Source organism: Burkholderia sp. PAMC 26561, assembly GCF_001557535.2.
In the GTDB taxonomy this organism is placed as follows: domain Bacteria; phylum Pseudomonadota; class Gammaproteobacteria; order Burkholderiales; family Burkholderiaceae; genus Caballeronia.
In genome coordinates, this window is record NZ_CP014307.1 from 57,672 (window position 1) to 113,879 (window position 56,208).

The window sequence follows — 56,208 nt, forward strand, 5'->3', positions numbered from 1 at the left end:
CACTGGTTGCCGAGCGTCAGGGGCGATCTGCTGGCGAGGCTCGGCCGGCATGAAGAAGCGCGCAAGGCGTTCGAGCGTGCCGCGTCGATGACGAGGAACGCGAGGGAGAGAGAATTGTTGCTGGAGCGTGCGGCGGATGCGGACAAGTCGGCCAGGGGCTCGACCAGCGCTTAATGGTCCCGCTTAATGGTCCATTAAGCGGGACCATTAAGCGTCCATTAGGCGTCCATTAAGCGTCCATCGCGACGACCTGGACCCCGACCCCCTTCAATGCCTTGAACGGCGCAAGCCGTTCAGCCCCGGCCAGATCGGTGGTGATCAAGGTCCAGTCCCGTTCAAGCGGCGTCCAGTGCTGTTGCCTTGCGCGGCCGAGTTTGTCGGCATCGGCGAGAACGATCACCTTCGCCGCGCGGCGAATGATGCAATCCTTCAGATAGGCCTGCTCCGCCGTCGCCTCGCACAGCCCGAAATCCGCGGCTACGCCATCCGCACCGAGGAACGCCACGTCCACGCTCAAACGGCTCAGCACAAGTTCAGCCAGCGGCCCGAGCGTACTCATGCTCGAAGCCCTCAAATCGCCGCCTATCAGCGTGATCCTCACGCCGGGCGCATTGGCCAGCGTCATCACCGCAAGCAGGTTGTTCGTCACCACATGCAAATCGTGATGCGCACTCAACTGCCGGGCGAGAGCGGCGCAGGTCGTGCCGCCATCGAGCAGAACGGTGTCGCCGTCCTGGACGTGCAGCGCAGCGGCTTGCGCGATCGCTTCTTTCTGCTCGCGCTGCGCCGACTTGCGCTCTTCCAGCGACGCCTCCGGCTCATGCGCTCCGACCAGCGCCGTCGCGCCGCCGTAGGTACGCACCAGGCGGCGCTCCTTCGCGAGCATGGTCAGATCGCGCCGCACGGTCGCTTCCGACACCCCCAGCGCCTCGCTCAACTGCTCGACATTGGCGTCGCGCGTGAGGACGAGATCGAGGATGGCGCGGTGGCGGTCGGCGGCTTTCATGGCAATGGGCTCAAGCGAAGAACAAGGCCGCCGATGTTACACGACCGGACACCGCCGCCATCACGATCAGCCGCGCCGCGTCGCGAGTTCCGCGCCCTGGCGCAGGGCTTCGAGCAGGCTGCGTTCGTCGGCGATCCCTTTGCCTGCGATGTCGAACGCCGTGCCGTGATCCACCGACGTCCGGATCACTTCCAAACCGACCGTCACGTTCACGCCCGCTTCGAGCCCGAGCACCTTCACCGGACCATGTCCCTGGTCGTGGTACATCGCGACCACGAGGTCGAAGTCGCCGCGGCCGGCGCGGAAAAAGAGCGTATCGGCGGGGAGGGGACCGGTGACATCGAGTCCCTGTTCCTGCAGCACCTTTACAGCCGGGATGATCTTTTCCTCTTCCTCGCCATAGCCGAACAAGCCGTTCTCGCCGGCATGCGGATTGATGCCGCAAACGCCAATGCGCGGCTTCGCGATTCCTGCCTTGATGAGCGTGGCGTTGCCGCGTTCGATCGTGCGCTGCACGAGACCGGGTTCGATCTTCTTGATCGCATCGATGATGCCGATATGCGTCGTCACATGGATCACGCGCAATTGCGGCGCGACGAGCATCATCGATACTTCCTTGACGCCCGTGAGATGCGCGAGCATTTCGGTGTGGCCGGGATACTTATGGCCACCGGCGTGCAGCGCTTCCTTGTTGAGCGGCGCGGTGCAGATGGCGTCGATCTGCTTCGATTCCGCCAGCTCGACTGCACGCGCAATGTACTGGTAGGCCGCGTCGCCTGCAACGGACGACAGCTTGCCGAAGGGCAGGTCATCGGGGATCAGGTCGAGGTCGATACAGTCGATCGTGCCCGGCTCGTACTTCGCCTCGGTCGCGTCCTTGATGCGGCGGATCTTCGCGGTGCCGTTGACGATCTCGTTGGCTTGTTCGAGGCGGCGCGCGTCGCCGATCACGAGCGGACGGCATTGTTCGTAGACCACTTTGTGCGTGAGGCTCTTGACGACGATCTCGGGGCCGACGCCGCTTGCATCGCCCATCGTGATGCCGATTACGGGAAGATAGTTGCTCATGATCTTGGTGTTACTCCGTGTATGTGGGGCGCTTTCGTTACGCTTTGATTGAAATCGCGCTCGCCTGGATTCAATGCGTGTTAGTTGTTGGTAAAGGCAGCCGCTGCAGGTGTTCCCACGCGCCGAACAGCGCATGTTCGCTGCCGAATGCGCCGGCCTTCGTGACAATCGCGGGGCGCGATGCCAGTGGCGCAGAAGGCCGTGCAACCGCAACGCCGGCTTCGACTTCGGCCAGCAAATCGAGACTGCCGATGCCCGTGGCGCTCAGCATCGCGCGGGCGGTCTCGCCGCCGGTCGCAATCAACCCGCCGATGTGCTCGAAGTGCGGTGCGACCAGCGCGGCCAATGCATTCGACAGATGCGCGCCTTCGGCGGGATCGAAGGCATCGTCGCGGCCGATACGAACCAGCAGATCGATTCGTTTCACGAGAAAATCGGCGATCTTCGATTGCCATTCGCGCCACTCGCTGTGCTCGTTTTCCGCACCCGCGCCCTGGCGCAATACGGCTGGCGGCACGATCAGTTCGGCAATGCCCGCACGCTCCCGGAGCATCGCACACTGGCGCTCGGAGACGGACGACAAGCTGCCGACCAGCACGAGGATCGGGCCATGTTGTTTCTCGTGGATGAGCGGCTCGCTCGGCGGGTTGCTGAAGAGATCGGGAAGCGTCGCCAGTTCGCGCGCGAGTCCGCCCGATCCTACCCAGAAGAGTTCGTGGTCGAGTCGCGAGGTGATTTCGGCGAGGCGCTTGAGGTCGCCGCCGGTATGGGCATCGACGATCAGTGCCTCGATGCGTTCCTTCGTCGTCGCGCGGATGCGGTTGCGCAGAACCTCGGCGTCGCCGCGCAGCGTGTCCACATCGATCGAAGCGCAACGCAGACCCGCGTCTTCCAGCATGGCCTGCACGTTGGCCGGCCGGTCGGCGTTTTCCAGCTTCCATGTATCCGTGCTTTCGAGCGGCTCGCCATGCACCAGCACGCGCGCGCCGTGCGTGGTCCGCCCGGTCGCCGGAAACGCGGGCGCGACGATCGCGAGACCCGCACGCGGTTGCAGCGCCGCGACTTCGGCGGCCCAGTTGCCGCGCAAGGTCGAATCGATCTTCTTGTACAAGCGGCGGCCAGGTGCGGCGAGCGTACTGAATGCATCGGCGGTCCGGCGCGCGGCAGCGTTCGATGCGAGGCGGCGAGTGTCGGTATCGGCGGCGATCACATCGATCGAATCTGCATCGGTGCCTGCCTTCAACGCGCTCGATGCATCCAGCGTCACGATCGTGCGCCGTCCCGCGCCGGCGAACGCAATCGCGCAATCGGCCGCGCCCGACAGATCGTCTGCGATGATGAGGATGCTGCGGGTGTTCATCGCGTGGCCTCTTTGTTCAGGACGCGGCGTGCTTCGGCACGCGCGCTCGCGCGTTTGGCAACAGCGGCGGTCAGGATGGGCGACACGATCGCGGTCACTACCACGCATGCCGCAACCAGCAATGTGGCGCTTTTTGCGGCCTCGTTATAGACCGGATTGGCCGCCGCGATCAAGGCGGGAACGGCCGCCGCGTTACCCGCGGTATTCGCGGCTGCGACGCCCGCCACGCCCGTGCCGCCGGTCATGCGATCGGTGAAATACAGCGGAATGCCAGTCACGACTACGACTGCCAGACCCAGTCCGATGCCGAGCAATCCAGCTTGCCAGACCTTGTGCAGATCGAGACTCGCGCCCAGCGCCAGTGCGAAAAACGGGATCATCACCGGCACGGCACGCGCAAGGAAGTCGCGCATTTCACGGTCCAGGTTGCCCAGCAGCATGCCGACGACGAGCGGGAGGATGCTGCCTACGAGTGTCGGCCACGGAAACGCCGACAACCCTGCCACGCCGAGCGTGACCATGGTCAGGAACGGTCCCGATTCCAGCGACATGATCGTGTACGCGCCCACGTCCTCCGATCGGCCGTACTGGCCCATCAGCGCCATATAGAGGCCGCCGTTGGTATCGTTCATCGCGGCGACGACGGCCAGCGTCGAAATGCCGGCGAAGATGCCCGATGACACCGGTTGCTCGCCCAGGAAGTGCCCCAGCACAATACCCACCACGATCGCCGAGCCGATCTTCGCCGCGAACAGCGCGCCGCCTTTCCTGATGAGATACGGCGTGGCCTTGACATCGATGCTCGCGCCCATGCACACATAGAACACGGCCAGAATGGGCAACGCGCCGGTGAACAGCGCGCTGGTAAAGGAGCCGAAGAACTTCGGCATGCCGGGCAGGAAGGTCGCGATCAGCGAACCGATCAGCAACGGCACGATCATCATGCCGCCGGGAACACGCTCGATTGAACGCTTGATTGGGAACTGGGCCATGCGGGTCTCCGGTGTAATGCCTGCTGAGAGGTGATCTCGAGTCGAGTGCTCGAATCGATCATATGTTTGATTGGAATGATCAAAATGAAGTGTAGTCTCGATTGATGAAATGCGCAAATCGATCGTCTATTTGATTGAATCGATCATTTTGGCGGACGGAGGCACAGCGAGCCGGACGCGTTTTGCGCGCCGCTAATACACTAGTGATATGACCGCAGCCAGGAAAATGACTCCAAAACCGCTCGCCGGCTTTCATCCCGCCGTTGCGAACTGGTTCAACCGGCATTTCCCCGCGCCCACCGAGGCGCAGGCCCGCGCGTGGCCGCTGCTGAAAGCCGGGCGCTCGACGCTTGTCGCTGCACCTACCGGTTCGGGCAAGACATTGACGGCGTTCCTTGCGGCGATCGATCAGCTCGTGCATGAAAGCGTGAAGGAACCGTTGTCCGACGAGACCTCCGTGGTCTACGTCTCGCCGCTGAAGGCGCTTTCCAACGATATCCGCGTGAATCTCGAAGACCCGCTCGCCGGGATCTCGGCGGAACTGAAACGGCTCGGCCTGCCGCCGGTTGAAATTCGCGCGGCCGTGCGCACCGGCGATACCACGCAAAAGGAACGCAACGCTGTCAGGAAGCGGCCGCCGCATATCCTCGTCACCACGCCGGAATCTCTCTACGTGCTACTGGGTTCGGATTCCGGACGCTCGATGTTGTCGACGGTCCGCACGGTGATCATCGATGAAATCCATGCGGTCGCCGGGAACAAGCGCGGCGCGCATCTTTCGCTGAGCCTCGAGCGGCTCGATGCACTGTGCATGGAGCGGCGGCAGGAGACGCCGGTGCGGGTCGGGTTATCGGCGACACAAAAGCCGATCGAACTCGTCGCGAAGTTCCTGACGGGCAACCGGCCGTGTTCCATTGTCGATGTCGGCCACGTCCGCAAACGCGATCTCGCGCTGGAGCTGCCGCCCGTGCCGCTCGACGCCATCATGTCGAATGACGTGCGCGAGCGTGTCTACGACCGGCTCGCCGAACTTGTCGGCATGCACAGCACCACGCTCGTGTTCGTGAATACGCGCCGCATGGCCGAGCGCGTCGCGCGCCATCTCACCGAGCGCCTCGGCAAGACCGCGGTCGCCGCGCATCACGGCAGTCTTGCGAAGGAGCAGCGGCTCGATGCCGAGCAGCGCCTGAAGCGCGGCGAGTTGCAGGTGCTGATCGCGACGGCATCGCTGGAACTGGGTATCGATATTGGCGATGTCGAGCTCGTTTGCCAGCTCGGCTCGCCGGGGTCGATCGGCGGCTTTTTGCAGCGCGTCGGGCGTTCGGGGCATCAGGTCGGCGGCACGCCAAAAGGACGGCTCTTCCCCGAGTCGCGCGACGACCTGATCGAATGCGCGGCGTTGCTCGATTGCGTCGCCCGTGGCGAACTCGATGCGTTGCATATCCCGAACGCGCCGCTCGATGTCCTCGCACAGCAGATCGCCGCCGAAGTCGCGAGCCGCGAATGGCGTGAGGACGCGTTGTTCGCGCTCGTGCGCCGCGCAATGCCGTACGCCTCGCTCGAACGTGCGCAATACGATGCGGTATTGCGGATGCTCGCCGAAGGCTACACGGGACGAACCGGCGTGCGCGGAGCTTATGTGCATCGCGATGCGGTGACGCATACGGTGCGCGGCCGGCGCGGCGGGCGCCTGACCGCTGTCACGTCCGGCGGCGTGATTCCCGACAACGCGGACTTCGCGGTCCTGCTTGAACCGCAAGGCTTGCAGATCGGCACGGTCAACGAAGATTTCGCGGTCGAAAGTCTTGCCGGCGATGTGTTCCAGCTCGGCAACGCGTCGTACAAGATCCTGCGTGTGGAAGGCGGCCGGGTCCGCGTGGAAGACGCACATGGTCAGCCGCCGAACATTCCGTTCTGGCTTGGCGAAGCGCCCGGACGCAGCGATGAGCTCTCGGCTGCGATAGCGCGCTTGCATCAGCAAGTGGATACGTGGCTCGGCTCATCTACGGTTGAAGAAACGATCGCGAAGCTCGATGAAACCACGGGCATTGGAGAGGCAGCGGCACGGCAGATCATCGAATATCTGGCTCGGTCGCGTGCGGCGCTATCCGTCTTGCCGACACAGGATACGCTCGTGATGGAGCGTTTCTTCGATGCCTCCGGCGGCACGCAGCTCGTCATTCACACGCCGTTCGGCAGCCGCGTCAACCGTGCGTGGGGACTCGCGCTGCGAAAGCGTTTTTGCCGCACATTCAACTTCGAGTTGCAGGCGGCGGCCACTGAAGACGCGATCGTCTTGTCGCTGACGGGCGGCCACAGTTTCCCACTCGATGAAGTCTGGCGTTATCTGCGTCCGGCCACGGCGGAACATGTGCTGATCCAGGCGCTGCTCGACGCGCCGCTTTTCGGCGTGCGCTGGCGCTGGAACGCGACCAACGCGCTGGCGTTGCCGCGTTATGCCGGAGGGAGACGCGTTGCGCCGCAACTGCAGCGGATGAAAAGTGAGGACCTGCTTGCAGCCGTGTTTCCGGATCAGGCGGCGTGCATCGAAAACGTGGTGGGCGAGCGCGAAGTGCCGCATCACCCGCTGGTGGACCAGACTATTGACGACTGCCTGCACGACGCCATGGATTGCAACGCGTGGCTGGCGTTGCTGCGGCGTATCGAAAGTGGCGATATCAGGCTTGTCACGCGCGATCTGCCCGCGCCGTCGCCGCTGGCGGCTGAGGTTTTGTCGGCGCGTCCGTACGCCTTTCTCGACGATGCCCCGATCGAGGAACGCCGCACGCAAGCCGTACTGGCCCGCCGCTGGACCGATCCCGATTCCGCCGATGATCTCGGCGCGCTCGATGCCGACGCCATCGCGGGCGTGCGGGAAGAAGCGTGGCCGTCGGTGCGTAACGCCGATGAAATGCATGAAGCGCTCTCCACGCTTGCGTGCATCACGGACGCCGAGGCTGAAGCCAACGAAGGCTGGCCTGCATGGCTGACCGCATTGGCGCAGTCGGACCGTGCGACGCGTTTCCAGGTGGCATCGAAGGAGGGGTTGTGGGTGCCGGTCGAACGTCTCACGTGCGTGCGCGCCATCCATCCGGTCGCACCGATGCAACCGCCTTTGAAGCCGCCGCAGGGCTTCGACGACGCCTGGACAGAAGACGATGCGCTCGTTGAAATCATACGCGCGCGGCTGAGCGGTTTTGGTCCGCTGCCCGTCGCGGTAATCGCACGCGCGCTCGTGGTCCCGGCGTCGCCGGTGGCGCTCGCGCTGACGCGTCTCGAAGCCGAGGGATATGTCATGCGCGGCCGCTTCACGCCGGGCGCCATGGAAGAAGAATGGTGCGAGCGTCATCTGCTCGCTCGTATCCACCGATACACCGTGCGCCGCCTGCGGCGCGAGATCGAACCGGTCGAGTTGCAGGATTTCATGCGCTTCCAGTTCGACTGGCAGCATTTGAGCGCAGATTCCAGAGCCGATCCGCATGCCGACGGCCATGACGCGCTGATGTCGGTCATCGAGCAGCTCGAGGGTTATGAAGCCCCGGCGGTGGCATGGGAGGACGAGATCCTGCCCGCGCGTCTCGGCGAATATTCGATGTCCTGGCTCGACGACCTCTGCCGCGCCGGCAAGGTGGTCTGGAGCCGTCCGGGCATACGCTCGCGCAGCGCCGGAGGCCCGGTGCGCACCACGCCTATCGTCCTGCTGCCGCGCCGCAACCTGCCGGCGTGGAATGCGCTGATGCAGCCGGTCCAGTCGCCCGAACCGTCATCGCGTGCGCAAATGGTCTTCGACGCGCTCACACAACACGGCGCCATGTTCTTCGACGAGCTGCGCTCCGATGTCCGCCTGCTCGACACCGAACTCGAGACGGCGCTGGGCGAACTGGTATCGATGGGACTGGTCAACGCCGATAGTTTCGCCGGCTTGCGCGCATTGCTCGCGCCGGCCTCGCGGCGCAACGCATTCTCCAGCCGCCGGCCAAGGCGGGGAGGGCGTTTCATAGGCGGGATGGATGACGCGGGACGCTGGGCGTTGCTGCGCCGCCCGCAAAGCGACGGCGCACCGGGAGATGCACTGGAACACGTCGCCATGACCCTGCTGCGCCGATACGGCGTCGTCTTCTGGCGTCTGCTCGACCGTGAGGCCGACTGGCTGCCGCCGTGGCGCGACCTGCTGCGGGTGTTCCACCGCCTGGAAGCGCGCGGCGAGATTCGCGGCGGCCGTTTTGTCGCCGGCTTGTCGGGTGAACAATTTGCATTGCCCGAGGCCGTGCCGCTTCTGCGCGACATGCGCAACCGTCCCGCCGATGGCAGCCTGATCGCCATCAGCGCGGTCGATCCGCTGAATCTCGCGGGAACGTTATTGCCGGGCGAGAAAGTCCCCGCCATTCCGGGTAATCGCGTGCTTTATCGTGATGGCGTGCCGGTGGGCGCCGTTATTGCCGGGAAAACGCGCTTTCTGACAGAACTCGATCACGAATCGCAAGAACGCGTTCGATGGCATCTCGTGCGGCGCAGTTTCGATCGGCTGCCGGTTTTATCGGGATCTTGATCGAGGCCTTCATTCGATTCGGTTTTTAGAGCCTGCGCCGCGCTGCAGCGTGCTTTTGCGTGACTTTCGATTCCACGTTCGTCATCCCGCCGTTTTAAACGCGCGCTAAAGTTTTACAGCCGAAAGCCGATAATAAGTGCGGAGTTACCGGGTAATCATCCTGAACGAAAGGAAACATCTGGTAATCAGCTTTATTTCAAAACTGTTGCCGGTCCGGTATATAAAGTCAGCCAGCTTAATAACAAAGGCAGAGTAAAGCGATGCCACTGATCCTCAAGTTCGACAGCGCCGATTTCGCGGAAAACGATGCCGAGGAAATCTGGCGCGAGGGACTCGACGCCATGTTCGAGATCCAGCGCCCGAAGACGCCGGTCACTCCGTTCAGGGCCAGCCAGGAAAGCTGGACGCTAGGCGGCATGCTGCTCACGTCTCACATCACGCACGGTGAAGTCGCGTTCCAGCGCACGAAGCGCAAGATCGCGACCTCCGGCGTGGACCATTACCTGGTTCATTGCCTGCTCGACGGCAGGTTGTTGTCCACGTTCGGCCGCGATACGCATGAAGTCTCGCTCGGCTCCGTGGTCGTGCGCGACCTGGCGGTCGAAAACATCGGCATCAGCCGCGATGCGCCCATGCTGACGCTGATGATTCCGCGCCAGGCAATCGACCGGCGCACCGGCGGACTGCTGCGGATGCATGGTTTGTCATGGGAAGCCACCGACCCGATCGGACGGCTGGTTGCATCGCACGTGCGCAGTCTCGCGAACGTGGCTGCATCGATGGACGACGAAGAATCGAGCGTCGCCGGCGAAGCCACGCTCGATTTCCTGGCCGCGTGCGTGCTGCGCCGCGCCGAGCGCTGCGAGGAGTCCGGCGACCCACGCCTCACGCCCATGGTCCGGGCGCAGGCGCTCAGTTACATAGAAGGCAATCTCGCCGATCCCGATCTCGGTCCGGCGCGCTTGCGGGACACATTGAAGGTATCGCGTACGGCGTTGTACGCGCTCTTCGAGCCGATGGGCGGCGTGGCCGACTACGTGCGCGCGCGCCGGCTCGATGAAGCCATGCGCCGCCTCGAATCGCCGATGCACACCCGCGATCTGATTGGCGCCATCGCATGTGCGGTCGGCTTCATGAGCGAATCGACGTTTAACCGCGCGTTCAAGGAACGGTTTGGCTGCACACCGACGGAAGCGCGCGCAAGGTGTTCTGCCAGCGGCGTCACGAGCATCCGCACGTCTGCGAATGCGCGACGCAGGCGCGACGCGCAAGACGCTCGCAGCATCGGCGCAGAAACGGCCGCGCTCGTGCGCGAACTGCGCGCGTGAACGAAGCGAAGTCGAAAGCAAAGGCATTTGTAGGCATGTACTGAAAGTCGCAAACGGAATGGGTGGAAAAGGCGGACGCAATGAGAGGGCGGTGCAGTAGGCCGCGTGCATCATTCATTGCTGAAACTGGTGGGGTCGTGTGTGTGAGAGAAAGGGGCGCTGCGGCAACGGGGGTTTCCGCAGCGTTTCCTTGAAGTGTTATCCAGTGTTCTGCGAGGCATCGTGCATTTCGCAGGCCGGGCGAAGCCAGACCCTTCGTGCATGCCGGCTGCGGATATGAAGTCAAAACAAAGAAAAGATCCGGGAAAATCCAATGTGGTTGCTTGCCTTCTTCCAGGCTGATTCCGCCCTTGGGCGGTTCATGAAGATCAGCATATTCGCCGTGGCTATCGCCATGCTGTTTGCCGGGCTCGCGCTCGCGCCGCAGACCGACGTTGCGGTCGCGGTATCGTTGCTCGTGCTGGCGGTTCTCTGGGTGCATGGCTATATGGACGACCGGCGCGAGTCGACGGTGTCGTCGCCGTGCGTCGCCGAAATCCGCGAGGACGAACGCCGTATCCGCGTGCTCGGCGGCGGCGTCGATCTGATGTTGCGGCTGGCTTCGCGCACACTGAACGTGAACCGGGTATCGAAGGAATTCATTTCCAGCGATGCTCCAGGCGAGTTCCAGCGCCTGCGTTCGGGCAGCTTCGACTGGCCGGTCAAGGTCGTGGCGAAGGAACGCGTCGCGCGCGATGAAAAACCGCAAACGCCGAAGTTCGTAGCATCGAGAGAAGAGATGATGCGCTGGAACGATTTCGCGCCGGCAGCGGCGGCAGAAACAATATCGAGCGGACATGCCGCGCGATACACGAAAGCGGACGCCGTTGCCGATCAGGAACTCGCGATCTACTGGACCCATCCCGGACACGGCGAGCGTTTGCTGTTCACGGTCTTCGGCCCGGCGGCCCATTACGAAGCGATGGAACGCGCATTCTCCACGTTCTCTGCGTGGATCGACGAGGAAGAGGAGGCCCGGCTCGCCATCGAACGGCGTCAGGAAGTCGAGCAATGGCAGCGCGAATGGGAAGTGAACCGGCTTGCCGAAGAATCCGAGCACGCGCGGCAAAGGGGCGATACCGGCATCGAAGAAGCGATTGCCCCTGTGCTTGCGAACGTGGCCATACCGTCGGCATCGCGCCGCTGGTGAACTGAATCAGCGTTCCAGCGACAACGCCGCGGCGACCGCCGCCGACAACCGCGCGATCGAGAAGGGCTTGCGCAAGAGCGAAATGTTGGTGCCCATCGCGGCATCGAGCGCCGAGCTGTCCGCGTAGCCGCTGGCAAACACAATCGGCATGGCATAGCCTTTCTCACGCGCGAGTTTCGCCACTGCCGCGCCGTCGAGATGCGGCATCGCGAAATCGAGCACCAGCAAGTCGGGCTGTGCTTCGGCCATCATGTGCAGCGCCGCGCGCCCGCTCGCCGCGGACTCGACCCGATACCCCAGCGACACCAGCGTGTCGACCATGAACGCGCGAACATCCGGGTCATCATCGACTACGAGGATGCGCGGCGCGCCGGCGTTGCTGGTCTGGACGATCAGCGCCGCCGATGGGTCTGGCGCCGCCTGCGCTTCAGGCGAACGGCGCAGGAACAGCGACACGCGCGTGCCGCGCGGACTGCTGTCAATACGCGCATGGCCGCCCGCTTGCCGGCAGATCCCGTACACCTGCGCCAGTCCGAGCCCCGTACCCGCGCCGACTTCCTTGGTCGTGAAAAACGGTTCGAAGGCGCGCGCGGCGACATCGGCGGGCATGCCCGTGCCGGTGTCGGCCACGCTCAGTTCCACGTAGTCGCCATCGGCCAGATCGGCGTCGTCCGTGATCGTCTTCGAAACCGTCCCGATGCGCAGCAAGCCGCCCGACGGCATGGCGTCACGGGCGTTGATCGCGAGGTTGAGGAGCGCGAGCTCGAGCTGCGTTGCGTCCGCGATGACAAGCGCGTGTTCGTCGGTGAGTTCCAGCCTCAGATCGACCGATGGACCCAGCGTGCGATCGAAAAGATCCGCCATGCCGTGCACAAGCTGCGCGAGCGCAACCGCTTTCAGTTCGAGCTTCTGCGAGCGCGAAAACGCCAGCAGTTGCGCGGTCAGCTTCGCGCCGCGGCTCACCGCGCGCATGGCATTGTCGGTCCAGCGAAGCACGCGCTCGGAATCGGCCGGCACGCGTTTCACCAGTTCGAGATTGCCGTGAATGGCTTGCAGCAGGTTGTTGAAGTCGTGCGCAAGACCGCCCGTCAACTGTCCGACCGCTTCCATTTTCTGCGCCTGGTGCAACCGCGCTTCCATCTGCCGCTGCTGGGACAAGTCGGAGATCACGCCGCAAATCAGGCGGTCGCGGTCCCGTTCGGCATCGAGCGCCTTGAAGCTGCAATACACCGGCGTTTCGCCGCTCGCTGACAACACCGTGAGTTCGTCGCGAGCGGGACCGGTCGCACTTTCCTGCAGCAATTCGACAAGCCGTACGTGTTGTCCTTCAAGCACGAACGCGCTGAACGCATGGCCGACCACATGCTCCACTTCGCGGTCGAGCAATTGCACGGCGCGTTCGTTGGCGTAGAGGATCGTGCCGTCGCCGGAAAGCATGACCGCACCTTCCTGCATCTGCTCCACCAGCACACGATACGGCCGGTCCGCACTTTCGAGCGTATAGATTCGCCTGTCCTCGTCGCTGCCGACGACCACCGCATCCACCGCGCCGCTGCGGATGGCGTCGAGCGTGTCTTCCGCTTCGCGCAGCCGCTCGCGCAGTTCTTCTATGGACGCAGTGTCCAGTGACGATACAACGGGTGGGTCGCGGAATTGATCGGGCATGCGCGTCAAGGTTTGATGGAAGCGCTCTCGGGCGCGGGGGGCGCGGCGCCAGCGGTGTCGAATGCATTCAGGCCAAGCGCGGCGAGCACCTTGTTCGAGTCCGACAAGTCGCCGATCACCCGGCGCAGCGGTCCGGGATTGAGCTTCACCAGCGTCGGCGCGGCGATGATCTGCGCGGCGATGGCCGCTTCGGGATGCACATAGATATCGATGACTTCAAGCTCGAAACGTCCCGCCGCGTAGACCTCGAGCAAACGCCTGGCATTCTCCACGGCGCGCGTGGAGCGGTGCGTGTTCCCCGTGACGTAAAGGCGCAGCACAAGCTGGGCCGATGGCGGCCTTGTCGACGAAAGCCCGCTGTCCGCGCCGGCAGGACTTGCGTTCATGAGCGGATCCCCGGACGAAGGTCGAGGCCGACGAGCACGCGTTCAGTATCGGAGAGATCGCCGATGACTTTTTTAAGCGGCGACGGCAAATTTCGCACGACCGTGGGAATGGCGAGGATCTGATCGGCAGCGGCGAGTTGCGGATTCACGCGCAAATCGATGACTTCGATGGAAAATTTCCCGGCCAGATGCGTTGCGCACAATGCGCGCAGGTTGCGGATTGCGGCGAGCGATTTCGGCGTTTCCCCGGCCACGTACAGGCGCAACAGGTAAGGCTCGGCGTTTGGTAACGGTTCGTGGTTGGTCATTGCTTTGACTGCCTGACCCGCGCCATGTCTGCGCGATCGGCATCGCGGGTGCGATCGCGTTCGTCGCGCTGCGTAATCAGCGCCTCGAGTTCCGCCGCTTCGGCTTCCAGCGTTGATCGCAGTTCGGCAACCTGCAGTTCCACCACTTTGCGGCGTCGCGCGAGTTCACGCACTTTTTGCTGCACGGCTTCTTCCCGCGCGGCGATTTCATCGCGTTCCTGAACTTGCTGCGCAAGCCGCGCTGAACCGGTCAGCACGCCCCGCGCTCCTACATAGGCCGGCACCATGGCGATTCCTTCGTTGCTGATCTTGTATTCGCGAACCTGGTTGGAGTGATCCATGCCGCGCGATTTCAGCACGTACACGAGCCGGTTGCGCTCGCCATTCGTTTCCATATGCGACAACGAGATCCATGTGTCCATCAGCGACGAAATGCTGCGGTCGTTGATGCTCGACGCCTGATCGGTGCTTGTCAAACTGGTAAAAATTGCAGTGATTCCGTGCGCCTTGAGCAGGTCGACGAGCCGCAGCAGCGTCGCATGCACTTCCGCGTCGACGCCGCGCAACGCGGAAATCGGGTCGACCACCACGGCGGTCGGCTTGAATAATTCGATGTCCCGCGCCATTCGCGCAAGATGCATTTCCAGCCCGAAGAAACTCGGACGCGCCGATTCGATTCGCAGGGACTCCCCCAGGTACTGCGCAAGATCCAAGCCCACGGAATGCATGTTGCGCACGATCTGCTCGGGCGACTCCTCGAAGGCGAACCAGAGGGTGCGCTCACCGAGCGCGCAGCGCGCTTCCACGAACTTGGCGGCGAAAGTGGTCTTGCCGGTGCCGGCGAGCCCCGAAACCAGCACGCTCGAACCCACGAAATAGCCGCCCGCGCCCAGCATGCCGTCCAGATCGTCGATGCCCGTGGAAGTGGTTTCGTTCGACGTGACGTGCGACAGGCCCGCCGATGTGATGGGCAGCACGCTGATGCCGGTGGTATCGATGAGGAAGGGGTATTCGTTCGTTCCATGCGCCGAACCGCGATATTTGACGATTCTCAGGCGTCGCGTGCTGACCTGGTTTTCGACGCGGTTATCGAGCAGGATCACGCAGTCGGAAACATATTCCTCGATGCCATGGCGCGTGAGCTGCCCCGGGCCGCCCGCGCCGCGTTCGGCCGTCACGATTGCGGTGACATCGCGCTCCTTCAGCCAGTCGAACAACCGCCGCAACTCCGCGCGCAGCAGAACGGGATTCGGGAAACTCGCGAACAGCGCTTCGAGCGTGTCGAGCACCACGCGCTTGGCGTTCACGCTCCGGATGGCGTAATCGAGGCGCACGAACAGGCCTTCGAGGTCGTAATCGCCGGTTTCCTCGATGACCGTCGGGTCGATCTTCACGTGATCGATGGCAAGTTTTTTTTGCTCGATCAGGGCGTTCACGTCGTATCCGAGCGACGCGACGTTGGCCGCCAGGTCCTCCGCCGATTCCTCAAAACTGACCAGCACGCCGTGTTCGCCGTACTTGAGAACGCCTTCGGCGAGGAAGGTCATTGCAAAAAGCGTCTTGCCGCAACCGGCTGCGCCGCACATCAGGGTGGGACGGCCGTGAGGCAAGCCGCCAAGGGTCACGTCGTCGAAACCTGAAATGCCCGTGGGCGACTTGGAAAGGACTGCTCCGGTCATTGGTCTTCTTTGTATGAGATTGAGTGCGGAAACATCAGTGATTTTTACCTTGGTGGTACTCGCAAAACGGTCAGATTGGCCCGACATGTTGTATCGTGCAGTACATGGTAATGTCGATTTTTCCGGAAACCCGAAGCCAAATTTTGAACCCCATGCAGCTCTTTATTACCTTGACGCGCGTCCATGAGTGATCGCGACGAAGATATCGCCCGCGACGTAGCTGCGGTGGCGCGCATCGGCGCAGTGCCATCCATGCTGAGCGTAATCTGTAAAAACACCGGTCTCGGATTCGCGGCGGTCGCGCGCGTCACCGAAGGAACCTGGACCGCGTGCGCCGTTCACGACACGATTCAATTCGGTCTCGTGGCGGGCGGCCAGCTCGACGTTCACACCACGCTTTGCAGCGAGTCGAGGGCTCTGCGCGCCCCGATCACGGTCGACCACGCGAGCACCGATCCGCTCTACCAGAACCACCATACGCCGCGTATCTATAACATCGAAAGTTATATCTCGGTGCCGATCATCCTGCCGAATGGTGAATATTTTGGCGACCTTTGTGCGATCGATCCGCGTCCGGCGGTGGTGTCGGACACCCGTACGCTCACCATGTTCACGCTCTTCGCCGAGCTGATTGCATTGCAGCTCGAGAGCGAAAAAGAGCGTTCGGCGACCGAAGCCGCGCTTCTCGACGAACGCGCGACCGCAGAGTTACGCGAGCAGTTCATCGCAGTGCTTGGTCACGATCTGCGCAACCCGCTGGCGGCTGTTGGCGCGACCGCAGAGTTGCTGGCGCGCCGTGACGACCCGGCTATTGTGTCGCTGGGGACGCGCCTGCGGGCAACGACCAAACGCATGTCGCGGCTGATCGACGACGTCCTCGACTTCGCGCGAGGTCGGCTTGGCGGCGGACTGGGCGTGGCGTTGTCTCCTGCCAGTGACATGTCCGATGCGCTTGCCGATGTCGTCGCGGAATTGCGCACGGCGAACCCCGGGCGCATTGTGCTGGAACATATCGACGTGGATGGCAGTATCGATTGCGACCGGGGCCGCGTGCAGCAGTTGTTGTCGAACCTGCTTGCCAACGCGCTGACTCATGGCGCGCCGGAACAGCCGGTGCACGTCGATGCTGCAATTCATACCGACGATCTGGTCATCAGCGTTGCGAACGGGGGCCATCCCATTGCGCTCGACGAACTCGCAAAGGTTTTCGAGCCGTACTGGCGGTCCTCGACCAGTCAGCCGAGCGGCGGCCTGGGCTTGGGGCTATACATCTGTTCGCAGATCGTCAAGGCACACGGCGGGACGCTTTCGGTGAGTTCGTCAACAGATGCGGGGACGCGTTTTGTCGCGCGGATTCCTGTGAAGTGCGCCGGATAAGGTTTTCCAGAGGCACCGTTTTTGCTGAATCCCTCGTGCTGCGCTGACGGACAGTCGCCACTGGCGAACGCGTTCATCGGGAACGGGAGAGCACCATGGATCTTGGTATCAACGGACGTATTGCGCTGATCACCGGCGCAGATTCGGGCATCGGTTTTAGCACCGCCGAGCAATTGCTGGCCGAAGGCGCCCAGGTCGTCATCACCGACAAAAATCAATCCTCACTCGACGAAGCCGCGCGAAAGCTCGGTCACGGTGTGCGCGCGTTCGCGGCCGACCTGACTGACCCGGCCGCGGTTGCATTGCTGAAAAAGCGCGTGCTCGGCGAAGTGGGCGTGCCGCAGATTCTCGTGAACGCTGCCGGCGTGACGGGGGCGACCGGGATGTTCCACGAGATCGATGAGCAAGGCTGGATCGATACGCTGAATACGGACCTGATGTCGCCGGTGCGCCTGGTGCGCGCTTTTATCGATGAAATGCGGGGGAGCGGGTGGGGGCGGATTGTGTTGCTCGCCTCCGAGGATGCCGTGCAGCCCTATGTGGACGAGCTGCCGTATTGCGCCGCCAAGGCGGGTGTACTGAGCCTCGCGAAAGGGTTGTCGAAAACGTATGCGAAGGAGGGCGTACTTGTGAACGCGGTGTCGCCGGCGTTCATTGCAACGCCCATGACCGACGCGATGATGGACAAGCGCGCAAAGGAAAACGGTACGAGTTTCGACGACGCCGTCAAAAGTTTCCTCGATGAAGAGCGCCCGTTCATGGAGTTGAAACGGCGCGGGAAAGCGGAGGAGGTGGCGGCGGTTGTTGTGTTCCTGTGCTCCGAGCGCGCGAGTTTTGTGAATGGCAGTAATTATCGGGTGGACTCGGGATCGGTGGCGACGATATGAAGCCGCATGCGCAACTTGCTACTCGGCGCAGGGTGATATATGATGTAGATATCATATATGGGAATGATCATGAGCCGAATTCTTGTTGACTTAACCGACATGCAGTTGAGCGATATAACGCAAATTGCTGAAGTGGACAAACGAGCGCGCGCTGCTGTTATTCGCGACGCGCTTGATTCGTACATTGCGCGGCGCAAGCCAGCTCTCGCTACGGACGTTTTCGGCCTATGGGAGAACACGAAAACGGATGGTTTGGCGTACCAAGAGAGGCTGCGGTCCGAATGGTGAACGCTTTATTCGACACTTGCATCCTCATTGACTATCTGAACCGGATCGACGCGGCCAAGACCGAAATGACCCGTTACGAGTCAAAAGCAATCAGCCTGATCACGTGGATGGAAATCATGGTTGGTGCTGCGCCTGACAGCGAGGAAAAGCTTCGTGCGTGGCTCAACACATTTCGTGTCATTGCCATCGACGAAAAGATCGCGGCGCGGGCGGTCGAGCTCCGTCAGAAACATCGTGTGAAACTTCCGGACGCGATCGTTTGGGCATCGGCACAAGCGCATTCGCTGCTGCTAGTCTCACGCAACACGAAAGATTTTTCGCCAGATCAACCTGGTGTGCGCGTGCCCTACGCTCTGTGATGTGAACGTTAATGTGGCTGATGCTGGCCGCGTTATTACCAACGACCTGCGCTGCTCACCCTCATCCGGACTCTTCCCCGCACTTCCCCCTCGCATCCATACAAACCCGGATTGTCCCTGTTTAATCGGCGCTGCTATCGTTCGCAAGCGCTTGTGGAAGCGCTTCCACTCCACCGATCTACAGGAGTTTCCGTGGCATCTGACGCATCCGTTATTTCCAGCGATCCGTTTTCCCCACCCGCCGATTCCGCCCTCTGGCGGCGAGATTTCCTCCTCGGCGCCGCGACTGCCTCGTACCAGATCGAAGGCGCCGTTGATGAAGACGGCCGGCTTCCATCGATCTGGGACACGTTTTCCGCCACGCCCGGCAAGGTGCTCGCCGGCGACACCGGCGCAGTGGCATGCGATCACTATCACCGTTGGGAAGCGGACCTCGATCTGCTGTCGGCGCTCAATGTCGACGGCTACAGGCTCTCGATTGCATGGCCGCGCGTGATGGACGAAGCGGGGCAGCCGAACCGGAAGGGCATCGATTTCTACAAGAAGCTGGTCGGGCGCCTGAAAGAGAAGGGGCTCAAGGTCTTCGTCACGCTGTATCACTGGGACCTGCCGCAGTATCTCGAAGATCGCGGCGGCTGGTTGAATCGCGACATTGTTTATCGGTTTGCGGAATACGCGGACTTGATGAGCCGCGAACTCAAGGGCCAGGTCGATGCATGGGCCACGCTCAACGAACCGTGGTGCTCCGCGTTCCTCGGCTACGGCAACGGCCATCATGCGCCGGGCCTGGCCAACGGCCGATACGCATGCCAGGCGATGCATCACTTGCTGCTCGCGCACGGCAAGGCCGTCGAGGTGCTGCGCGCAAACGATCCCGGCTCGCTGAAAGGGATCGTTGCGAACATGGGGAAAAGCTCGGCCGAAACTGACAGCGCTGCCGACAAACACGCCGCACACCTGTTCGAAGTCCAGCACAACGCCTGGGTGCTCGATCCGCTCTTGAAGAAGTCCTATCCGAAAGATCTGTTCGAACTGTGGCCCGGTACTGAACCGCTGGTCCTCGATGGCGACATGGATACCATTGGCGCACCGCTGGATTTCCTTGGCATCAACTACTACTTCCGCAGCAACGTAAAAAGCGATGGCGCGCATGGCTTCACCGAAGTGCCGTTGCAAGGTGTCGAGCGCACGCAAATGGGCTGGGAAGTCTATCCCGATGGACTGCGCGACCTGCTGATCGGATTCCACAAGACCTATCCGTCGTTGCCGCCAATCTACATCACGGAGAACGGCATGGCGTCGGATGACCAGGTGATCGATGGCCAGGTGAACGACGAGCAACGCATCTCGTTCCTGAAACGCCACCTCGCCGCCGTCGACAGCGCGATCAAGGCGGGGGTGGACGTGCGCGGTTATTTCATCTGGTCGCTGATGGATAACTTCGAGTGGGCCTTTGGTTACGAGCGTCGGTTCGGCGTGGTTCATGTGGACTACAAGACGCAGAAGCGCACGTTCAAACGCAGCGCCGAACTCGTCGCGAAGTTCCTCGAGGAGCGTAACGCCCGTGCGTAAGTAATCCTAAGCACAGCATCAATGCAGATTCCGTTGGACCACATGGGCGAGACAGCCCGGAGGAGACTCAATGAACCGCATGAAGAAGTTGGTTGTCAGCGTCATTGCGGCCGTCGCGGCCACGAGCGCGGCGCACGCCGATCCGTTGAAAGCCACCGTGATCCACTGGTGGACGTCAGGTGGCGAATCAGCCGCCATCAAGCAATTCGCCGATGCCTACAACAAGGCCGGCGGCCTGTGGGTTGACAACGCGGTGGCCGGCGCCGACCAGGCGCGCTCGACCGCGCTGAACCGCATCATGGGCGGGGATCCGCCGACGGCCGCCCAGTTCAATACATCAAAGCAATTCCACGACATCATCGATCAAGGCCTGCTGAACAACGTTGACGATGTCGCCGCCAAGGAGAACTGGGACAAGAACTTCCCGCCATCCATCATCGAGAGCATCAAGTCGAACGGTCACTACTACGCAGCGCCCGTCGACATCCATATGCCGGCATGGTTCTTCTATTCGAAGCCGGCGTTCCAGAAGGCCGGCATCACGAAAGAGCCCGCCACGTACGATGAATTCATCGCGGACCTCGACAAGCTGAAAGCAGCCGGCATCATCCCGCTTGCGCTGGGTGGTCAGGCCTGGCAGGAGAAGATCACTTTCGACGCCGTTTTCGCCGATGTCGGCGGCCCTGATCTGTATTTGAAGATCTATCGCGATCGCGATGTCAACGCGGTCAAATCCGATGCCTTCAAGAAAGTGCTGACGCAGTTCAAGCGCCTGCATAACTACATCGACCCGGGTTCGCCGGGACGCAACTGGAACGACGCAACGGCGCTGGTGATCTCGGGCAAGGCCGGTGTCCAGATCATGGGCGACTGGGCGAAGGGCGAGTTCGTCGCGGCGAAACAATCTGCAGGAAAGGACTTCGGCTGCTTCCCGGGCTTCGGTCCGCATTCGCCGTATCTGGTTGCAGGCGATGCATTCGTGTTCCCCAAGACCGACGATGCCAACGCGATCAAGGCGCAAAAGCTGCTTGCGACCGTGATGACATCGCCGGCTGCGCAGGTTGCGTTCAGCGCGAAGAAGGGATCGATTCCGATCCGTTCCGACATCGATGATTCGAGTCTCGACATGTGCGCAAAGATGGGTATTGCGATCATGAAGGACAAGTCGCGGCAACTGCCGAATCCGGAAATGCTGACGCCGCCGGATATCAATGGCGCGTTGCAGGACGTCATCACCAACTTCTGGAACAAGAACCAGTCGGTCGAGGACGCGCAGAAGGCCTTTGCAAGCGGGCTGAAAAGCTGATGGCCGTGACGCCCGCCGACAAAGCCCTGCACCCTGCCGCGAGGCACGCGAAGAAGAAACCGCTGAGGAAGCGGTTTCCCCTGGCTGCGTACATTGCGCTGGTGCCGCTTGCGTTGACCGTCGTGTTTGCGTACCTCGGAACGATGTTGTGGAGCTTGCGTACGTCCTTCACGAATTCGCGTACGTTCGCGTCCTCGAACTTCGCGGGCGTCTCGCAGTATGTGCGTCTGTTCAACAACGACCGGTGGATGCTGTCGCTGCAGAACATCGTGATCTATGGCGTGTTGTTTATCGTCATGTGTCTTGCGATCGGGTTGCTGCTGGCTGTGTTCATCGATCAGAAAGTGGTGGGCGAAGGCGCGTTGCGTACGGTGTTCCTGTATCCGTATGCCATGTCGTTCGTGGCGACCGGTCTTGTCTGGCAATGGATCCTGAATCCGCAACTCGGGATCCAGGAAGTGCTGCACCGGCTCGGTTTCACGCATGCGCGCTTTGACTGGATCGTCGACCAGGACAAGGTCGTCTATACGCTCGTGATCGCGACCGTATGGCAGGCCTCGGGGCTGGTGATGGCATTGCTGCTCGCGGGACTGCGCGGCATAGATGAAGAGATCTGGAAGGCCGCGCGTATCGACGGCATTCCGCGTTGGCGCGTCTATGTGAGCATTGTGATCCCGATGCTCGGTGCGTCCATTTCGACCGCGTTCATCCTGCTGTTCGTGATGGTGATCAAGCTCTACGATGCAGTCGTCGCCATGACGCAAGGCGGTCCCGGCACCGCGAGCGAAGTGCCCGCGAAGTTCATCATGGACTATCTGTTCGGACGGGCGAACCTGGGCCTTGCGTCGGCGGCGTCGATCGTTTTGCTGGTGACCGTGCTCGCGATTCTCGCGCCTGTTTTCTACGTTCGCAGCCGCGCGTTGCGGCTGAGGGATGCACGATGAATACACTACGTCCGCCTCTTCGACGCAAGCCGCGTTTCTCTCCGGCGCGGCTTGGCGTGTACGCGTTCCTGCTGACGTCTGCGTTGTTTTTCCTGCTGCCTTTGTACGTGATGCTCGTGACATCGGTCAAGCCGATGGCCGAAATTCGCATGGGCAACATCCTTGCATTCCCGGTTCGCTTCACGCTCGATGCATGGCGCGAAGCATGGCAGTCCGCATGTACCGGTCTTGATTGCCAGGGTATTCAAGTCGGCTTCTGGAACTCGGTTCGCATTGTTGTGCCGAGTACGATCCTGTCCATTCTCGTGGGCGCGGTAAACGGCTATGCGCTCTCATTCTGGAAGCCGCGCGGCGCAAGCACCTTGTTCGCGATCCTCCTGATGGGCGCGTTCATTCCTGTGCAAGTGATGGTTTATCCGCTGGTACGCGTGCTGGCAACCGTGCATCTGTTCAGCTCGTTGCCGGGTATCGTGCTGATTCATACGATCTTCGGCATGCCCGTCATGACGCTGCTATTCCGCAATTACTACGCAGCCTTGCCTCACGAATTGTTCCAGGCGGCGCGCGTGGATGGCGGCGGTTTCTGGCGCATCTTCCTGCAACTGATGGTGCCCATGTCCACGCCGATCATCGTGGTCGCGGTCATCATGCAGGTCACGGGCATCTGGAACGACTTCATCCTGGGGCTCGTCTTCGCGGGAACGAAGAACCTGCCTATGACCGTGCAGCTCAACAACATCATCAACACCACGACCGGCGAGCGCCTCTACAACGTCAACATGGCAGCGACCATTCTCACGTCCATGGTGCCGCTTGCCATCTACTTCGTCTCGGGTCGCTGGTTCGTCCGCGGCATTGCTTCCGGTGCGGTCAAGGGTTAGTCCAGGACGATCTATGTCTACAGTCATGTCTGCAGGAAAATCGAATGTTTCCATCCGCGATCTGGAGATCCAGCTCGGAGCCAATACGATCATCGAATCACTGGATCTGGAGGTCGAGCCAGGCGAATTCCTGGTGCTGCTCGGGCCGTCGGGTTGCGGCAAGTCGACCTTGCTTCACAGCATTGCTGGCTTGATCGATGTCAGCGGCGGCAGCATTGAAATCGGTGGCCAGGATATGACCTGGGCCGACCCGAAGGATCGTCGTATCGCCCTTGTTTTCCAGTCGTATGCGCTTTATCCGACCATGAACGTGGAGCGCAACTTGTCGTTCGGTTTGCGGATCGCAGGGACGCCAAAAGCGGAAATCGAACGGCGCGTCTCGCGTGCTTCGGAGATGCTGCAGCTTGGTCCGTTATTGAAGCGAAGGCCGGCTCAGTTGTCCGGCGGCCAGCGTCAACGCGTCGCGATCGGACGTGCGATCGTGCGTGAAGCAGATGTGTTTCTTTTCGACGAACCGCTCTCGAATCTCGACGCCAAATTGCGCACCGAACTCAGGCGCGAGCTCAAGCAACTGCACAAGCGTCTTGGCGCCACGATGATCTACGTCACGCACGATCAGGTCGAAGCCATGACGCTTGCGACCCGCATGGCCGTGATGCGCGGCGGCGTGATCCAGCAGATCGGCACGCCCGCGGAAGTCTACGCGCGCCCGAACAACCTGTTTGTCGCGACTTTCCTCGGCTCGCCGGGCATGAACTTGCTCAAGGGCGCGCTTCACTTCGATGCCGGCGGCATCCAGTTCCAGAACGATCACATGGACGTGGACGTGTCGTCGTACCCCTTCGTCAAAACGCCGCGCGAAAATCAGTCGTGTGTGCTCGGCGTGCGACCCGAGGACGTTTTGATCGATCCGGCGTTCGAACACAGGGGCACGGTGTCGCTCGTCGAACCCATGGGCAACCACCGGGTAATTTGGCTCGATTATCATGGCGCCCAAATCGCTTCCATCGCGCAGGAATCCGCGACGGCGGCAGTCGACGAAGTCACCGGTTTTTCCATTCAGAAGGAACGCATTTCCCTCTTCGATGAAACCGGCGGCGACCGGTTATAGCGCTTAAATCATGGAGTCATAGTGGCAACCCTGAAGGACGTCGCGGTTCTCGCCGGCGTGGGCATGTCCACGGCATCGCGGGCAATTTCCGGTCGCGGACCGGTCTCGGCCGATGCACTCGCACGCGTGCAGGCGGCGATCGCCGAACTCAACTTCCGGCCTTCGTCGATAGGGCGCGCGCTGTCCAAGCAGTCGCTCGGCATGATCGGTATTTTCGTGCCGTCGTTCCATGGTCCGTACTACGGCACGATCCTGAAGCAGACGGATACCGAGCTGCGCAAGGTCCACAGGCATGTGGTCGTGGCAACAGGCTACGGCGATGATTCCCCGCGCGACCAGGCAGTCGATGCCGTGCAGTTCCTGATCGGCCGCGATTGCGACGGCGTGGTGGTGACGAGTCACGATCTGCATGACGATGACCTCGTCAAGCTGCATCGCATGCATCCGAAGATGGTGTTTCTCAATCGCAACTTTGCGCAGATGCCGGAAGCGTCATTTTGTCCGGATCATCATCGCGGCGGGACGCTGGCGGCGAAGACGCTGGTCGAAGCCGGGCACAAGGAAATTGCGGTCATTTCAGGCCCGTTCATGGCCTTCGATAACCAGGCACGTCTAGCCGGATTTTTCGAAGAGCTGGCGCGCAGCGGCATTGAGCGCGGCGACGTGCAGATGATCGAGTCCGACTTCTCGCCTGAAGGCGGATATGAATCGGCGCGGTTGCTGATCGCGTCAACGAAGCGTTTCACGGGTTTGTTCTGCGCCAACGACACCATGGCGATCGGCGCATTGTCGTGCCTTCAGCAAGCGGGCATTTCGGTGCCGCGCGATGTGTCCGTAGTGGGTTACGACGATGACTACTCGGCCGCGTTTTCTGCGCCGGGTTTGACATCAGTACATATTCCAACGGCCGACCTCACGCAAAACGCAGTCCGGTGGCTGCTGAATGAATGCTACGGCACCGAGTACCCGATCTATCGCGAGTTTCCTGTGACGGTCACGCATCGTGCGTCGGTCGCGCCGCCGCTCAAACGCTGAACGCGTCAGCTATTTTCTTTCGCGCGGCGCAAACGCTCGCGGCTGTTGATCAGGTGAAAGCGCATCGCGGTACGCGCCGAATCGGCATCGCCACGTTCTATTGCATCGCAAATCTGCTCGTGCTCGCGGTTCACGCGCGTCAGGTATTCGGCGTACTGCACGGGCGGAATTTGCGTTCGTGTGATCCGCGTGCGCGGGATCATGTGCATGCCGAGGTGCTTCAGGATTTCCACGAAATAGCGATTGCCCGTAGCGTTCGCAATCGCGAGATGAAACCGGATATCGGGCGAAATGGTTTCAGTCGCTTTGCCTACGTTGTGCTCGAACTCGACCAACGCTCGCCGCATCTCGGCGATCTGGCTTTTATCGCGGCGCACAGCAGCGAGTCCCGCGCTTTCGGTCTCCAGGCTGATCCGGAGTTCAAGGACGGCGAGGGCGTCGATGGAACCCGCCAAGTCCTCGGGATCGAGCCGGAAGAGGGAGCGCGACTGCGCTTCGCATACGAAGGTGCCAATGCCATGTCGGGTTTCTACTAACCCCGCAGCCTGCAACTTGGATAAAGCCTCACGCACGACCGTTCGGCTCACGTTGAAACGCTGGACCATTTCCGCTTCGGTCGAAAGCCTGTCGCCCACGCGCAACTTGGCGGATTCGATCTGCGAACGGATTGCATCGACGAGTTCAGTTGTCAGACTTCGTCGCACGGCGGGCTGCCCCGATGGTTCGAACAGCGCATTGGGCGATCTGAGCACGGCCACCTCGATTGGGATAATGTTCTCGAATCGTTGACAAATACGGATGCGAGTGATTATATGCACGCTATAGTCATATGACAACGTACAATGAAATATGATTGAGGCGGCTGATTCAATCGCAACAGGAGTTCTTCAAGCTCCGCTCAGCCGCGCTAATGGAGACAGGCTCACATGGCCAACCAAGACAACATTCGTCCTTTTGATCGTCTGCTGCTGACCGGCGCTGCCGGCGGTGTCGGCAAGGTCATTCGCCCGCGTGTGGCGGCATTCGCAAAAACCATCAGGGTCTCGGATCTCGCGGCCGCGCTGCCGTCCGAAGCTGCGTCCAACGAAGAGGTCATCGCGTGCGATCTGGCGGACAAGCAAGCCGTCGATGCACTCGTCGAGGGCTGCGACGCCGTGATTCACCTCGGTGGGGTCTCAGTGGAAAGACCCTTCGAGGAAGTACTCGAAGCCAATATCAAGGGCGTCTACAACCTTTACGAAGCGGCGCGCAAGCACGGCGTGAAGCGCATCATTTTCGCCAGCTCGAATCATGTCACGGGGTTTTATCGGCAGGACGAGAAGATCGATACGCACGCGCTGCGCCGCCCCGATGGTTACTACGGTTTGTCGAAGTCATTCGGCGAGGACGTGGCGCAGTTCTACTTCGACCGCTATGGCATCGAGACGGTGAGCATTCGAATTGGATCGGCGTTTCCGGAACCGAAGGACCGCCGCATGATGGCGAGCTGGCTCAGCTACGACGACCTGCTCGACCTGCTGCAACGGAGCCTGTTCACCCCGGACGTGGGTCACACCGTCGTATATGGGATGTCCGACAACCGGGTCACATGGTGGGATAACCGCTATGCCGAGAAGCTAGGGTTCGTGCCGCAGGACTCGTCGGAACCCTTCCGCGCCAAAGTCGAAGCGCAGCCAGCTCCCGCACCCGGGAGCGCCGTGGCAATGCTGCAGGGCGGGGCGTTCACCACTACCGGACCGTTTGAATAAACCGGCGGGCCCGGGTGTTGTTGCAGTACGAAGATTCTGAGATACGCCGGGCGCAACAAAGCGAAGAGTGCAAGCGGGCGCGAGCAGCGTGCCAAAGCCCGCGTCCGTACTAACCAAAGACATTGCTGCGATGAATTTCCATCTCGATTTCAGTCCGTTGCTTCCCTACTGGCCGGTGTTCCTCAAAGGCGCCTGGCTCACTCTGAAGATGACAACGGTAGCGGTATTTTTCGGCGTGATTGTCGGCACGCTCGTCGCGTTCGCCAAGCGCGGCAAGAATCGGCCTCTGTCGCATGTGTGCTCGATTTATATCGAGGCCGTGCGCAACACGCCCTTTCTCGTACAAGTCTTCCTGCTGTATTTCGGGCTCGCGAGTTTCGGCGTGCGCATGCCGACGTTCACTGCAGCCGCGCTCGCGATGATCATCAACATCGGCGCTTATGCGGCCGAGATCATTCGCGCAGGGCTTGAATCGGTGCCGCGCGGCCAGCTCGAAGCGGCGGAATGCCTCGGGTTGTCGCGCTGGCGGATCGGCTGGCATGTGATGCTGCAGCCGTCCATCGAAAAGGTTTATCCGGCGCTTACCAGCCAGTTTCTGCTGATGATGCAAGCGTCCGCGATCGCGTCGCAAATTTCGGCTGAAGAACTGACAGCGACCGCGAACACCGTCCAGTCCGATACCTTCCGTTCGCTCGAGACGTACATTGTGGTGGCACTGCTTTATCTGGCGTTGTCGCTCTTGATCAAGCTTGCCGCGTGGGCCGTGGGCGAGGTCGCGTTCAAGCGCAAGCGGGTCATGCGCAAGGCCGCCGAGCGAGCAGGGAAGCCGGCGCCCGATCAAGGCCGCATCGATACCGTGATTCCCGGAGGTGCAGCATGAGCGGTGGCTTCACTTCGGCACATTTGTTCTATTTGGTACATTCGATCTGGTGGACCCTCGCGTTGTCCGCGCTTGCGTTCGTGCTGGGCAGCATCGGCGGCTTTGGCGTGATGCTCGCGCGCATCTCGAAGCGCCGCTGGCTGAGCCGTCCGGCGATGGTGTATATCGAGGCGATTCAGGGCATTCCGCTGCTGATCCTGCTGTTCATCGTCTACTTCGGGTTTTCGGTGTACGGCTTTGAAGTGCCTGCGCTGGTCGCGGCCGGCTTTGCGCTGATGGTATACACGAGCGCGTATCTCGGGGACATCTGGCGCGGATGTATCGACGCCATGCCAAAACCGCAATGGGAAGCCGCCGAGTGCCTGTCGCTCACGCGCTGGCAGACCCTGCGCCTCGTGATCATTCCGCAGGCGCTGCGTCTTGCATTGCCGCCTACGGTCGGTTTCCTGGTGCAGGTCATCAAGATGACATCGCTTGCATCGGTGATCGGTTTCGTCGAACTGACGCGTGCCGGCCAGATCATCAATAACTCGATCTTTCAGCCGTTCCTCGTATTCGGGCTGGTCGGGGTCTTCTATTTCGCGCTGTGTTATCCGCTCTCGCGCTGGAGTCAATCGATGGAGAAAAAGCTCAATGTCGGCAATCGTTAAGCTCGGGGACGTCTATAAGAGCTTCGGCTCGAACCAGGTGCTCAAGGGCGTTTCAATGGAAGTGGAGAAGGGCGAGATGATCGCCGTGATCGGCGCGAGCGGGTCGGGAAAGAGCACGGCGCTCAGGTGTATCGACAGGCTGGAAACGATCGATCGAGGCACCATTGAAGTGTGCGGGATTCGTGTCGATGACCCCAAGGTCGACCTGCATCAGTTGCGCCGTGAAGTGGGTATCGTGTTCCAGAGCTACAACCTCTTCGCGCATCTGACTGTTGAAGAAAACATCATGCTGGCGCTGCGCCACGTGAAGAAGATGAGCCGCGACGAAGCGCGCCGCGTTGCAATGGCCGTGCTCGAACAAGTGGGCCTGGGTCAGAAAGCCGATGCGTATCCGGAACAGCTTTCGGGTGGTCAGCAGCAGCGTGTTGCAATCGCGCGCTCGCTTGCAATGTCGCCGAAGGTCATGCTGTTCGACGAAGTGACGTCCGCGCTCGATCCGCAACTGACCGGCGAGGTGCTGCGCGTGATGGAGGATCTTGCGAAGGGCGGCATGACCATGCTGCTCGTCACGCACGAGATGGCGTTCGCGAAGCGCGTGGCTGACCGCATCATCTATATGCATCAGGGCAAGGTCTGGGAAGTCGGCGGCGGCGAAATGCTCGATGCACCCAAGACGCCCGAGTTGCGTACGTTCCTGAACAACGGCCTTTAGCCTCAAGCATTAAACACCTTTTGAACCGACCATAAAAATGGAGACTACTTTGAAAACAACCAAGTTCATGTTGCGTGGCTGCGTGGCCGCCTTGTTGCTCGCAGGCGTAGCGCACAGCGCCATGGCGGACCAGCTCGACGACATCAAGAAGGCCGGCAAGATTCGCGTCGCCATCGCGATGGGCACGCCGCTGTTCAGTTTCGCCGATGCCAACCTGCAGCCCGCCGGCTCCGACGTGGACACCGCTGCCGCGCTTGCGAAAGACCTGGGCGTGAAGCTCGAACTCGTGCAGATCACGAACGCTGCACGCGTGCCGACCTTGCAGGCGAAGCGCGCGGACCTGGTGATCGCCGACTTGTCGATCACGCCCGAGCGCGCAAAGGTCGTGGACTTTTCGATTCCCTACGCGGTCATCACGATCATCGTGGGTGGCACCAAGAGCCAAAACGTGAAGAACTACGCTGATCTGGACGGCAAGACCATCGGCCTGACGCGTGCAACGGTCAACGATACGCTCACCACGCAACAAGCGAAGGGCGCACAGATCCAGCGTTATGAAGACGATGCAACGCTGATCACGTCGGTCGTGACGGGACAGGTCGATATATTCTCCAGCACGCCTTCTAACTTGAGCGAGATGGTCAAGCGCGCGCCGAGCCGCAACCTCGAACTGAAGTTCGCGCAAAAGGATTTCGACCTGGGTATTGCGATGAACAAGGACGAGCCGAAGCTGAAAGACTGGGTCAACAACTGGGTCAGCACGAACCAGAAGAACGGCAACCTCAATACGATCTACAAGAAGTATCACGGCCGCGATTTGCCGGCGAGCGTGACGAAGGGTTAAGTGGGAAAGAAGCAAAAAGGGCGTCGCGTTTTACCTCGCGATGCCCTTTTTCATGCGCTGAAGATTCAGTTGGCGGCGCCCTGGCCGATCTCGTGATCGGCGAGATACTCGAGCGCGCGAACCATGCCCGAGTGATCCCAGGCCTTCCCGCCATGCGCCGCGCATGCGTTGAAAAGCGCCTGGCAGGTCGCCGTATTCGGCAGCGATACACCCAGCGATTGCGCCGTCGACAATGCCAGGTTCAAGTCCTTCTGATGCAGTTCAATGCGAAAGCCCGGATTGAACGTGCGCTTGGTCATGCGCTCGCCGTGCACTTCCAGAATGCGTGACGATGCAAATCCCCCCATCAACGCCTTGCGCACTTTCTCTGCATCCACCCCCGCCTTCGATGCCAGCAGCAGGGCTTCACCCACCGCTTCGATAGTCGCCGCCACGATCACCTGGTTTGCGAGCTTGCAGACCTGACCTGCACCCACCTCGCCGATCAACGAGATGTTCTTGCCCATCATGTCGAAGAGCGGCTTGACGGTATCGAACGTGGCTTGCGACCCACCCACCATGATCGTCAGCGACGCCGCCTTCGCGCCCACCTCGCCCCCCGACACCGGCGCGTCCAGATACTCGCCGCCGCGCTCGCGAACCTTGGCCGCGAATTCGCGTGTAGCGATTGGCGAGATCGAACTCATGTCGACCACGATCTGGCCCGGGCGCAAGGCCGCGGCCACGCCGTTCTCGCCGAACAGGACGCGCTCGACATCGGGGGTATCCGGCACCATCACGAAGATCACATCGGCTTGCGCGGCGACCGCTGCGGGGTTGTCGCAGGCGACAGCACCAGCTTGCGTCAGCTCGGCTGGCACGCCGCTGCGCGTGAACGCTGCCAGCGCAACGCCGTTCTTGACGAGATTTTCAGCCATGGGCTTACCCATGATCCCGAGTCCGATAAAACCAGCTTTTTGCATGTCATCCTCCAAAAAAATGCGGGTTCGCAGATGTCACTGTCACTTTACTTCTGCATGAAATGTTTCTGCACGGCTTGTGCCGCGTTGCGCAGCAAGCCCATGTCCGCGCACACGGCGATCACCTGGCAGCCCATCGCGAGATAACGTTCGGCTTCGGCCTGCACGGGTGCAAGCGTTCCGCTCGCCTTGCCGGCTGCGCGGGCGCGATCGAAGACATGCGCAATGGCTTTCTGCACGTCCGGATGATTCGCGTCGCCAAGATGTCCGTACGATGCCGCCAGATCCGATGGCCCGAGAAACACGGCGTCCACACCTTCGACTGCAAGGATTTCATCGATCGATTCGACCGCCTTGCGGCTCTCGATCTGCACGATGACGCAGATGTTGTCGTTGGCCGTGGTGAGGTAATCGGGCACGGTGCCGTATTTATTGCCCCGATGTCCTACCGATACCCCGCGAATGCCCTGCGGCGGATAACGGGTCGCGGCGACGGCGCGGATGGCGTCCGCCGCGCTGTCTACAAACGGAATCAGGAAGTTGAAGAAGCCGCTGTCGAGCAGCCGTTTGATGACCACGCTCTCATTGGCCGGCGGTCGCACGACCGGCGCGCTGCGGCTGTCCTTGAGCGCCATGAGCTGCGGAATGAGCGTTAGGACGTCATTGGGCGCGTGCTCGGCGTCGAGCAGGACCCAGTCGAAGCCCAGCACGCCCAGCAGTTCGGTCGTGATCGGGCTGCCAAGCGACGCCCAGCAGCCGATCTGTTTTTCCTGGTTTAGGACTGACTGGCGAAACGTATTGGGGAGCGGCTGGTAGGGCGAGTAGAGCGGGGTCTGTGCGGGCGCTGTCATGACGGGGCTTCCTCTTGCGTAATTGCTCGAATTGCGGCCTGAGTTGAAAACCTTAGTATGCAACATGCTCATACGTTATCAGACGTCATATTACATCGCGAGCTTGATGTCGGGCAAGGAAAAGGGCTTTATAGCGACGTGCGACTTACAGCCGTTGCCACGGGAAATCCGTGACAAGCCTTGAATGGCTGACTTGCCGCTGCAAAAGACGCATTAAACAGGCAACTGCCAGCCCGTGCTCAGTCGATTACCGGCTGGCCCGGGGCTTCGCAGGCCGCATCAGGCCAGCGGTTTTCTTCCAAACAGTATGCTGCCGGCACGCGTTTCGCCCAGCCCTCGGCTTGCAGCATCGGTTCATCGTAGAAGTGTTCCACGTGGCCAATGCAGAGAATGGCAACCGGCTTTGCATCGGCGGGCATATGCAGCAGACGTTGAACCGCCGCGACATCGAACAGCGATACCCACCCCAGTCCGATCCCCTCCGCGCGTGCCGCGAGCCACATGTTCTGGATCGCGCACGCCACTGACGCAAGGTCCATTTCGGGAAGGGTGCGGCGGCCGAAGATATGCCGCTCGCGGTCTTCCATCAAGCCGCCGACCAGCACCTCGCCGCAATCCAGAATGCCCTGGACCTTGAGCCGCATGAATTCATCGCTGCGTTCGTTGAGCGCCATGGCCGTTGCGCGGCGCTCCGTCTCCACGATGTCGTGCAACGCGAGGCGTACGTCGCGATCGGTCACGCGCACGAAGCGCCAGGGCTGCATGAAACCGACGCTCGGCGCGTGATGCGCAGCATCGATCAGTCGCGCCATCAGTTCGGGCGCGACGGGGGCATCCGTGAAATGCCGCATGTCGCGGCGTTCGTGGATCGCGCGATAAACCCCTGCAATTTCAGGGTCGGAAAAGCGCTTGGCGGTCGAGTCGGTCATTGCATCCATGCATTCAAAAACAGCGATCGCGCTGAAATAACACGCGCGCCGAAGCCGCTGGTGGCCGTAACCATGTGGTCTGCGGGTAAATCCCGGTAAGGCGGGCGGCCATTATCCAAGCCATCGATAGCTTATTCCCGTCACGATACACGGAGAATACAGCCCCGCGGCAACGGCCGTGCCGCTCGAAGAGCAGAGCCGGCAGTTCAACGATGCGGTGGCGCTGTTCAGGTCGACGGGCGATGTGCATACGCCGGGATACTTGCACACCGCGGCGTGAAAATCGCTTTTCTTTGCTTCGTTTCCGAAGTGACCGAAGGAGTTGGACAGACGGCAGCAATGACCTTTGTCAGACCACTGTATGGCTGTTGTCTAAACGCGGCGGCCGCTGTGCCACAAGTAGCCCGGCGGCCATCATTCCCCCGCCGGCCACGCGAGATGCGGCGACGTCCAGTCGAGTTCGCTGCCAACGACCATCACCTCGCCGTCGCGCTGCACGGCCATTGTCACGCCGACCGAAGCGCGTCCGCTGGTGAGCGACAGATACGGCTGGCAGAACACTGCCGTCCCCATGTTCGCTACCGCCTTCCAGTAATACGGCCGATGATCCCAGCGCGCTGATTGCGTCGAGCGCAGCGGGCCGAGCCTGAAATCACCGCCGGGGCCGGCCTGTCCCACAAACTCCTGTCCCACGATCCGCCCCGTGTGATCGAGCACGAAGCAGCGCCGGCAAAGCGCGAAGGCGGTCATCGGCGCGATGGCTTCATGGACTTGCGCACCGCCCGATAACGCCGCCGCCGCGGCTCTCACCATCGCAAGGTAAGGCGACAGTTGCGCTTCAAACCGGCTCGCGCGCGCGGTCCGCCCTTCGGCGATCACATCGAACGCATGATCGATGCGCCGCATCACCGCGTCCGCCGCCGGTATGTTCGCACTCGGCCTGCCCAGCAAGAATCCCTGTGCGAAGTCGACGTTGGATTCGACCGCAAGCACGAGCTCTTCGGTCGTCTCGATTCCTTCGACGACCACGAGCATATCCGCGCGATGCAGCAGCGACACAATGGTCGATAACAACGGCTGCTCCGACGCGCGGCTCTTCGCGCGAATCAGCTCGCCGTCGAGCTTCACGAAGTCGGGCTGGATGCGCAGCAGGCGGTCGAGGTTCGAATGGCCGGCGCCGAAGTCATCGACGGCAATCAAAAATCCGCATCCACGATACCGCCACGCGGCCAGCGCCAGCTCTTCCGCGCTCACGCCTTCCGACTCCAGTATTTCGAGCACGATGCTGCCCGGATTGAGCCCCGCTGCGCTCGCCATGTTCGCAAGCGTCTGCTCGTAGCCCGCCTGAATGAACGTGGATGGCGCGACGTTCAGGAACAGCCACGTGTCCTGCGGCAAGCGCTTGCGCGCATTGTTGAAGTGCAGATGATGCGTGAGCGAATCGAGCTCGATGACATCGGGGTTCGACTGCGGCGCGAACAACAACTCGGGCTGAACCGGCTGGCCCTCGTGATCGCGTCCGCGCAACAGCACTTCGAAGCCCACTTGCTTCTGGTGCGAGAGACTGTAGAGCGGCTGGAAGTGCGTGGAAAGTTGGAAAGGTCCCCAGTGCCTGACGGAATCGGCGTCGGGAGTCGCATCGGCTTTTGCATCGATATCTTCGTCAATGGCGGTCGCCCGCACGCGCGCGACGCTGCTCACCCGCTCCACGAACACACGATTGCGGCCTGCATGTTTCGCACGCAACAATGCTTCATCCGCGCGGTCGAGAAGCGCGATAGCAGTCTCATGTTCTCGCCGATGGGCCACGCCAAAACTCGCCGTCAGGAAACCATCGGGCCGCAGGATTCCTGCGATGCGGATGCGCAAGGAGTCTGCAAGCTCGGTAGCCTGATGCGTTCCGGCGGTCGGAACCAGTACCGCGAATTCCTCGCCGCCCAGCCGGCCGGCAATTGCCTCGGGGGGTATCGCCCCTTTGATGACCTGCGTGACCTGCAGCAGGGCATCGTCGACGCGTGCGTGGCCGTATTGATCGTTGAGTGACTTGAAACGGTCGACGTCCAGGAAGATGGCGCTGACGATCTCATCGCCGCTGCGTGGCGCGCTCAGCATCTGCCCGGCTTGTTCGAGGAACGCGCGGCGGTTGAGCAACTGCGTGAGGGGATCGGTGGCGGCGAGCGCAATGAGCTTCTCTTCCAGCAAAAAGTGATTGAGCCGGAACCAATAGAAGCCGAAATGGAACGTGGTCGCGGTCGGAATGCCGATGGCCACCCACATCGCGCACAGCACCCAGTCGTCGTGCGTGAAAGGTACGGAAAACACGAACGGGATGCCCGCTATATAGAACGCAGTCGTGCCGAGCACGAAATGCCGCGGCGTGAGCCACAGCGGCGCGGCGCAAATGGGCACGACCATGCCGGCGGGCAGCATCCAGTAAAGCGGCTGCTCTACGCCCGTCACGTTCATCATCACGCCGATCTGCAGCACGACCACATACGCCGCCCCGATCATACCGAACACGAACGTGGAGGTCGCACGGGGAATGGCGGCCACGAGTAGCGACAACGCGAGCGTGCATAACAGGCGTGGCCAAAGCGGCAATTCGATGCCCGTCACGTGTGCGCGCGCGATCACGAAGATCACGAAGGCCACGACGGTGAAGGCCATGGTGACCGTGGAAAGCGGCTTCTGCAGTTCCATCGAACGTCGATGAAAACTCAGGCGTACCGCAGGCGTAACCGGCGGCGGAAGGAGAGATGTAAGCATGTCGTCGGATCGTTTTGTGGCAGTCTCATTCACGCAAGTGAAGGCTGTCGGCTCTGTTGTTACTGTTACTGCTGTGTCCAGGCCGAATTTATGAACCCCCGAATCGGGAAATTCAGGTTCAAAATTTCATCAGACGAAACGTGATTGTCTTACGACACGCCGGCCGGCTTAAGATAAATGTTGAGCTATCCAGATATCAAAACGCTTGCCGAGCGTCAGTGTGACCGATTTCCCTCCGCGACCGAATTCAGATTTTTTAAATAAACATTGAAGTCCAGTGCGCTGCCGACCGTGTTCTTCTGCCTCAGTTGTGTATTCATCTAGACGACTTGCAAGCGTCACCGCGTCGTCATGTTGCCTTCCTAGAATCCCTACGACGCTGCAATTCTCCGGCGTCATAGTGAGGACATCATGGATGCAATCCGGATCGAACGTTTGTGCAAGACGTTCAACAATGGCCGCAAGGCACTCGACTCCATTGACCTGAAAGTGGTCGAGGGCGAAATGGTTGCGCTGATCGGCGCATCCGGTTCAGGCAAGTCCACGTTGCTGCGGCACATTGCGGGATTCACGGCTTCCGACCCCGCACCGTCGCATGTGACGCTGCTCGGGCGCCCGATTCAGGAGAATGGCAAGGTGGCGCGCGAAGTCCGCCGGATTCGTCGCGACGTCGCATTCGTGTTCCAGCAATTCAATCTCGTCGGGCGTCTCACCGTGCGCACCAATGTATTGATTGGGGCGTTGTCGCGCGTGCCGCTGTGGCGGCGTTTGATCGGCCGGTTTCCGCGCAACGAGCACGAGCTTGCAATGGCATCGCTTTCCGCAATGGGCATTGGCGACCACATCAACGAGCGCGCCAGCACCTTGTCCGGTGGCCAGCAGCAACGCGCTGCGCTCGCACGCGCGCTGGTTCAGCGGGCCCGCATCGTCCTTGCCGATGAACCCATCGCATCGCTCGATCCCGAGTCCTCCCGCCGCGTGATGGAGTTGCTTCAGTCGCTCAACGAAGACCATGGCCTGACGGTAGTCGTGTCGCTCCATCAGATCGATATCGCAATGAAGTACTGCGCAAGAACGGTCGCGCTGCGCAACGGCTGCGTGGTGTACGACGGTCCGTCCGCGAGCCTGACCCCCGCCTTGTTGCGCGAACTGTATGGCGCAGCAGCGGAAGAATTACTGACCGATGCCGACACCGAAACCGACGCCGCCCAGCGCGAGCCGGTTCGACAAACGGAGCGCGCGACAGCGCGTCCAGAAGGTGCATCCGCACGATCCGCGGCATTTGCATCGGCCGCGAGCTCCTGACCCGACAACTTTTGTTTTTTTCCAAACCTGGACCCATTCGATGGAATCAGCCCGTTTCCTTCTGGCCGGCGCGATGCTCGCTGCATGTCTCGTCTCGCAGGCAGCGCTTGCCGAGACGATCAACTTCGGCATCATCTCGACCGATAATTCATCCGCGCTCAGGCAGCGCTGGCAACCGCTGATCGACGATCTCAACAAGCAGACCGGCCTCGAAGTGAAGCCATTCTTCGCGACGGACTATGCCGGCATTATCGAAGGCATGCGTTTCAATAAGGTGCAGATCGGTTATTTCGGCAACGCGTCCGCAATCGAAGCGGTGGATCGCGGCAACGGCGAAGTGTTCGCCAAGGTGAAGTACAAGAGCGGGGAGGCGGGGTACTACTCGTTGCTCATCACGAATGTGAATAGCAAGTGGAAGACCGTCGACCAGGTGCTGAAGAATACCCACGACATCAACCTCGGTTTCGGTGATCCGAACTCGACATCCGGCACGCTCGTGCCCTCGTATTACCTGTTCGCGAAAAACGGCGTCTCGGTGCGCAACGACTTCAAGAGCGTGCTGCCGTCAAGCCATGAGGCAAACATGCTGGCCGTGGTGAACAACCGCGTGGATGTCGCGACGAACAATACCGACATGGTTGAGACCTTGCGGCAACAGCATCCCGAGTTGCTGCAGCGCGTGCGCATCTTATGGAAGTCGCCGCTGATTCCGTCGGACCCGATCGTATGGCGCCGCGATCTGCCGCAAGCCACGAAGGACAAGCTGCGCAATTTCTTCGACCACTACGCGCAGACCGATCCGCGCGAGAAGGCGATCATGGAAGGCATCACGGGTTTGTCGGGCTTCACCGACTCCACCGATGCCCAACTGATCCCGATCCGTCAGATGGCCCTGTTCCAGAAGAAGGAGCAAATCCAGAACGACGCGCATCTGTCCGACGAAGACAAGAAAGCGAAGATCGCCGCGCTGGATGAGAAGCTCGCGCAGCTCGATACGGTGGCCGCGAAGTGAAGCATCCCGTCGACGCGTATTCCTTCGACGGCGCCGGGCCACGCCCGCATGCCATCAAGCCCGAGCTGCACGTACCCAAGCGGAGCTGGTTATCGATGTTCGGGTGGATCGCGTTCGTGGCCGTACTCGGGCTGTCGTGGCGTAGCGCCGACATGCGTCCGCTCGATCTCTTCGCTGACCCGGGCAACATGGTGCAGTTCGGCCGCGACTTTTTCCCGCCGGACTTTCACGACTGGCGCACCTATGTTCACGAGATGATCGTGACGCTTGCTGTCGCGGTGTGGGGCACGGCGTTGTCGCTGATATTCGCGGTGCCGTGCGGGTTGTTGTCGGCCTATAACATTGCGCCGGTTTGGGTCGCGCAACCCGTGCGCCGCGTGATGGATGCATGCCGCGCGATCAACGAAATGGTCTTCGCGATGCTGTTTATAGTGGCAGTCGGACTCGGGCCGTTCGCGGGCGTGCTCGCGCTTTGGGTGCATACCACGGGCGTGCTGGCCAAGCTGTTTGCCGAAGCCGTCGAGGCGATCGATGCACGGCCTGCCGAAGGTGTGCGTGCCACCGGCGCAAGCAGTCTCGACGAAGTGCTCTACGGCGTGCTGCCGCAGGTCATGCCGCTATGGATATCGTTTGCGTTGTACCGGTTCGAATCGAATGTGCGTTCGGCGATGGTCGTGGGCATGGTCGGTGCAGGCGGGATTGGCGTGGTGCTGTACGAAGCCATTCGCTCGTTCAACTATGCGCAAACCGCGGCAGTGTTGCTGATGGTTATTGTGATCGTGAGCTTGATCGATCTCGGGTCGGCCTGGCTGCGTGAGCGTGTGATCTGACATTTCAGGACGTCGGGAATAACGGCCGGTACGAAGTTCGTACCGGCCTTTTTCATCATCAGGCCAGTTTCAGCGGCTGATTGATCGCAGCCAGCAGTTGTTGTCCGGCATCGGCGAGCAGACCCGAGTTGTCGATGGTCGTCACCCGCGCTTCCTGCGGCAACGCAAGCGCCGGGCGTCGCGCGAGACGTGCTTCCATCTGCCTGGAATCTTCACGGCCTCGCCGTTCCAGACGCGCGGCGAGAACCGTCGGATTCGCGTGAATATGGACGAATTGCGTATGCGGATATCGTTCGAGCGCTGCAGGCGCATGCTGACGCGAACCGTTCACGACTACAGCCAGACCACGCGCGAGCCATGCGTCGATTTCAACGCCGATGCCGTAGTGCAGCCCAAGGCTTTCCCAGTGCATCGAGAATACGCCGCTTGCCAGACGCGCGGCGAATTCGTCGTGCGTGAGCGCAACGTGATTCTCGCCGTCCGAAACAGGCCGCGTGATGTATCGGTGCGCAAACATCACCTGCGAACCGATCCGTTCGCGAACGAAGCCGAGCAGCGAATCCTTGCCCGCGCCCGATGGTCCCATCACGTAGATCAGTCTGCCCCGATCGGCGCTCATGCGCGCGCTCCTGCATCGGCGAAAGGCAGACGCTGCCAAAGGGAGAAGGGCGCATCGCGATGCGCCTGAACGAAGAGCGCCGCGCCATGGAAGGGAAGTGGTCCAAGCGCTTCGCTGCGTGCTTGCCAGAGCGTCCTGATCGCGGTGCGTTGCGCTTCGGAGTCGATGGAATCGGAAAGCGTCATGTGAAAACGGAATTCATCGAGCACATAGGGGTAGCCCCATTCGAGCAGCAACGCGCGCTGCCGGGGAGTGAGATGGGGCGCGAGCCGCTTTTCAGTGTCTTCCGGCGATGGCCGTGCGCGCAGCGAGGCAAGGGCATGCAAGGCGCTTGCGGCGATGTCGCGGATGGCTCCGTCATGCTCCGATTGCGCCGCGCGAAGCGCAACGAAGCGGCCGAGATCGGCAGCTTGCAGCGGGGCCTTGAAAGGCGCGATTCGCTTTGCCCATTCCTTTGCGGCCAGGACGACGTGCTCCGTGTTGTAACCCTCGGCGATATGAAACGGCGGCACAAGGGTGCCATGCCAGCCGTATCGGCGCGGTGCGACGGTCAGCGACGCAACCGGCTGGCCCAGCGCGGGAACGACAGGCGGTTCCATAAACTCGCCGGTTTCAGCATCCCGGCCAAGCCATTCGCTGCCGGCATGCCACCATGCGGATGCGGCTGGCGGTGCGTAGTAAAGCGCGATACGTGCATCGGGTGTCCACGCGCTCATACGCCATCCTCCACCAGCAATTGCACGCGGTCCGCCGCGAAGTGCGTGATGCCATATTTGATGGGCACCCCGGCTTCATCAACGTCGACGCTTTCGACCCACATGACGGGTTGCTGCCGGTTGATCTGCAGACGGCGCGCAACTTCGGAACTCGGCAAGATGCAACCAATGCGGCTCCATTTGCGCGTGTAATCGGTCACGCCGAATTCGGCCAGCGCCGCGCTTACGCCGTGTTTGCCCGCCAGCACCGCCGGAAAATCGGCGAACCGCATTGCCGGATACCAGCTTCGCGCGTAGGTCAGCGGTACGTCCTCGGAGTCATGGCGCGTCTCGATCTCGTAGACCAGCGTGCCGGCGCGGATGCCGAGCGCCTTGGCCGCAACCGGATCGGCCTTGACCTTCTCGCTCGACAACACCACGCCCGCCGACGGCTGATTGTGGCGGCGCAGGTTCTCGGTAAAACGCGTGCGCCGTCCAATCTGATAATCGATGGCACCGGGCTGCACGAACGTGCCACGTCCCTGTTCGACACTGACCAGTCCCGTCGCCGCAAGACGCAGCATGGCGCGGCGCACCGTATGGCGGTTGACGTCGAAACGCCGCGCAAGTTCTGCTTCGCTCGGCAGGCGGCCTTCTTCGCCAAAACTCTTCGCTGTAATTTCCGCCGAAAGGATCTGTTCGATCTGGCGCCACACAGCCACGCCCGCGCCGCGCTCGACTGCAAGCCCCGGTGTCCCCGTTTCGTTGGATGTCATGGTGGTGTCATTCCTGTCGGTTTGAATATCGTCATGGGCATTGTAGTGCGCCGCCGATGATGGAAATGTGAAAGCGGGGCACATTGGATCGATTTATATCTGTACCTGTAAACGTCTAGACGACCAGATGACTAGTCTAGTAGGGTATGGATTCTGCAGCATCACCAAATTCACGAGGTTGACGATGAACATTTCTGCGCGGCCGTCCGAGTTGGCGCAACCCGCGACCCGGCGCGAGTGGCTGGCGATCCTGGCGCGTACGCCGCACGCCAGCATGAAGGCTGCAATGGACGCGGCGCTAGGCGCGGCCAGTCCGCCGGAGTTCGACTGGCTGCGCGCGCCGGATATCGGTCTGGCAATGGTGCGCGGCCGAGTGGGCGGGACGGGCGACGCGTTCAATCTCGGCGAAGTGACCGTGACGCGTGCAACGCTGCGTGTCCGGTCGGACGAAGGGCGTGCAACGGTCGGCATGGCAGTTCACATGGGACGCGACAAGGAGCGTGCAACGCTTGCCGCGCTCGCGGACGCTCTGCTGCAAATGCCCGCGTTCGAAGCACGCATGCAGCAGCATGTGATCGCGCCGCTTGCGGCGCGCATCGCTGCAAACCGCCGGCAAAAGCAGGCGCGCGCGGCGGCCACGAAAGTTGAATTCTTCACGATGGTGAGAGGTGACTGATGCAACGTAACAAGCCATCTGCGGATGCTCGGGGGGCGAGTGCGGGAAGCATCGACCTCACCACGCTCACGCCTGGTTTCACCGATACCATCCATGACTCGCAGGGCGTGTTCCGCTCGCTGCTGGATGCACTGTCCCGGCCAGGCAAGATCGTTTCCATAGACACGGTCGTGCCGGCTCTGGCGAACGAGCAAGAGGCGTACGTGCCGGTTGCCGCCTACGCTGCGTTGCTCGCGCTCGCGGATTACTCGACGCCCGTGCTGCTGCAGCATCCACATCGAGCATTGAGCGACGCCCTGCGCTTTCACACCGGCGCGCCGGTGACGGACGATTGTTCGGAAGCCGTGTTTGCCTATCTCGACGACGCACACTCCATGCCGTCGCTTGAAGAGTTTTCGCTTGGCGAACCCGAGACGCCGGAAACGGCCGCGATGCTGTTCATCCGCGTGGAGTCGCTGACAAGCGGCGCACCTGTGACGTGGCGCGGTCCCGGAATCCGCGAGTCGGAAACGGTTTGTGTGGAAGGCGTGCCTGCCTCGTTCTGGCACGAGCGCGCGCAACTTGCGAGCGACTTTCCGTGCGGCGTCGATTGTTATTTCGTTCGTGGCGGTTCGGTGATCGGATTGCCCCGCACAACACGCGTGGAGGTGGACTGATGTACGTTGCAGTCAAAGGCGGCGAACGCGCGATCGAACGTTCATGGGACCTGCTCGCAGAAAAACGCCGCGGCAATCAGGCGCTGGCAGAGCTCAGCGTAGGCCAGATTCGCGAGCAGCTTCGGCTGGCCGTCGCACGCGTGATGACCGAGGGTTCTGTCTACGACGAAGAACTCGCCGCGCTCGCAATCAAGCAGGCGGCGGGCGATCTGGTCGAGGCGATATTCCTGCTGCGGGCGTACCGCACCACGTTGCCGCGTTTCGGCTATACGCTTCCTGTCGATACAGAAGAGATGTGCGTCGAGCGGCGAATCTCCGCTGCCTTCAAGGACATTCCCGGCGGACAGATGCTGGGGGGCACCTACGATTACACCCAGCGGCTGCTTGATTTCAAACTGCTTGCGGAAGGCGCTGCATCCGATGCCGGCAAGAAGATCGCGCCGCCCTTGGTGAAGCAGGATCCCATGCCGCGCGTGCTTGCCTTGCTCGACAAGGAGGGCTTGATCGAGCAGGAAAGGGCGCACGCGGATGCGTCCGAACCCGGCGATATCACGCGCGAACCACTGACGTTTCCGGTCGATCGTACGGTTCGCCTGCAGAATCTCGCGCGTGCCGATGAAGGGTTCCTGCTCGCGATGGGCTACGCGACACAGCGCGGTTATTCGCACACGCATCCTTTCGCAGGCGAGATCCGCAACGGCGAAGTTGCGGTGGAAATGGATATTGAAGAGCTCGGCTTCTCCATTGAAATCGGGGATATGGAGGTCACGGAATGCCAGATGATCAACCAGTTTGCCGGCAGTGGTGACGTGCCGCCGACGTTCACGCAAGGCTATGGACTTGCGTTCGGCCATTCGGAACGCAAGGCGATGGCAATGGCGCTCGTCGACCGTTCACTGCGCGCGCCTGATCTGGGCGAGACGGTCGCATCGCCGACGCAGGACGCCGAGTTCGTGCTCTCCCACAGCGACAACGTGGAAGCATCGGGCTTCGTTCAGCATCTGAAATTGCCGCACTATGTGGACTTCCAGTCGGAGCTCGAGTTGCTGCGGCGACTGCGCGCGGGTCTGGAAAAAGAACAGCAGGAGAATGCAGCATGAACGCGCGTACGCAGGAAACTGGCATTGCAGAAGGCTACAACTTCGCCTATCTCGACGAACAAACCAAGCGCATGATCCGTCGTGCGTTGCTGAAGGCCATTGCCATCCCCGGACACCAGGTTCCGTTCGCATCGCGCGAAATGCCGTTGCCTTATGGCTGGGGAACGGGCGGATTGCAGGTTACGTCCGCCATCATCGGGCGCAGCGATACGCTGAAGGTCATCGACCAGGGTTCGGATGAAACGACCAATGCCGTCAACATCCGGCGCTTTTTCGCGCGCACGGCCGGCATTGCAACGACCACGCGAACCGTGGATGCATCGATCATTCAGACGCGTCACCGGATTCCGGAAACGCCGCTGACGGACAAGCAGATCCTCGTGTACCAGGTGCCGATGCCCGAGCCGCTTTACCGGCTGGAACCGCGCGTGACCGAGTGCCGCAAGCTTCATTCGCTCGCCGACTATGGCCTGATCAACGTGAAGTACTACGAGGACATCGTGCAGCATGGCAGCATTGCAACGACCTACGATTACCCGGTCCTTGTGAACGACCGCTATCTTTCGTCGCCTTCGCCAATCCCGAAGTTCGACAACCCCAAGATGCACATGAACCCCGCGCTGCAGCTTTTCGGAGCGGGCCGCGAACGGCGCATTTATGCCATTCCACCTTATACGAAGGTCAAGAGCCTCGATTTCGAGGATCATCCGTTCAGCATCCAGCACTGGGAACACGAATGCGCGCTGTGTGGATCGCATGAAAGTTTCCTGGACGAGATGATTGTCGACGACGAGGGCAAACGCATGTTCGTGTGTTCCGACAGCGACTATTGCCAGGAACATCGTGCTGCGAATGAACAGGGGGATGCATGAACGGTTCATCCGTAGCTCCGCTGCTCAGCGCACGCGGACTCACCAGGCGTTATAACGGACGCGGCGGTTGTGCCGACGTGGATATAGACATCTATCCGGGCGAAGTTCTGTGTATTGTCGGTGAATCGGGCTCGGGGAAATCGACCTTGCTGAACGCGCTGGCCTTGCGCACCCCTGCGGACGATGGCGCATTGACGTATCGCACGGCCGGGCACGAAGTACTCGACCTGCTTGCGCTGCCCATGCCGCGCCGCCGGATGCTCGCTCGTACGGACTGGGGTTTCGTGCATCAGAATGCACGCGATGGCTTGCGTCACGGTGTATCGGCGGGAGCGAACATTGGCGAGCCCCTGATGGCGAACGGCGCCCGTCATTACGGCAAGCTTCGCGAGACAGCGTCCGACTGGATGAGCCAGGTCGAGCTCGATGCCGCGCGTATCGACGAATTGCCGTCCGCGTTTTCAGGCGGCATGCAGCAGCGGCTGCAGATCGCGCGCAACCTGGTGACGAAACCGCGCCTCGTTTTCATGGATGAACCGACGGCGGGGCTAGATGTATCCGTGCAGGCGCGATTGCTGGACCTGCTTCGCACGTTGACCGGCAAGCTGCATCTTGCAGCGCTGATCGTGACGCACGATATTGGCGTGGCGCGCCTGCTTGCGCACCGGTTGATGGTGATGAAGGATGGCCGCGTGGTGGAAAGCGGGCTGACCGATCAGGTCCTCGACGATCCTCAACATCCCTATACACAGACGCTGGTAGCGTCCGTGCTGCCCGTCTGAGAGCCTAGAATGAACGCCAATCGCTTCAAAGAACTCGCGGACGACGCCGCCTTCGCCGAAAGCAAGACGTTGATGCTGCGCGCGCGCGGCGTCGAGAAGACTTTCACGCTGCATCAGCAGGGCGGTGTGAGCATTGCAGCGCTGGGCGGTGTATCGCTCGATGTGGAGCGCGGCGAATGCGTGGTGTTGTCGGGGCCCTCGGGTGTCGGCAAGAGCACCTTGCTGCGCTGCATGTACGGCAACTATCTGCTGACACGCGGCACGGTTACCATTCGCGACGAGAGCCGCGCATCCGGGTCCCTGTCGCTGTCCCATGCTGAACCGCACGACGTGATCCGCCTGCGCCGCACGACCATGGGCTACGTCAGCCAGTTTTTGCGCGCGATACCGCGGGTTTCATCCATCGATCTCGTGAGCGAGCCGCTCGTATCGCGCGGCATGAATGAAGATGAAGCGCGCGAACGGGCCGGTGTCCTGCTGGAACGCCTGAACGTGGCGCGCCGTTTGTGGACGCTCGCGCCAGCCACGTTCTCAGGCGGCGAGCAACAACGTATCAACATCGCACGCGGGTTGATTGCTGGGCAGCCGCTCTTGCTGCTCGACGAGCCCACCGCATCGCTCGATGCAGAGAACCGGCAGGTGGTCGCCGATCTCATAGTCGAAGCGCGCGAGCAGGGCGCGGCGATCGTAGGCATTTTCCATGACGAGGACACGCGCGAACGCGTCGCGACTCGTCTGATCCAACTCAACGCTCCCGCCGGGCAGGCGGCCACGACTACGGAAACCTTGCAGACATGTTGATCAAGAACGCGCGAATCGTCACTCGCGACGAAGAGTTCACAGGTGTTGTACGCATTGCCGACGGACGCATTGCCGAGGTTGCGCCCGGCACGACTTCAGCCGGCGACGCCGAAGACTGGGGCGGCGATTATCTATTGCCCGGCCTCGTTGAACTGCATACGGACAACATCGAAAAACACATCGCGCCGCGTCCCGGCGTGCTATGGAATTCCGATGCCGCGATCGTCGTGCATGATGCGCAAGTGGCGAGCGCCGGCATCACGACCGTCTTCGATGCATTGGGCATCGGCTCACGTGGGGGCGTGGGTGTGCGCGGCAAGGAGTTGCAGACCAATAACGCGCGGGCAATAGAACGCCTTGCGGGGAAGGGCTTGTTGCGTGTCGATCACTTCCTGCATTTGCGCTGCGAGATCGCGGCGGCGGATGTGCTCGAAGTTTTCGATGGTCTCGTTTCGCATCCTCTGCTTCGGCTCGTTTCGGTGATGGACCATACGCCGGGCCAGCGTCAATGGCACGACCCCGTGCAATGGCGCAAGTATCAGGAGCGTCACGGCAAATGGACGGATGCGCACGCGAACACCATGCTCGACGAGTTGACCCGCGATCAGCAGCGGTATGCGCGGCTGCATCGGACGGAGATCGTCGCGCGTTGCAAGGCGCGTGGCCTGCCGCTCGCAAGTCACGACGATACGTCGGTCGACCATGTGCTCGAAGCGGCGGAAGACGGCATCGTGCTGGCCGAATTCCCGACCACGCTCGTGGCGGCAGAGGCGGCGCGCGAGCGTGGAATCTCGACGATCATGGGTGCGCCGAACATCGTGCGCGGCGGATCGCATTCGGGCAATGTCTCGGCGCTCGAAATGGCAAGGGCCGGATTGCTCGATATCCTGTCATCGGATTACGTGCCTTCGAGCCTGCTGACCGCGACCTTCGATCTCGTCGATAAAGCCGGCTGGTCCCTGCCGCAAGCAATGCGAACGGTGTCATCCGCGCCGGCCAAGGCGGCGGGACTGACAGACCGGGGCGCCATCGCCATCGGCTTGCGAGCGGACTTCGTGCGCGTCGCTATGTCCGATCGTCTGCCGATTCCGCGTGCGACCTATCTGGAGGGAAAACGCGTCGCATAGCGGATCAACAAAGGGTCGATAAAACCGCGATGGGCAATTCTTGACTCAGGCGAGGCGGCCTGAGCGTAAGCGCCTTGAGTCTTATGGCGCGACCCATTGCCCCTGGAAGGCGCCATCGTCACGTACATGAAACTGCGCTCTGTGGTGCGGCTCGTTCGACAGATCGAGATAGTCGATGTGCCGCACCGAAACATGCACGAGGCAGAAGTTCTCGTAGCCGAGCATGGGGTCCGCGGCATCAGGCGCGGCGGCCCGGGCGGGGTCATCGATAACACTTCCCGACACAACCGGTGATCGATACAAGATCAACGTACGCGGCCGGCTCGAATTCCACACGGCCAGCTTTTCGGCTTCATCGGTCACGAAAGACGCAATGCCTTCCACGCGAATCTGCACGAGTCGCTCGGCGTCGTACCCGTGCATCGAAATGGCCGGGCGTGCGCGTAGTTCGCGGACTTTCCCGGAACGGATGTCCGTGTGAAATGAAAGACGAGCAAGCTCTTCGTTTGCATCGCGCAAGACGATGGTCCGAACCTTGGGATTTCCATCGACGCCTACAGTCGCCGCCTGCAGCACGCTGAACGGCGATCGTCCGGCGCCGGCGCCTGCACGCAAGGAATCCCAGATCGACTTGAACAAGTCCTTCATGTCTGGTGTAGCAGAGGCACTTGAAGTCACGTGTTGGTCCCGGGTGTGAGGTGAATGGTTCAGCCCTCAGTTTCCTTCAATACTGCCGTTGCTGCTTCGCATGCGCCACGCAGTTGCTCTCGCATCAGGTCCTGCACGCGGTTGTCGCCGGTGGAGATCGCGTCCTTGATCTTTACGGCCTGTTCAAACGATGCCCGCATCCGTCCGCCGCGCGCCATCGCAATCCGACGCAAGCGCCGTACCGGACCCATGAGGCTCGCGTGCGTTGCCTGCAGCGTGCGGTTATCGGCGAGGGTCATTACGATCGAATAGAAGCGGTCGAGGGCATCCACGTACGCCGCGGGATCATTGGCGGCCACATTCGCACGCATCTCGCCGATCACGTCTTCCAGTTGAGCGCGCCCGAGCGTCGTGATGTTTTCCGCGCAAAGCTGAACGGCGAGGCATTCGAGCGCCGTGCGCACTGTGTAAATCTCCGCAACGTCACGCAGTGTCACGGACCGCACGAACGCCCCTACGCGCGCCACCACGGTCACCAGGCCTTCGCGTTCGAGTTGTGCAAACGCCTCACGCATCGGCGTGCGGCTGACGTTCAATTGCTTCGCGACCTGCACCTCCGATAGCCGGCTTCCCGGCGCCAGCACACCTTCCACGATCGCCTCTCGCAACGCCGGCACGACCACGCCGTCGCTGAGCGAGTCGCCGGACGCGTCGACCATGCGCATTTTCGAGTGATATTTGCGGCCGATGGTTTCGAGCGCCTGCTCGGGCACACGATCGGTAATTTCCATTTCAGCAGGTTTCGTTGCAGAGGCCATTGACTTTCCGTTGTTCGATGAATACGCTGTATACAGCTTATACAGGTGATTATACAACAGGAGGCTGCTTGGACCACGCGCGCTTGCCGGACCCGGTCGTGATCGATCGATCGGGAGAAATTCTGACCTTTACGCTGAACAATGCCGCCGCCGGCAACGAAATCACTGCGCCCATGTTCGACGCCATGATCGCCGTCTTGCGTAGCGAGGCAACCTTGCCTACGGCGCGCGTGCTGCGCATTCGCGCAAGCGGTGAAACGTTCTGCACAGGGCGGGAACGCGCCGGAACGGACGCGGTTTCGATTCATCGCGAAGTCTCGCGGTTGATCGAATTGAAGCGGCTACTGCGGGCATCGCCGATGATTTCGATTGCCGAGGTGCAGGGCGATGCGCTCGGTTTCGGCTTTGGTCTTGCGATCCTGTGCGACTTCACGCTGGTAGCGGGCAGCGCGAAGCTCGCCTTTCCCGAGATGCGCAAGGGCTTGCCGCCGGCCGCGATCATGGCCTACCTCGGCCGCTACGCCTTGCCCAAGCAAGTGTTCCCAATGCTCCTTTTCGGCGACGCAATCACGCCCGACGCCGCACTGGCCGCCGGCCTCGTGACCCGCGTCTGCGCGCCCGACGCGTTGCAGGCGGATACCGATGCGCTCGTTGAACGAATCCTCGCACTCGATGCAACCGGCGCGCGGCAGTGCAAGTCCTTCTTCCAGAACGCGGAGGAAAGCTCGCTCGAACACAACTTCCGGTGCGCGACGGAAACGCTGACGGTGTCGGCGTTGCGGCTGATGGCATCGAAATAACCGGTCATGCATTACGACAAACCCTCGATGGTTTGCAGGAGACGGAAATGAATGTGAATGCAGGCGCACGCCTGGACCGGCTGCCGGTATCGGGCTTTCACAAGCGCATCATGTGGCTGATCGGGATCGGCATGTTCTTCGACGGCTTCGATATCTACGTGGCCTCGACCGTCCTCGGCGCCACGCTGCAAAGCGGTTTTTCCACGCTCGGCCAAAACGCGCTGTTCGTGTCGCTCACGTTCTTCGGCATGATGCTGGGCTCGCTGGCGACGGGTTTTCTCGGCGATCGATTCGGCCGGCGCTTCACGTACCAGACCAACTTGATGGTATTCGGCATCGCCTCACTGGGCGCTGCGCTCGCGCCGAACATGATGGTGCTGATCGCCTTTCGCTTCGTGATGGGCCTGGGGCTCGGCGCGGAAAACGTCGTCGGTTATTCGACGCTGACCGAGTTCGCGCCGCCCGCGTCGCGCGGCAAGATGCAGGGACTGATGGCCGTGTTCGTGGTCTCGGGCTTGCCGGTGGCGGGATTGATCGGCCTGTTTCTGATCCCTGCCATGGGCTGGCGTGCGATGTTCGTGCTCGGCGGGATCGGCGCAATCGGCGTGTGGTACGCGCGTAAATCGCTGCCGGAGTCCCCGCGTTGGCTGGAGTCGGTCGGGCGCCATCAGGATGCCGAAGCAATTCTCTCGAAGATCGAAACGGAAGTGAAGGCCGAACACGGCGGCACGTTGCCCGCGCCATCGCCGAAGCCTTCCGTTGCGCCCTCGCGTGCGCTGGGCTCGCTTTTCACCGGGGCGATGTTGCCGCGCATGATCGTTGGATGCGTGACGCTGGTGGTGATCAACACCTTGCTGTATGGCTTCGTTACCTGGCTGCCTACGTTTTTCGTTCATCAGGGTTTCAGCATTGCGAAGTCGTTCGGCTATGCGCTCGTGATGTCGATCGGTGCGCCCATCGGTTCGGGCATCGGCGCATTGACCGCCGACAGGTGGGGCCGCAAGCCCACCATCATCGGCGCATCTTTCCTCGCGATCATCTTCGGCGCTATTTATCCGTTCGTGAGCAACCCGGTCATGTTGCCGGTCGTCGGCCTGCTGCTCGTGATCCCCATATATGTGCTGGTCGCCCTGCTGTTCGCGATCTACGTGCCCGAACTGTTCCCGACTGAAGTGCGCCTGCGGGCATCGGGCATATGCAATACGCTTGGCCGGGGTGCCACCATCGTCACGCCGTTTATTGTTGTGGCGCTCTTCGGGCATTACGGCGTAGTCGGCGTGCTTGCATTGATGATCGGCTTGCTGGCCATTCAGATCGTGGTGGTGGCATGGCTCGGTGTGGAACCGACCGGCCAGCGCCTGGAAGATATTCAGCCGACGGATGCCCCCGCGCGTCTCGATGTCGGCGCCGATACGCGGGTGTCCCCGCTCAAGTAAACGGAGAAAGCAAGATGGATGCAGTGAACAAGCAGTTCCTGAGCGCGCAGTTGTTCATAGACGGGAAGTTCGTCGATGCCGCCTCGGGCGAGACCATGGACATCATCAATCCGGCCGATGGCGCGGCGATCGGCACGCTGTCGAAGGCATCTGCCGAGGATGTGGACCGCGCGGTGCAGTGCGCACACAACGCGTTTGAAAGCGGCGTATGGCGCGACATGCCGTTCCAGCAACGTGCGCGCGTGATGAACCGGTTTGCCGATCTGTTCGAAGCCGACCTCGAAAACTTCTACAAGCTGGAGACGCTCAACAACGGCCGGCCGATCGTCGAAACGCGTGCGCAGATATCGCGTTTGCCGCAGTTTTACCGATACTTCGCCGCGCTTGCACTCACGCGCCGCAGCGATGTGATTCCTATCGAAGGGCCGTATCTTTGCTATACGCAGCGCGTGCCGCTCGGCGTGTGTGCGTTGATGACATCGTTCAATCATCCGCTGATGATCCTGTCGAAGAGCCTGGCGCCTGCGCTTGCGACCGGTAACAGCGTCGTGATCAAGGCGTCGGAGCAGACACCGCTCACCACCGTTCGCCTCGTTGCTTTATTGCAGCAGGCGGGTGTTCCGGACGGCGTCGTGAACGTGATCAACGGCGAGGGTAAGGAAGCAGGCGCCGCGCTCGCGCGCCATCCGCTGATTGCAAAGGTCGTGTTCACGGGCGGCACGGAGGTCGGTCGCTCGATCGGTGAAGCGGCCGCGCAGACCTTTGCGCTGACGACGCTCGAACTCGGCGGCAAGGGCGCGGTGATCCTGTTCGATGACATGGACATCGATCGCGCGGTGAACGGTGCGGCGTTCGCGGCGTTTATCGGAGCGGGGCAGACGTGCGTGTGCGGCGCGCGCCTGCTGGTGCAGGAAACCATCTACGAGAAGTTCCTGGAGAAATTCCGCGCGAAGGTCGAGGCGATCCGCGTGGGCGATCCCGCCGATCTCAACACGCAACTGGGGCCGGTCATCTCCGGACGCTCGCGTGCGCGCATTCTCGGCATGCTGGAACGCGGCATTGCTGACGGCGCCAAGCTGCTTGCGGGCGGCGGCATTCCCGCGCATCTCAGCGAAGGTTTCTACTTGCAACCCACCGCGTTCTATGATGTCGATCCGAAATCGGAACTCGGCCAGGGGGAAGTGTTCGGTCCAGTCACGGTGATCATGCCCTTCAAGGACGAAGCGGATGCGCTGCGCATTGCCAACGACACTCAGTTCGGTCTTGCGGCGTCCGTGTGGACGCTCGACGTGGCGCGAGCCCACCGCGTGGCGAGCAAACTGGTGTTCGGGATGGTCTGGATCAACGATCACCACCGGCTGGACCCGGCTTCGCCTTGGGGCGGCTTCAAGAACAGCGGGGTAGGGCGGGAGACCGGGATCGAATCGTTCGATCAGTTCAGTGAGCCACGTGCGGTGACGGTTAACACGAGCGGCGTCACGGTCGACTGGTATGCCGATGACGGCCAGCTCAAGCGCCTTAATTAATCAGGCGACAATTTAACTTAAGGGATAGCCGGTCATGCTACCGGCCATTTCCGCACATTTTTCCTATCCCTGCTGATCCATGAGCCTGCAACGGCAAATCATGCCTCAACTATTTATATCAAGTTTCTAAATTGATCTAAAGAATCAAAACCGGTTTAACGTTTGCCCCGGATACTCGGACCCGCTTGCAGCGTGCATACTACGTCATACAAATAAAGCAATGAGAGAAAACCATGCACGGGGAAAAAAGGCCGCTTTACTACGTAGGACGCACGCTGCATCCGCCTTTGCGGGCGCGCCTGAAGGAACGTGCGTGGAAAGTCGAGGTGCTCGAACCGGGTTCGGTACCCAAAGCAGGGCCGCGGCAACCGTCGGCGGGGATTCTCGACTTTTCGTCGCTCGAATTTCCGGCGGACCTGCGTTACCTTCACGAACTTCTGGCAAGTTCGATGACAGGCTGGGTTGCGCTCGGCCATCGTGAAGACCTGGAAGACGCGACTGTGCGCGGCCTGATTCGCGATTATTGCTTCGACTACATCACGCTGCCCACCTCGGATGACCGCGTAGTCGATGCCGTCGGCCACGCGCTCGGTATGGTGGCGTTGCAGGTGAATACATCGAATGACGTACGCGACGGCCATCCCGAAGGCGAGATGGTCGGATCCTGCGAGGCCATGCTTACGTTGTTCCGCTCAATCCGCAAGGTCGCGATGACCGATGCGCCCGTTTTCATTTCGGGCGAATCGGGCACGGGCAAGGAACTGACCGCAGTCGCCATTCACGAACGCTCGACCCGCCGAGATGAGCCGTTCGTCGCTATCAACTGTGGCGCCATTCCCGCGCATCTGCTGCAATCGGAACTGTTCGGGTACGAGCGCGGCGCGTTTACCGGCGCGAATCAACGCAAGATCGGACGGGTGGAAGCGGCGAACGGCGGCACGCTTTTCCTCGATGAAATCGGCGACCTGCCGCTCGAAAGCCAGGCGAGCCTCTTGCGTTTCCTGCAGGAGCGCAAGGTCGAACGGCTTGGCGGACACGGGTCGACACCCGTGGATGTGCGCATCATTTCGGCCACGCACGTGGACATGCAAACCGCGATGATCGAAGGGCGCTTTCGCGCCGACCTGTACCACCGTTTATGCGTCCTGCAACTCGACGAACCGCCGTTGCGCGCACGCGGCAAGGACATCGAATTGCTGGCGAAGCACATGCTCGACCGCTTCAAGAAGGAAGCGAGCCGGAAACTGCGCGGCTTTGCGCCCGATGCCATCGCTGCAATTCACAACTACGGCTGGCCCGGCAACGTGCGCGAGCTGATCAACCGGATCCGGCGGGCAATCGTGATGTCCGAAGGGCAGCAGATCGGCGCCAGCGATCTCGAACTCGCCGATTACGTTGAAGTCGCACCGGTGTCGCTTGCGCAGGCGCGCGAATCCGCGGAACGGCAGGCTATCGAGCTTGCATTGTTGCGTCATCGCGGACGTCTCAGCGACGCCGCGCAGGAACTCGGCATCTCGCGAGTCACGCTTTACCGCCTGTTGACCGCGCACGGCTTGCGCGCGGACGTCAGCACCGTGCCGGCGCAGGATTCCCGGCCTGCGGCGTGACGCTTTATCGAGAAAACGAATCGGCACGAAAAGCTTCGCTTGGTCACACGGACGAACCGTATATCTTTGTGACAGGTGTGCAATCGGTCATGTCCCAGCTCGTTCAGATCCGCGCCGACCTCGCGAGGGGGACGGGCGGCGGGGTTCATGTCGCGACGCACGCGTATCATTGCGACTCGGTCGAGGGGATGGACCGGCTCTTGAGCGACGTCCGTGCAAGACGTATCAGTGAAATCAGTGTCTCGGAGTCGCAGTGGGGCGTCCGGCGGCTGGTGATCAACTATTTTGGCGCGTAGGTTTCGCATCTGTGCGCCGGAGATTTCGATGAGACACAAGACCCGCGGCGTGGTGATCGTGCCCATACTGATTGGCCTCGCGGTCGCTGCGGTCGTCTGGGTCGCGAGTTATCGCGGCGGTGGACCGAAACTGGTGGACACGGGCGGCTCGCCTTCGGCCTCGGCTCTGGCGGCTACCCCATTTGCCGCAAGCGGTTCAAGCGTCGCGCCCGCGACCCAACCCGTTGAAACAGCAAAATATTGACGCTTCAGGTCATGCATAAGCAAAGACCTATGATTCGTTAAACAATGTCTGATTATCGTGTACGCCTGGACGGCCTTAAGCTTGCTGGTTTGAGTTGCAGCAAAACTTGAGGCGTTCATTGCAATGCACAGCACGATCATTCTCTCCCATCCCGCCTGCCTCGAACATCGTCCCGGACCGCATCATCCAGAGTCACCGGAACGTCTGAAAATCGTGCTGGACGCATTGCGATCGCCTGAGTTTGCATCGCTCGAATGGCGCGACGCGCCGCTTGGCACGATCGAACAGGTCCAGTTGATCCACGATCCAGAATTTGTGGACGACGTTGCCGAAATGGCGCCGAGCCACGGCTACGTGCCGCTCGATGGCGGCGATACCGTAATGTCGCCGGGGTCATGGGAGGCTGTGATGCGTTGCGTCGGCGCGGCGTGTGCTGGCGTCGATGCCGTGATGAACGGGGACGCCCGCAACGCATTCTGCGCGACGCGGCCGTGCGGTCACCATGCCGAACCATCGAGAGCGATGGGCTTCTGCATCTTCAACCAGGCCGCGATTGCCGCTGCCTACGCCCTGGAAACGTTCCAGCTTGAACGCGTCGCGGTCGTCGATTTCGACGTCCATCATGGCAACGGCACGCAAGCTGCATTCTTCAACCGCCCGGAATTGTTCTACGCGTCGAGTCACCAGTCGCCTTTATATCCGGGAACGGGCGCGGCATCCGAAACAGGCGTGGATCACAACATCGTCAACGTGCCGTTGCCGCGCGGCTGCGATTCCGCGCTGTTCCGCACGCGCATTGAATCCGGCATGCTGCCGGCGATACGCGAGTTCGATCCTCAGCTCATCATCATTTCGGCGGGTTTTGATGCACATCGGCTCGATCCGCTTGCGGGTCTGAACCTCGAGGACAGCGATTTCGAATGGATCACTACGGAGTTGGTGCGTATCGCCGATACCGCGTGCGAAGGGCGCATCGTTTCGATCCTGGAAGGCGGTTATAGCCTTGAAGCCCTGGCTGCCGGCACGACCGTGCACGTGCGCGCGTTGATGGGCACTGTGGCCGATTGACGATTCATTTCGAGCCGCTGCGCTCGCCTGCCGACATGTCCTGCTGCGTCTTGACGAAGACGTCTGTCGGCACGTTCGGGACTTCCTGCGCCAGGCGGTCGAGTTCCTCGCGAATCTCGACGAAATCGTGTGCCGCACGCGTGTCCGGCGACCGCGCATAAATGGCCTCGAGCCTTCGCCTGATGGCGCCATAACGGGCGCCTGCCGCGCGATGCTGCTCGGCTCGCTCGGCATAGCGCAGGAACGTCTGCAGCGACGCCATCACCGATGCCAATACACTGACCAGACCGATCACGATCCTCACCAAAGGCGATACGCCTGTGGCGATCATCGACAAGAACGCGCCGGTCCCGATCAGGGCAGTGAGCGCGATCACCGAGACGCCCAGTCCACGATTGCGTCTGCCGAGCAGGTTGGCCATGTCGTAGTGACTCATCTGCGACTCGCGCGCGCGGCGGATCCACTTCAGCAAAAGAGAATCGGTATCGATGGCCGGCTCGTAGTCGTCGAGTGTTGACATGGGTTGGCTTCCTTTTGTTCGCCACATGGACGGGTCATTATCGGGGATGGCATTGCGGCGCGCACGCCGGGACGAAACCCGGGGAATCTCTCGCGTTGCGGCTCGCTTAGATATTGTCGAGTCGTGGTCGCGCTGAGATTTCTTCGCAAACGTTTGGCCCGTCAAGGGCATTGACGGGGCACTGGCTCTATCGTTCTGCCACTACCGCCACGATGTTCGCCAGAACACGTTCGCTTTCGAAGCATTAAAACAAGAACGCAACATTTTCAGTTCGCCTCCGAATTCGCATGCAAGTTGAAGCGGACCCCGCCCACACTGGGCTTTCGCCACACCCGCGGGGCTCGGCGATACATCGGGCGTCCCTC

The 56,208-nt window shown here is 61.4% G+C and carries 55 protein-coding genes (1 of these 55 cut by a window edge); 36 read left to right on the top strand and 19 right to left on the bottom strand.

All coding sequences use genetic code 11. The annotated features are described in order from the left end of the window. Positions 1–174, top strand: the end of a protein-coding gene (locus tag AXG89_RS15875; protein ID WP_082771477.1) for an RNA polymerase sigma factor. It extends 1,221 nt beyond the left edge of the window; only the last 174 of its 1,395 coding nucleotides appear in the window; its start codon lies off the left edge, out of view; the stop codon is at positions 172–174. 55 nt (positions 175–229) lie between these two features. Here the strand turns inward: AXG89_RS15875 and AXG89_RS15880 are convergent, their stop codons facing one another. The 4 genes from AXG89_RS15880 to AXG89_RS15895 all read right to left on the bottom strand — a co-directional run bounded on the left by AXG89_RS15880 (position 230) and on the right by AXG89_RS15895 (position 4,426). Then, positions 230–1,006: a DeoR/GlpR family DNA-binding transcription regulator gene (locus AXG89_RS15880; RefSeq protein WP_062170734.1), complete on the bottom strand. Its 777-nt coding sequence runs from the start codon at positions 1,004–1,006 to the stop codon at positions 230–232. Between the two features lie 66 nt (positions 1,007–1,072). Continuing rightward, on the bottom strand, positions 1,073–2,074 hold the full coding sequence (pdxA, locus tag AXG89_RS15885; protein ID WP_062170736.1) for a 4-hydroxythreonine-4-phosphate dehydrogenase PdxA: 1,002 nt from the start codon (positions 2,072–2,074) through the stop codon (positions 1,073–1,075). A 70-nt stretch (positions 2,075–2,144) separates the two neighbouring features. Further along, positions 2,145–3,434, bottom strand: coding sequence for a four-carbon acid sugar kinase family protein (locus AXG89_RS15890; RefSeq protein ID WP_062170738.1), 1,290 nt, complete (start codon positions 3,432–3,434; stop codon positions 2,145–2,147). Continuing rightward, a complete protein-coding gene (locus AXG89_RS15895) occupies positions 3,431–4,426 on the bottom strand; it encodes a 2-keto-3-deoxygluconate permease (RefSeq protein WP_062170739.1) in 996 nt (331 codons plus the stop codon). The genes AXG89_RS15890 and AXG89_RS15895 overlap by 4 nt, the downstream gene beginning before the upstream one ends. Before the next feature lie 208 nt (positions 4,427–4,634). Here AXG89_RS15895 and AXG89_RS15900 point away from each other — a divergent pair, with 208 nt between their 5' ends. The 3 genes from AXG89_RS15900 to AXG89_RS15910 all read left to right on the top strand — a co-directional run bounded on the left by AXG89_RS15900 (position 4,635) and on the right by AXG89_RS15910 (position 11,492). Beyond that, the gene (locus AXG89_RS15900) at positions 4,635–8,975 is read left to right on the top strand and encodes a DEAD/DEAH box helicase (RefSeq protein WP_062170741.1); all 4,341 of its coding nucleotides are present in this window, start codon (positions 4,635–4,637) and stop codon (positions 8,973–8,975) included. A 260-nt stretch (positions 8,976–9,235) separates the two neighbouring features. Then, positions 9,236–10,303 (top strand): helix-turn-helix domain-containing protein, encoded by a 1,068-nt coding sequence (locus tag AXG89_RS15905; RefSeq protein WP_062170743.1) that lies wholly within the window; start codon positions 9,236–9,238, stop codon positions 10,301–10,303. Between the two features lie 313 nt (positions 10,304–10,616). Next, entirely contained in the window at positions 10,617–11,492 is an 876-nt protein-coding gene (locus AXG89_RS15910) for a hypothetical protein (protein WP_062170744.1), read from the top strand. Positions 11,493–11,498: 6 nt separating this feature from the next. On the opposite strand, the gene AXG89_RS15915 is transcribed toward AXG89_RS15910, so the two are convergent. Genes AXG89_RS15915 through kaiC form a run of 4 tightly spaced genes read right to left on the bottom strand, consistent with a single transcriptional unit; the run spans position 11,499 to position 15,530 of the window. After that, entirely contained in the window at positions 11,499–13,157 is a 1,659-nt protein-coding gene (locus tag AXG89_RS15915; RefSeq protein WP_062170746.1) for a PAS domain-containing sensor histidine kinase, read from the bottom strand. 5 nt (positions 13,158–13,162) lie between these two features. Beyond that, complete coding sequence (locus AXG89_RS15920; protein WP_062170748.1) at positions 13,163–13,543, bottom strand: circadian clock KaiB family protein; 381 nt, start codon at positions 13,541–13,543, stop codon at positions 13,163–13,165. Continuing rightward, positions 13,540–13,851, bottom strand: coding sequence for a circadian clock KaiB family protein (locus AXG89_RS15925; RefSeq protein WP_062170750.1), 312 nt, complete (start codon positions 13,849–13,851; stop codon positions 13,540–13,542). Before AXG89_RS15925 ends, AXG89_RS15920 begins: the two co-directional genes overlap by 4 nt. Beyond that, positions 13,848–15,530: a circadian clock protein KaiC gene (gene kaiC, locus AXG89_RS15930; RefSeq protein ID WP_062170752.1), complete on the bottom strand. Its 1,683-nt coding sequence runs from the start codon at positions 15,528–15,530 to the stop codon at positions 13,848–13,850. Before kaiC ends, AXG89_RS15925 begins: the two co-directional genes overlap by 4 nt. A 183-nt stretch (positions 15,531–15,713) precedes the next feature. Between kaiC and AXG89_RS15935 the strand changes: the two genes are divergently transcribed. The 10 genes from AXG89_RS15935 (at position 15,714) to AXG89_RS15980 (ending at position 25,290) form a co-directional block, all read left to right on the top strand. Further along, positions 15,714–16,907, top strand: a complete 1,194-nt coding sequence (locus tag AXG89_RS15935; protein ID WP_062170754.1) for a GAF domain-containing sensor histidine kinase — start codon at positions 15,714–15,716, stop codon at positions 16,905–16,907. Between the two features lie 95 nt (positions 16,908–17,002). Then, on the top strand, positions 17,003–17,794 hold the full coding sequence (locus AXG89_RS15940; protein ID WP_062170756.1) for an SDR family NAD(P)-dependent oxidoreductase: 792 nt from the start codon (positions 17,003–17,005) through the stop codon (positions 17,792–17,794). 69 nt (positions 17,795–17,863) lie between these two features. After that, positions 17,864–18,082: a hypothetical protein gene (locus AXG89_RS15945; protein WP_062172536.1), complete on the top strand. Its 219-nt coding sequence runs from the start codon at positions 17,864–17,866 to the stop codon at positions 18,080–18,082. After that, positions 18,076–18,441 (top strand): type II toxin-antitoxin system VapC family toxin, encoded by a 366-nt coding sequence (locus AXG89_RS15950; RefSeq protein WP_062170758.1) that lies wholly within the window; start codon positions 18,076–18,078, stop codon positions 18,439–18,441. Before AXG89_RS15945 ends, AXG89_RS15950 begins: the two co-directional genes overlap by 7 nt. 192 nt (positions 18,442–18,633) lie before the next feature. After that, on the top strand, positions 18,634–20,013 hold the full coding sequence (locus tag AXG89_RS15955; RefSeq protein WP_062170760.1) for a GH1 family beta-glucosidase: 1,380 nt from the start codon (positions 18,634–18,636) through the stop codon (positions 20,011–20,013). Between the two features lie 70 nt (positions 20,014–20,083). Beyond that, on the top strand, positions 20,084–21,319 hold the full coding sequence (locus AXG89_RS15960) for an ABC transporter substrate-binding protein (RefSeq protein WP_062170761.1): 1,236 nt from the start codon (positions 20,084–20,086) through the stop codon (positions 21,317–21,319). Beyond that, a complete protein-coding gene (locus AXG89_RS15965) occupies positions 21,319–22,263 on the top strand; it encodes a carbohydrate ABC transporter permease (RefSeq protein ID WP_062170763.1) in 945 nt (314 codons plus the stop codon). The genes AXG89_RS15960 and AXG89_RS15965 overlap by 1 nt, the downstream gene beginning before the upstream one ends. Then, positions 22,260–23,144 carry a carbohydrate ABC transporter permease gene (locus AXG89_RS15970; RefSeq protein ID WP_062170765.1) on the top strand — a complete coding sequence of 295 codons (885 nt, stop codon included), beginning with the start codon at positions 22,260–22,262 and terminating at the stop codon, positions 23,142–23,144. The genes AXG89_RS15965 and AXG89_RS15970 overlap by 4 nt, the downstream gene beginning before the upstream one ends. Positions 23,145–23,157: 13 nt before the next feature. Further along, a complete protein-coding gene (locus tag AXG89_RS15975; RefSeq protein ID WP_082771478.1) occupies positions 23,158–24,255 on the top strand; it encodes an ABC transporter ATP-binding protein in 1,098 nt (365 codons plus the stop codon). A 21-nt stretch (positions 24,256–24,276) separates the two neighbouring features. Beyond that, a complete protein-coding gene (locus AXG89_RS15980) occupies positions 24,277–25,290 on the top strand; it encodes a LacI family DNA-binding transcriptional regulator (RefSeq protein ID WP_075359024.1) in 1,014 nt (337 codons plus the stop codon). Between the two features lie 5 nt (positions 25,291–25,295). On the opposite strand, the gene AXG89_RS15985 is transcribed toward AXG89_RS15980, so the two are convergent. Next, positions 25,296–26,048: a FadR/GntR family transcriptional regulator gene (locus AXG89_RS15985; protein WP_062170767.1), complete on the bottom strand. Its 753-nt coding sequence runs from the start codon at positions 26,046–26,048 to the stop codon at positions 25,296–25,298. Positions 26,049–26,216: 168 nt separating this feature from the next. Between AXG89_RS15985 and AXG89_RS15990 the strand changes: the two genes are divergently transcribed. The 5 genes from AXG89_RS15990 to AXG89_RS16010 all read left to right on the top strand — a co-directional run bounded on the left by AXG89_RS15990 (position 26,217) and on the right by AXG89_RS16010 (position 30,124). Then, positions 26,217–27,038, top strand: a complete 822-nt coding sequence (locus tag AXG89_RS15990; RefSeq protein ID WP_062170770.1) for an NAD-dependent epimerase/dehydratase family protein — start codon at positions 26,217–26,219, stop codon at positions 27,036–27,038. Between the two features lie 130 nt (positions 27,039–27,168). After that, the gene (locus tag AXG89_RS15995) at positions 27,169–27,918 is read left to right on the top strand and encodes an amino acid ABC transporter permease (protein ID WP_062172538.1); all 750 of its coding nucleotides are present in this window, start codon (positions 27,169–27,171) and stop codon (positions 27,916–27,918) included. Then, a complete protein-coding gene (locus AXG89_RS16000; RefSeq protein WP_062002905.1) occupies positions 27,915–28,568 on the top strand; it encodes an amino acid ABC transporter permease in 654 nt (217 codons plus the stop codon). The genes AXG89_RS15995 and AXG89_RS16000 overlap by 4 nt, the downstream gene beginning before the upstream one ends. Further along, positions 28,552–29,280 carry an amino acid ABC transporter ATP-binding protein gene (locus AXG89_RS16005; protein WP_062170772.1) on the top strand — a complete coding sequence of 243 codons (729 nt, stop codon included), beginning with the start codon at positions 28,552–28,554 and terminating at the stop codon, positions 29,278–29,280. Before AXG89_RS16000 ends, AXG89_RS16005 begins: the two co-directional genes overlap by 17 nt. Positions 29,281–29,347: 67 nt before the next feature. Further along, positions 29,348–30,124, top strand: coding sequence for a transporter substrate-binding domain-containing protein (locus tag AXG89_RS16010; RefSeq protein ID WP_062003673.1), 777 nt, complete (start codon positions 29,348–29,350; stop codon positions 30,122–30,124). A gap of 65 nt (positions 30,125–30,189) precedes the next feature. Here the strand turns inward: AXG89_RS16010 and AXG89_RS16015 are convergent, their stop codons facing one another. The 4 genes from AXG89_RS16015 to AXG89_RS16030 all read right to left on the bottom strand — a co-directional run bounded on the left by AXG89_RS16015 (position 30,190) and on the right by AXG89_RS16030 (position 35,629). Then, positions 30,190–31,086: a 2-hydroxy-3-oxopropionate reductase gene (locus tag AXG89_RS16015; RefSeq protein WP_062170774.1), complete on the bottom strand. Its 897-nt coding sequence runs from the start codon at positions 31,084–31,086 to the stop codon at positions 30,190–30,192. A 44-nt stretch (positions 31,087–31,130) separates the two neighbouring features. Continuing rightward, positions 31,131–31,934: a 2-dehydro-3-deoxyglucarate aldolase gene (garL, locus tag AXG89_RS16020; protein ID WP_062170777.1), complete on the bottom strand. Its 804-nt coding sequence runs from the start codon at positions 31,932–31,934 to the stop codon at positions 31,131–31,133. A gap of 239 nt (positions 31,935–32,173) precedes the next feature. After that, the gene (bluB, locus tag AXG89_RS16025; protein WP_062172539.1) at positions 32,174–32,863 is read right to left on the bottom strand and encodes a 5,6-dimethylbenzimidazole synthase; all 690 of its coding nucleotides are present in this window, start codon (positions 32,861–32,863) and stop codon (positions 32,174–32,176) included. A gap of 414 nt (positions 32,864–33,277) precedes the next feature. Further along, positions 33,278–35,629: a bifunctional diguanylate cyclase/phosphodiesterase gene (locus AXG89_RS16030; protein ID WP_062170778.1), complete on the bottom strand. Its 2,352-nt coding sequence runs from the start codon at positions 35,627–35,629 to the stop codon at positions 33,278–33,280. Positions 35,630–36,040: 411 nt separating this feature from the next. Here AXG89_RS16030 and phnC point away from each other — a divergent pair, with 411 nt between their 5' ends. The 3 genes from phnC to phnE all read left to right on the top strand — a co-directional run bounded on the left by phnC (position 36,041) and on the right by phnE (position 38,776). Continuing rightward, a complete protein-coding gene (gene phnC / locus AXG89_RS16035; RefSeq protein WP_062170781.1) occupies positions 36,041–36,934 on the top strand; it encodes a phosphonate ABC transporter ATP-binding protein in 894 nt (297 codons plus the stop codon). Between the two features lie 40 nt (positions 36,935–36,974). After that, a complete protein-coding gene (gene phnD, locus AXG89_RS16040) occupies positions 36,975–37,946 on the top strand; it encodes a phosphonate ABC transporter substrate-binding protein (protein WP_062170783.1) in 972 nt (323 codons plus the stop codon). Between the two features lie 95 nt (positions 37,947–38,041). Next, positions 38,042–38,776, top strand: coding sequence for a phosphonate ABC transporter, permease protein PhnE (gene phnE, locus AXG89_RS16045; RefSeq protein WP_086386447.1), 735 nt, complete (start codon positions 38,042–38,044; stop codon positions 38,774–38,776). A gap of 58 nt (positions 38,777–38,834) precedes the next feature. Here the strand turns inward: phnE and phnN are convergent, their stop codons facing one another. Genes phnN through phnF form a run of 3 tightly spaced genes read right to left on the bottom strand, consistent with a single transcriptional unit; the run spans position 38,835 to position 40,866 of the window. Continuing rightward, on the bottom strand, positions 38,835–39,395 hold the full coding sequence (gene phnN, locus AXG89_RS16050) for a phosphonate metabolism protein/1,5-bisphosphokinase (PRPP-forming) PhnN (RefSeq protein ID WP_062170785.1): 561 nt from the start codon (positions 39,393–39,395) through the stop codon (positions 38,835–38,837). Further along, the gene (locus tag AXG89_RS16055) at positions 39,392–40,111 is read right to left on the bottom strand and encodes a DUF1045 domain-containing protein (RefSeq protein WP_062170787.1); all 720 of its coding nucleotides are present in this window, start codon (positions 40,109–40,111) and stop codon (positions 39,392–39,394) included. Before AXG89_RS16055 ends, phnN begins: the two co-directional genes overlap by 4 nt. Beyond that, positions 40,108–40,866, bottom strand: a complete 759-nt coding sequence (phnF, locus tag AXG89_RS16060; protein ID WP_062170789.1) for a phosphonate metabolism transcriptional regulator PhnF — start codon at positions 40,864–40,866, stop codon at positions 40,108–40,110. The genes AXG89_RS16055 and phnF overlap by 4 nt, the downstream gene beginning before the upstream one ends. Positions 40,867–41,050: 184 nt before the next feature. On the opposite strand from phnF, the gene phnG reads away from it, so the two are divergent. From phnG to AXG89_RS16095, 7 genes are read left to right on the top strand one after another with little or no spacing between them, the layout of a single operon-like run. Further along, positions 41,051–41,542 (top strand): phosphonate C-P lyase system protein PhnG, encoded by a 492-nt coding sequence (gene phnG / locus AXG89_RS16065; protein ID WP_062170792.1) that lies wholly within the window; start codon positions 41,051–41,053, stop codon positions 41,540–41,542. Beyond that, a complete protein-coding gene (phnH, locus tag AXG89_RS16070; RefSeq protein ID WP_062170794.1) occupies positions 41,542–42,198 on the top strand; it encodes a phosphonate C-P lyase system protein PhnH in 657 nt (218 codons plus the stop codon). Before phnG ends, phnH begins: the two co-directional genes overlap by 1 nt. After that, positions 42,198–43,298 carry a carbon-phosphorus lyase complex subunit PhnI gene (locus AXG89_RS16075; protein WP_062170796.1) on the top strand — a complete coding sequence of 367 codons (1,101 nt, stop codon included), beginning with the start codon at positions 42,198–42,200 and terminating at the stop codon, positions 43,296–43,298. The genes phnH and AXG89_RS16075 overlap by 1 nt, the downstream gene beginning before the upstream one ends. Beyond that, entirely contained in the window at positions 43,295–44,170 is an 876-nt protein-coding gene (locus AXG89_RS16080) for an alpha-D-ribose 1-methylphosphonate 5-phosphate C-P-lyase PhnJ (protein WP_062002918.1), read from the top strand. The genes AXG89_RS16075 and AXG89_RS16080 overlap by 4 nt, the downstream gene beginning before the upstream one ends. Next, positions 44,167–44,952, top strand: coding sequence for a phosphonate C-P lyase system protein PhnK (phnK, locus tag AXG89_RS16085; RefSeq protein ID WP_062170798.1), 786 nt, complete (start codon positions 44,167–44,169; stop codon positions 44,950–44,952). Before AXG89_RS16080 ends, phnK begins: the two co-directional genes overlap by 4 nt. 9 nt (positions 44,953–44,961) lie before the next feature. After that, positions 44,962–45,753, top strand: coding sequence for a phosphonate C-P lyase system protein PhnL (phnL, locus tag AXG89_RS16090; RefSeq protein ID WP_062170800.1), 792 nt, complete (start codon positions 44,962–44,964; stop codon positions 45,751–45,753). Further along, positions 45,747–46,880 carry an alpha-D-ribose 1-methylphosphonate 5-triphosphate diphosphatase gene (locus AXG89_RS16095; RefSeq protein ID WP_062170802.1) on the top strand — a complete coding sequence of 378 codons (1,134 nt, stop codon included), beginning with the start codon at positions 45,747–45,749 and terminating at the stop codon, positions 46,878–46,880. The genes phnL and AXG89_RS16095 overlap by 7 nt, the downstream gene beginning before the upstream one ends. Before the next feature lie 81 nt (positions 46,881–46,961). On the opposite strand, the gene AXG89_RS16100 is transcribed toward AXG89_RS16095, so the two are convergent. Together AXG89_RS16100 and AXG89_RS16105 are read right to left on the bottom strand one after the other, a co-directional pair. After that, a complete protein-coding gene (locus tag AXG89_RS16100) occupies positions 46,962–47,558 on the bottom strand; it encodes a pyridoxamine 5'-phosphate oxidase family protein (protein ID WP_236873447.1) in 597 nt (198 codons plus the stop codon). 29 nt (positions 47,559–47,587) lie between these two features. After that, complete coding sequence (locus AXG89_RS16105) at positions 47,588–48,346, bottom strand: GntR family transcriptional regulator (RefSeq protein WP_062170807.1); 759 nt, start codon at positions 48,344–48,346, stop codon at positions 47,588–47,590. Positions 48,347–48,414: 68 nt separating this feature from the next. Here AXG89_RS16105 and AXG89_RS16110 point away from each other — a divergent pair, with 68 nt between their 5' ends. From AXG89_RS16110 to AXG89_RS16140, 7 genes are all read left to right on the top strand, one after another. Next, on the top strand, positions 48,415–49,146 hold the full coding sequence (locus tag AXG89_RS16110; RefSeq protein ID WP_062170808.1) for an enoyl-CoA hydratase/isomerase family protein: 732 nt from the start codon (positions 48,415–48,417) through the stop codon (positions 49,144–49,146). A gap of 47 nt (positions 49,147–49,193) precedes the next feature. Next, positions 49,194–50,582 (top strand): MFS transporter, encoded by a 1,389-nt coding sequence (locus AXG89_RS16115; RefSeq protein ID WP_062002924.1) that lies wholly within the window; start codon positions 49,194–49,196, stop codon positions 50,580–50,582. A gap of 14 nt (positions 50,583–50,596) precedes the next feature. Next, entirely contained in the window at positions 50,597–52,108 is a 1,512-nt protein-coding gene (locus AXG89_RS16120) for an aldehyde dehydrogenase (protein WP_062170811.1), read from the top strand. A gap of 233 nt (positions 52,109–52,341) precedes the next feature. After that, positions 52,342–53,715: a sigma-54 dependent transcriptional regulator gene (locus tag AXG89_RS16125; RefSeq protein WP_062170813.1), complete on the top strand. Its 1,374-nt coding sequence runs from the start codon at positions 52,342–52,344 to the stop codon at positions 53,713–53,715. 89 nt (positions 53,716–53,804) lie between these two features. After that, complete coding sequence (locus tag AXG89_RS16130; RefSeq protein WP_143325597.1) at positions 53,805–54,011, top strand: hypothetical protein; 207 nt, start codon at positions 53,805–53,807, stop codon at positions 54,009–54,011. A 28-nt stretch (positions 54,012–54,039) separates the two neighbouring features. Next, the gene (locus AXG89_RS16135) at positions 54,040–54,255 is read left to right on the top strand and encodes a hypothetical protein (RefSeq protein WP_062170817.1); all 216 of its coding nucleotides are present in this window, start codon (positions 54,040–54,042) and stop codon (positions 54,253–54,255) included. Positions 54,256–54,378: 123 nt separating this feature from the next. Beyond that, positions 54,379–55,323 carry a histone deacetylase family protein gene (locus tag AXG89_RS16140; RefSeq protein ID WP_062170819.1) on the top strand — a complete coding sequence of 315 codons (945 nt, stop codon included), beginning with the start codon at positions 54,379–54,381 and terminating at the stop codon, positions 55,321–55,323. A 4-nt stretch (positions 55,324–55,327) separates the two neighbouring features. Here the strand turns inward: AXG89_RS16140 and AXG89_RS16145 are convergent, their stop codons facing one another. Next, positions 55,328–55,843, bottom strand: a complete 516-nt coding sequence (locus AXG89_RS16145) for an SLATT domain-containing protein (RefSeq protein ID WP_062170821.1) — start codon at positions 55,841–55,843, stop codon at positions 55,328–55,330. Positions 55,844–56,208 lie beyond the last annotated feature (365 nt).

Excerpts from the sequence above, each read along its gene's own strand:
- AXG89_RS16075 (WP_062170796.1), top strand. The coding sequence starts at position 42,198 with ATGTACGTTGCAGTCAAAGGCGGCGAACGCGCGATCGAACGTTCATGG.
- AXG89_RS15940 (WP_062170756.1), top strand. The coding sequence starts at position 17,003 with ATGGATCTTGGTATCAACGGACGTATTGCGCTGATCACCGGCGCAGAT.
- garL (WP_062170777.1), bottom strand. The coding sequence starts at position 31,934 with ATGACAGCGCCCGCACAGACCCCGCTCTACTCGCCCTACCAGCCGCTC.
- phnL (WP_062170800.1), top strand. The coding sequence starts at position 44,962 with ATGAACGCCAATCGCTTCAAAGAACTCGCGGACGACGCCGCCTTCGCC.
- AXG89_RS16115 (WP_062002924.1), top strand. The coding sequence starts at position 49,194 with ATGAATGTGAATGCAGGCGCACGCCTGGACCGGCTGCCGGTATCGGGC.
- phnC (WP_062170781.1), top strand. The coding sequence starts at position 36,041 with ATGGATGCAATCCGGATCGAACGTTTGTGCAAGACGTTCAACAATGGC.
- AXG89_RS16005 (WP_062170772.1), top strand. The coding sequence starts at position 28,552 with ATGTCGGCAATCGTTAAGCTCGGGGACGTCTATAAGAGCTTCGGCTCG.
- AXG89_RS16130 (WP_143325597.1), top strand. The coding sequence starts at position 53,805 with ATGTCCCAGCTCGTTCAGATCCGCGCCGACCTCGCGAGGGGGACGGGC.
- AXG89_RS16145 (WP_062170821.1), bottom strand. The coding sequence starts at position 55,843 with ATGTCAACACTCGACGACTACGAGCCGGCCATCGATACCGATTCTCTT.
- AXG89_RS15880 (WP_062170734.1), bottom strand. The coding sequence starts at position 1,006 with ATGAAAGCCGCCGACCGCCACCGCGCCATCCTCGATCTCGTCCTCACG.
- AXG89_RS16095 (WP_062170802.1), top strand. The coding sequence starts at position 45,747 with ATGTTGATCAAGAACGCGCGAATCGTCACTCGCGACGAAGAGTTCACA.
- AXG89_RS16055 (WP_062170787.1), bottom strand. The coding sequence starts at position 40,111 with ATGAGCGCGTGGACACCCGATGCACGTATCGCGCTTTACTACGCACCG.
- AXG89_RS16125 (WP_062170813.1), top strand. The coding sequence starts at position 52,342 with ATGCACGGGGAAAAAAGGCCGCTTTACTACGTAGGACGCACGCTGCAT.
- phnG (WP_062170792.1), top strand. The coding sequence starts at position 41,051 with ATGAACATTTCTGCGCGGCCGTCCGAGTTGGCGCAACCCGCGACCCGG.
- AXG89_RS15915 (WP_062170746.1), bottom strand. The coding sequence starts at position 13,157 with ATGCCCGATCAATTCCGCGACCCACCCGTTGTATCGTCACTGGACACT.
- phnN (WP_062170785.1), bottom strand. The coding sequence starts at position 39,395 with ATGAGCGCCGATCGGGGCAGACTGATCTACGTGATGGGACCATCGGGC.
- AXG89_RS15910 (WP_062170744.1), top strand. The coding sequence starts at position 10,617 with ATGTGGTTGCTTGCCTTCTTCCAGGCTGATTCCGCCCTTGGGCGGTTC.
- pdxA (WP_062170736.1), bottom strand. The coding sequence starts at position 2,074 with ATGAGCAACTATCTTCCCGTAATCGGCATCACGATGGGCGATGCAAGC.
- AXG89_RS16030 (WP_062170778.1), bottom strand. The coding sequence starts at position 35,629 with ATGCTTACATCTCTCCTTCCGCCGCCGGTTACGCCTGCGGTACGCCTG.
- AXG89_RS15895 (WP_062170739.1), bottom strand. The coding sequence starts at position 4,426 with ATGGCCCAGTTCCCAATCAAGCGTTCAATCGAGCGTGTTCCCGGCGGC.
- AXG89_RS16015 (WP_062170774.1), bottom strand. The coding sequence starts at position 31,086 with ATGCAAAAAGCTGGTTTTATCGGACTCGGGATCATGGGTAAGCCCATG.
- AXG89_RS15935 (WP_062170754.1), top strand. The coding sequence starts at position 15,714 with ATGAGTGATCGCGACGAAGATATCGCCCGCGACGTAGCTGCGGTGGCG.
- AXG89_RS15975 (WP_082771478.1), top strand. The coding sequence starts at position 23,158 with ATGTCTACAGTCATGTCTGCAGGAAAATCGAATGTTTCCATCCGCGAT.
- AXG89_RS16120 (WP_062170811.1), top strand. The coding sequence starts at position 50,597 with ATGGATGCAGTGAACAAGCAGTTCCTGAGCGCGCAGTTGTTCATAGAC.
- AXG89_RS16080 (WP_062002918.1), top strand. The coding sequence starts at position 43,295 with ATGAACGCGCGTACGCAGGAAACTGGCATTGCAGAAGGCTACAACTTC.
- bluB (WP_062172539.1), bottom strand. The coding sequence starts at position 32,863 with ATGACCGACTCGACCGCCAAGCGCTTTTCCGACCCTGAAATTGCAGGG.
- AXG89_RS15905 (WP_062170743.1), top strand. The coding sequence starts at position 9,236 with ATGCCACTGATCCTCAAGTTCGACAGCGCCGATTTCGCGGAAAACGAT.
- AXG89_RS15945 (WP_062172536.1), top strand. The coding sequence starts at position 17,864 with ATGAGCCGAATTCTTGTTGACTTAACCGACATGCAGTTGAGCGATATA.
- AXG89_RS15960 (WP_062170761.1), top strand. The coding sequence starts at position 20,084 with ATGAACCGCATGAAGAAGTTGGTTGTCAGCGTCATTGCGGCCGTCGCG.
- AXG89_RS16135 (WP_062170817.1), top strand. The coding sequence starts at position 54,040 with ATGAGACACAAGACCCGCGGCGTGGTGATCGTGCCCATACTGATTGGC.
- AXG89_RS15990 (WP_062170770.1), top strand. The coding sequence starts at position 26,217 with ATGGCCAACCAAGACAACATTCGTCCTTTTGATCGTCTGCTGCTGACC.
- AXG89_RS15970 (WP_062170765.1), top strand. The coding sequence starts at position 22,260 with ATGAATACACTACGTCCGCCTCTTCGACGCAAGCCGCGTTTCTCTCCG.
- AXG89_RS16140 (WP_062170819.1), top strand. The coding sequence starts at position 54,379 with ATGCACAGCACGATCATTCTCTCCCATCCCGCCTGCCTCGAACATCGT.
- AXG89_RS16000 (WP_062002905.1), top strand. The coding sequence starts at position 27,915 with ATGAGCGGTGGCTTCACTTCGGCACATTTGTTCTATTTGGTACATTCG.
- AXG89_RS15920 (WP_062170748.1), bottom strand. The coding sequence starts at position 13,543 with ATGAACGCAAGTCCTGCCGGCGCGGACAGCGGGCTTTCGTCGACAAGG.
- AXG89_RS15965 (WP_062170763.1), top strand. The coding sequence starts at position 21,319 with ATGGCCGTGACGCCCGCCGACAAAGCCCTGCACCCTGCCGCGAGGCAC.
- phnH (WP_062170794.1), top strand. The coding sequence starts at position 41,542 with ATGCAACGTAACAAGCCATCTGCGGATGCTCGGGGGGCGAGTGCGGGA.
- AXG89_RS15900 (WP_062170741.1), top strand. The coding sequence starts at position 4,635 with ATGACCGCAGCCAGGAAAATGACTCCAAAACCGCTCGCCGGCTTTCAT.
- AXG89_RS15890 (WP_062170738.1), bottom strand. The coding sequence starts at position 3,434 with ATGAACACCCGCAGCATCCTCATCATCGCAGACGATCTGTCGGGCGCG.
- AXG89_RS15950 (WP_062170758.1), top strand. The coding sequence starts at position 18,076 with ATGGTGAACGCTTTATTCGACACTTGCATCCTCATTGACTATCTGAAC.
- kaiC (WP_062170752.1), bottom strand. The coding sequence starts at position 15,530 with ATGACCGGAGCAGTCCTTTCCAAGTCGCCCACGGGCATTTCAGGTTTC.
- AXG89_RS16010 (WP_062003673.1), top strand. The coding sequence starts at position 29,348 with ATGTTGCGTGGCTGCGTGGCCGCCTTGTTGCTCGCAGGCGTAGCGCAC.
- phnF (WP_062170789.1), bottom strand. The coding sequence starts at position 40,866 with ATGACATCCAACGAAACGGGGACACCGGGGCTTGCAGTCGAGCGCGGC.
- AXG89_RS16105 (WP_062170807.1), bottom strand. The coding sequence starts at position 48,346 with ATGGCCTCTGCAACGAAACCTGCTGAAATGGAAATTACCGATCGTGTG.
- phnE (WP_086386447.1), top strand. The coding sequence starts at position 38,042 with ATGTTCGGGTGGATCGCGTTCGTGGCCGTACTCGGGCTGTCGTGGCGT.
- AXG89_RS15925 (WP_062170750.1), bottom strand. The coding sequence starts at position 13,851 with ATGACCAACCACGAACCGTTACCAAACGCCGAGCCTTACCTGTTGCGC.
- phnK (WP_062170798.1), top strand. The coding sequence starts at position 44,167 with ATGAACGGTTCATCCGTAGCTCCGCTGCTCAGCGCACGCGGACTCACC.
- phnD (WP_062170783.1), top strand. The coding sequence starts at position 36,975 with ATGGAATCAGCCCGTTTCCTTCTGGCCGGCGCGATGCTCGCTGCATGT.
- AXG89_RS15995 (WP_062172538.1), top strand. The coding sequence starts at position 27,169 with ATGAATTTCCATCTCGATTTCAGTCCGTTGCTTCCCTACTGGCCGGTG.